Origin of the sequence: Nesterenkonia sp. E16_10 (assembly GCF_017347085.1) — a bacterium.
In the GTDB taxonomy this organism is placed as follows: Bacteria; Actinomycetota; Actinomycetes; order Actinomycetales; family Micrococcaceae; genus Nesterenkonia.
In genome coordinates this window covers 1-57,091 of record NZ_JADPSA010000002.1, presented here as the reverse complement: position 1 = coordinate 57,091, position 57,091 = coordinate 1, and the positions used below count along the sequence as shown (strand labels likewise).

Here is a 57,091-nt window from a genome sequence, read left to right as displayed (position 1 = left end):
TTCCAGCAGGACATCTGCGACTGGAAGGAGGTGCAGGCGAAGAACTCGTTCGAGGCCGTCTGCCCGTAGCCCAGCACCTGCTGCCCCTGCTGGGGCACCGGGTTCTCGCAGTCGGGTTCGGCGGTGCGGTCCACCCGGATGGCGTAGGTGACACCCTCGGTGCACCCCTCGGGTGCGCTGAAGCTGTGCTGCAGCACCCGGCAGCGCAGCGTGTCTGCGAGCTCGCAGACCACATTGCCATCGGGGGAGACGAAGGAGCTCAGCGGCTGGCCCTGCGCGGGGAAGGACGCCTGGATCCAGGCGGAGCCCATGTCTGCAACGGTGCCGCGCAGCGCGTTGGGGGTCTGCTCAGACTCGCGCAGGTCCAGGAACAACGCCGCCGCGTGCGTGTTGTCGCAGCTGTCCTGCAGCCCGAGGAGTGCGTCTCGAACCAGGGTGGCGTCCTCTGACTCGACCCAGCTGCCGTTCTCTGAGGCCGCTGAGGCCAGGTCCAGGAAGACCTCGCGGTCCGCGGCGGGGGAGTCGCAGCTGGACTCTTGAGGAAGCGCGGCCAGCTCGGCGCGCCGCTCGTCTGGAGTCGGAGGTTCTTCCGTGGGGCTCGGCTCAGGCTCCTCCGCGGGTTCGTCCTCAGGCTCCTGGGAAGACTGGGCCTGCGCCGGGGATTCTGCGGCGGTGGAGTCCTCGGGGGACCCTCCGTCCAGCAGGGACAGCGCCAGAGCGCTCAGGGCGATCAGCACCAGGACCGGCAGCAGCACGGTGAGCAGGAACTTCGGAGCCCTGGAGCGGCGCCTACGAGGCGGCGCGGCAGACCTGACTGCGCCGGACCGGGCAGGCGCGGCGATCGGAGAGTTGCCGGTTCCGTCCTGGCCGGGTGCCGGGGCAGGGGGAGGGGGCGGGGGAGACGGGTCCGCGGGGGTCTGAGCCGATGGCGCGCTCTGTGCCGGGGTGCCTGCAAGTGCTGGGGGAGTCGCCGGGTCTGTGGGCTCCGGCTGCGCCGCGGCGGCTGCCAGGGCGTCGCGCCGTCGGGTCAGGGCCGCGTCGATCTCCGGGTCACCGAGGGAGGCGAGGGCTTCGAGCAGCTCAGGGTAGGTGGCAGGGTTCTCCGCGACGGTCGGGCGCAGGGCCGGGTGGTTCTCCGCGATCGAGTGCAGAGTGTCCCAATCGGTGCGCGGGTCGGCGGCGATGGCACTGAGCTCGTGATCGTTCGAAGCCATGCGTTCCTTTTCAGTTCCGACGACGCAGCACCAGGCCAGCCGTTCAGTGTGAACAATTCGTTGCGTCCGAAGTGTACTCTCGTCGCAGGAACCGGGTGAGGTGGATCCAGATCAGTTCTGCAGCTGATAGCTCTCGCGCGCCATGAAGAACCCGTCGCCCGTCTCGGTGTTCCAACACTCGAAGCCTGACTCCGAGGAGACGCAGGCGAACCGACCATTGCCGGCGGACTGGCCGTACTGCAGGGTCGCCGAGTTCTCGCCCTCGGTGCTGCCGCAGCCCAGCTGCGGATCCTCGGACCCCACCGAGAAGCGTGCGGGACCGTCACAGTTCTCTTCAGTGTCGAAGCTGTAGTCGAGGATGCTGCACTCGAGCTCATCCTCCCCGATGATGCAGTTGATGTTCCCCGAGGGTGCGGTGAACGCCGGGATGTCCTGGGCGTCCTCGGGTGCGGGACGCACGATCTCGGCGTCCTCCTCCTCGGGGGCCTCGGATTCAGCGCCCTGAGCTCCCGTCTCCTCCGGGTCCTGGCCCTGTTCGTTCTGGTCCTGGGAGATCGAGGTCTCCTCGGACGGCTCGTCATCGCCGCTGAAGACCCCATTGAAGATCAGGAAGTAGGCGGCCACCACGGCGGCCGCGGCGACCAGCAGGATCAGGAAGAGGATCGCGCAGGTGCCGCCGTGACGACGGCGCGGCTCCGGTTCGGCGTAGGGCGCCTGGCTGGCCGGAGCTTCCCAGGGAGCGGGACCGGGACGGGACTCCCATGGAGCCGGGCCGGTCGGGGCGGCGGGGTAGTAGCCGTGACGTGGCTGCGACGGGGCATAGTCCTGCGGGCGCTCCTGGCGCACGGCGGAGAACTCATCCTCCCCGGGGTCGGGGCGAGGGCCGGTTCCGGCAGCGCGTCGGGCCAGCGCGGCGTCCACGGCTGGATCGTGGAGCTCGGCCAGCCACTGGAGCAGCTCGGGATAGGTGTTGGGGTTCTGCGCGATCAGCGGTCGAAGCTCGGGATGGTCTCCGGCGAGCATCTGCAGCTGGACCTGGGGCGTGTTCGGATCTGCCGCGCGGGCGGCGGGACCGGTGGGGCTCTGATGTGGTCCGTCAGTCATGTGTTCTCCATGGTCGAAGGTTCCGCGTACGGCATCCTCGGGACATCATGCCCGAACCAGATCTGTTTTTCAGGTCAGCTGACCTTGTGCTCCGCGGTGATCTCCACGAAATATCGATGCAGCCGGTGATCCGGGGTCAGCTCTGGATGGAAGCTCGCCGCCAGGATCCGTCCCTGCCGAACCGCCACCGGCCGGTCCTGCCAGGAGGCGATGACCTCCACCTCGGTGCCCAGGGACTCGATCACCGGGGCGCGGATGAACACGGCCTCCAACGGGGTCTTGTCCTCCCCGGGGAGCCCTGCCACCTCGAGCGGTCCGACGAAGGATTCCAGCTGGCCGCCATAGCCGTTGCGCCGGACCACGACGTCCAGGCCGCCGATGCGTTCGAAGCCGGTGAGCGCCTCGGCGTCGAGGATCTGATCCGCCATCAGGATCATCCCGGCACAGGTCCCGAACATCGCCATGCCCTCGGCGTGCCGCTCCCGGATGGACCCCAGCAACCCCACCGGGGCGGCCAGCCGGGCCATGGTGGTGGATTCCCCGCCGGGCACGATCAGCCCGTCCAGGCCCTCGAGCTCGGAGGGTCGACGCACGGTGGAGACCTCAGCGCCAGCCGCGCGCAGGGCGCGGGCATGCTCGGCCACGGCCCCCTGCAGCGCCAGGACCCCGATGCGGGGTGTGCTCACCAGCCGCGCTCAGCCAACCGGTGCGGGGCCGGGAGGTCCGCGACGTTGATGCCGACCATCGCCTCGCCCAGGCCCTTGGAGGCCTCTGCGACCACGGCGGGATCGTCGTAATAGGTGGTGGCCTTCACGATCGCGGCGGCGCGCTCGGCGGGGTTTCCGGACTTGAAGATGCCCGAGCCGACGAAGACGCCGTCGGCGCCCATCTGCATCATCATCGCGGCATCGGCGGGAGTGGCCACGCCGCCGGCGACGAAGAGGACCACCGGGAGGCGGCCTTCGCGGGCGATCTGCTTGACCAGCGCGTAGGGAGCCTGCAGGTCCTTCGCGGCCAGGTAGAGCTCATCCTCAGCCAGCGAGGTCAGCCGGGCGATCTCACCGTTGATCGTGCGGATGTGCTTCATCGCCTCGGAGACGTCGCCGGTGCCGGCCTCGCCCTTGGAGCGGATCATCGAGGCGCCCTCGGTGATCCGGCGCAGCGCCTCACCGAGGTTGGTCGCGCCGCAGACGAAGGGCACCTTGAACTTGGACTTGTCGATGTGGTGGATGTAGTCCGCGGGGGAGAGGACCTCGGACTCGTCGATGTAGTCGACCTTGAGGTGCTCGAGGATCTGCGCCTCGACGAAGTGGCCGATCCGGGCCTTGGCCATCACCGGGATGGAGACCTCATCGATGATGCCGGTGATCAGATCGGGGTCGGACATCCGGGCGACGCCGCCGGTGGCGCGGATGTCGGCGGGCACCCGCTCGAGCGCCATGACGGCGACGGCACCGGCGTCTTCGGCGATGCGCGCCTGCTCGCGGGTGACCACGTCCATGATCACGCCACCCTTGAGCATCTGGGCCAATCCGGTGTTCACCGCGGTGGCACCGGTGGCGGCAGCAGTGTGCGTGGTGGACTCAGTGGTCACGGAGGTCTCCTGAAGGTTTAGGTTGCTGCGACGACAATGGGGAGTGAACGTCGCGTTCACTCCCCATTGTTCCATCACTTCAGCACCGCTGCCGAACCGACGTCATACTGCGTTCAGGCGCGGTCGCGCTCCTGGGCCTCGAGCTGCGCGGTGTAGTCCTCGGTGGCCTGCGCATCGGAGGATCCGGCCTCCGAGGAACCGGCGCCCAGCGCTGCCGGGGCGGAGCTGCCGGACTTCAGCGCGGCGAGCCGGGCGTCGACCTCGGCCTGCTCGCCCAGATCTTCCAGAGACTCGAACTGCGCGTCCAGCGAGGAGGCGGCCAGCTCGTTCTGTCCCCGGACCCGGGCCTCTTCGCGGCGGATCTTCTCCTCGAAGCGTCCCACCTCGGAGGTCGGGTCCATCACGTCGATGGACTTCACCGCGTCGTGGACCTGGGACTGGGCGTGCGCGGCGCGGGAGCGTGCGATCAGCTCGTCGCGCTTGGACACCAGCTGCTGCCGCTTGGTCTTCATCTGCTCGAGACCGGTCTTGAGCCGGTCCACGATCTCGCGCTGAGAGGTGATGGTCGGCTCGGCGGACTTCGCCGAGGACTCTGCCTCCATCTGGCGATGGATGGCGACCTTGGCCAGATTGTCGAACTTCTGTGCGTTCTCAGCATTGCCGCCGTCGCGGAACTCGTCGGCCTTCCGGGAGGCTGCGAGCGCCTTCTGGCCCCAGGACCGCGAGTTCTCGAGGTCCTCGCTGTAGTCGTCCTCCATCATGCGCAGGTTGCCGATGGTCTGGGCGATCGCCTCTTCGGCCTCCGCGATGTTGTTGGTGAAGTCTCGGACCATCTGGTCCAGCATCTTCTCCGGGTCCTCGGAACGATCCAACATGGCGTTGACGTTCGCGCGGACCAGCTGGGACATGCGACCTAAAATGGACTGCTTGCTCACAGTGTTCACCTTTCCTTGTGCATCAATGTCTATCGATTGCTCACGTGGTCGATACTAGTCACGGGTTCTTCACACGGCCATGGCCCGGCCCCGGTGCAGACTCAGAACATCCGACGACGGCGCCCGAAGCCGCCCCCGCCCATATGGCCGTAGCCGCCCGGCATGCCGAATCCGCCGAACCCGCCGCCGTAGCCTCCGCCCCCTCCGCTGAGCGCGTCCTCAGCCGATTCCTGCCGGGCGATCTGGGCGGCCTGCACGGCCAGGGTCTTGGCCTGGGTGGCCAGTTCCAGCGCCTTGGCCGGTTCGCGGTCTCCGACGGCCTCCGCCTCGGCGAGGGTGCGTTCGGCCTCCGCCATGCGAGTGCGCGAGGTGGCGCCGCTGCGCTTGGAACGCAGGTAGTCCCGGGAGGACTGCACCTGGTGGCGTGCGGTGAGGATCTCGGTCTGCAGCACTTCACGGGCCCGCCGATCCCGGGCCTGCTGGTCCCGGACCGCGTTCAGGGGCTCGTCGAGCTCGCGATGGGCGATCTCAAGTGAGTTCAACAGCTCCAGGGGGTTGGTCTTGGACTCTGCCTCCAGCGCCCGGCGCACCTGCTGGACCGCGGCCTCGGCCGCGGCGATGGGGCCGGCGAGCTCCGAGGACTGGCCTGCCTGCATCGTGGCGCGCGCCTGGGCGATGTCCTGCTCGGTCTGGTCCAGGCCGATGCCGAGGTTCTGCTCGGCGCTGCGCAGCCGCAGCTGGGTCTCTTCGAGGGATTCGATCAGCTTCCCGGCCTCGCCGGCGGCTTCCTCTCCGGCGTGGATCGCGACCACCGCATCGGAGGCTTGGGAATCGGTGAGCGCCTGCTCGGCCTCCTGGGCCGAGCCTTCGGCGTGCTGAAGACTGCGCGCGGAGTGGTTCAGGCCTTCGGTGAAGGAGGTGAGCGCCTCGTCGTCGTATTTGGACTGCAGGTTCGGGAGGCGCTTCTCGGCCTCTCCCCGGCGGTCCCGGAGCTCTCCGATGCGACGGCGCAGCTGCTCCAGGGCGGGACGCGGGTCCAGCTCGAGGCTGCGCAGGGACTCGAAGTCCTGGCGGTGCGACTCCAGGGTCTCGTTGACCCGCTGGCAGTTCTCGATGACCTTGCCCAGCAGCTCGCGGGCCTCGCGCTCGTCCTCCGGCGGATCGCGGTCCACCGTGTGCTGCATCCGGAAGGACTCCTGCAGGTGCTCCCGCGCCTCGTCCACGTCCTTCTGGAAGGGGGCGACCTGTTCATCGCCGTAGGCGGCGCTGGCGAAGAGGATCTCCTGCTCGGAGGAGTTCACCGCATTGTCCGCCGCGATCAGCAGTGAACCGGCCTCGCGCCGAAGCTCCTCGAGGCTCATCGCAGCCAGCCGCCGCTGCTCCGCGGATTCGTGTCCGGAGCTCTTGCCGCCCGGGAGCTGCTGGTTGTTGGAGAAGCCCTGGAGCCGGCGGTTCTGCTTCTTGCCGCCCGAGAGCCACACCGCGCCCAGCCCGATCAGACCGAGGATGACTGCGCCGATCAGCAGCGGGCCGATCACGATCATCCCGAGGGTGAGGGGTGGATTGAGGACTACGTCGGGCACCATGGGCCGAGTCTATAAGTGGCCTATGACATCGTCTATCAGCCAACGGTCAGCTCGTCTGTGGGCGTAGCCGGGGTTCGCGGCGAGCCAGACCGAGGGTGCCGGGGCAGATCGCCGTCTCCTGGAATCGTCCAGGAGGCATCCAGGCCGTTATCGTCGTCGATACAGGATGGGCGCTGACAATGGCAGTCGAGCCCGCGAGAGCATGCGTGTCCCGATCTCGCCGCCCCACTATCGCAGCGCAAGACCACAAAGGCAGGTTCCACCATGAGTCCAGATCCGCACAACGGCCCTCGCCGGGACGACGTCGACCCTCCGGAGGACGCCACAGCGCGGATCGATCCCGTGCCGCCGGGACCGGTCTCTCCCGAGGCTGATGCCCCGGCCCAGTCCGGGGTGGAGTCCTACTCCGCCGACTGGCCCGCCTCGCCCTCAGGGACCCCCGCCTCCCAGCATCACACCGCAGAGCAGGGCGGCTATGCCTCTGGCGAGCCAGGTCAGGGACAGCACCAGCCGCAGTACGGTCAGCACCAGGCCGGCCAGTACGGCCAGTACGGCCAGGGCCAGTACGGTCAGGATCAGTACGGCCAGGATCAGTACGGTCAGCCGCAGGCCGCCCAGTACCGTCAGGATCAGTACGGCCATCCGCAGACCGGCCAGTACGGCCAGGATCAGCAGGGCCAGTACGGCCAGCCGCAGCACCATCAGGACCCCTCCCATGGCGGTGAGGGCTATGGCGCCTACGGCGGGTACGGCTCGGGTGCCGCCTTCGGGCACCCCGATCAGAAGCAGCCGCGGGCCAAGCGCACCGTGGGCGTCGGCGGTCTCGCGCTCGCGGTGCTGCTCGCCGGCCTGCTCGGCGGCGGTGTGGTGGCCGGCACCCAGGCGGTGCTCGACGACGGCAGCATCAGCACCTCCTCCACCGGAGGCATCGAGATCAACAACCCCGACTCCGCCACCGTGGTCACCGCCGCAGCGGCGAAGGCCTCTCCCTCGGTGGTCACCCTGGCAGTCAACGAAGGTGGCCAGGGCGGGTCCGGCTCAGGAATCATCCTGGATGAGGAAGGCCACGTGCTGACCAACACGCACGTGGTCACCCTCGGCGGGGCCGCGCCGGATCCCGAGATCCAGGTCCGGATGAGCGACGGATCGGTCTCCGACGCCACCCTGGTCGGCACCGACCCGCTGAGTGATCTCGCGGTGATCCAGCTCGAGGACATCGAGGGGATCCAGCCGGCCGAGCTTGGCTCCTCCGGGGATCTCAACGTCGGGGACCAGAGCATCGCCATCGGTGCCCCGCTCGGCCTCGCCGGCACGGTCACCGACGGGATCGTCTCCACGCTGAACCGCACCATCTCCGTCGCCTCCTCCGCCGTGGAGGACGAGGGCGGCGACGCCCCGGAGGCGCCCGAGGAGGGCGCCGAAGAGGACGGCTTCGAGTTCTACTTCCCTGACATGGAGGGATCCCCGACCCAGGGTTCGATTCATCTCAACGTGATCCAGACCGACGCCGCGATCAACCGTGGCAACTCCGGCGGCGCCCTCGTCGATGATGAGGGCCGGGTGATCGGCGTCAACGTGGCCATCGCCTCATCCGGGGGAGGGGCCGAGTCCGACGCCGGGTCCATCGGTGTGGGCTTCGCGGTGCCGATCGACTATGCCCAGCGGGTCGCGCAGGAGCTCATCGAGACCGGTGAGGTCTCGCACGGGCTGCTCGGCGTCACGGTCGCGGCTGCCGGCTCCCAGGAGGTTCCGGACGAGACCGATACCGGGCTTGCTCCGGTGATGCCCGGCTTCACCGTGGGCGCGCTGATCGATGACGTGCCGGGAAACACCCCGGCCGCGGAAGCGGGACTCGCCACCGGTGACATCATCACCGCGGTCAACGACCGGCGGATCGAAGACTCGCTGGCGCTGACCGCCACGATCCGCGAGTACGCGGCCGGAGAGACCGTGACGATCAGCTACACGCGGGACGGCCAGCAGGAAGAGACCGAGGTGACCCTTGGCGCGACCTGAGTCTGAGTCGTTCCCAGCCGGTTCTTCGCGGACCGCGATGTCGGCAGCCCCCGGATCCTCCAGCCGGGCCGGGCTGACCAGCCCCGCCGCGCTGGCGGCGGAGCACGAGGTCCGCCAGGTGCTCGCCTTCGGGGCCCATCCCGATGACATCGACTTCGGCGCGGCCGGCAGCATCGCGGCGTTCACCGCGGCCGGGGTGCAGGTGACCCTGTGCCTGCTCACCGCCGGTGACGCCGGGGGCTTCGAGCCCGGGCGCGACGGGGCCGAGCTGGCCCGGGTGCGGGAGGCCGAGCAGCGTCAGGCGGCCGCGGCGCTGGGGGTCCACGAGGTGATCCTGCTCGACGAGCGCGACGGCTTCGTCGCGCCCACCGCGGAGCTGGTCGGAAAGATCGTGCGGATCATGCGTCAGGTCCGGCCCGAGGTGGTCATCTCTCCGCATCCCGAACGCGCCTGGGACCGGCTGCAGAAGTCACACCCCGATCACCTGGCCTGCGGCGAGGCCGTGGTCCGTGCCGCCTACCCCTACGTGGAGAACCCCTTCGCCTACCCGGAGCTCGCGGCCGCGGGGCTGGAGGCCTTCAAGATCCGTCACCTGCTGCTGACCACCGCGCCGCAGGAGCGGGTGAACCTCCGGCTCGACGTCTCGGGACAGGAGTCGGTGAAGCTGGACGCGCTGCGGGCCCACTTCAGCCAGCACCCCGACGCCGCGCGGATGGAGAACTTCGTGCTGGAGCAGATGCGCGAGATCCACGGTGCCGGCGGCTTCGCCGAGGAGTTCCACTGGGTCACGGTCAACGCCCCGGACACGATCAGCGGGTTCTGACTTCGGAGGCCGGTGATTCAGGCCGGCGGTGACTCAGGCCGGCGGTGATTTCGACCGGCAGTGATTTCGACCGGCGGTGACTCAGACGTTGCTGACGAGCACGCCGTCGGCGTCGGACCACAGGGTCGCCCCGGGCACGAAGCTCACGCCGCCGAACTGGACCGGCACATCGACCTCGCCGACTCCGTCCTTGACCGACTTCCGGGGATTCGAGCCCAGTGCGCGCACACCGAGGTCCATCTCGGCGAGCTGCTCACGGTCACGGATCGCCCCGTGGATGACCACCCCGGCCCAGCCGTTCTCGATCGCGGAGGCGGCGATCATGTCACCGATCAGGGCCGAGTCCAGCGAGCCTGAGCCGTCGACGACGAGCACGGCGCCATCACCGGGGGAGTTCAGCAGCTCTTTGACCAGTCCGTTGTCCCGGTGACAGCGGATGGTCCGGATCGGGCCGGTGAATCGGGCGCGGCCGCCGAGGTTCAGCAGCTGCAGCGAGAGCGACTGCAGCGACTCGTCGTCGTCGTAGAGGTCGCAGGTCGCGAAGTCAGCGCTGCCGGTGGTGGGCCTGGGTTCTGCGCTCATCAGTCCTCGTCCTCCTCCTGATCGGTGGACCCGCCGTATTGCGGGCCGTCGGTGACTCGTTCACGCATCTCGATCTCGCCGACCGTCTCGCCCATCGGGCGCTCCTCGCCGCGGATCTGCTCGACCGTGATCTGCAGCGCCCGGTTCGACTCGACATCGCGCAGGGTCACGATCTCCTCCTCGAGCTCCGCGGCGGTGAAGTTTCCCAGCGAACTGGGCTGGGCGTCGTCGCGCGGCATCAGCCACAGCTGGTAGGTGGTCTCGCCCTCGAGCTCCCCGACCTCGGAGAAGTCCACGTAGCCCACATTCTCGGCCTCGGAGATCACCGCCCGTGCGGTGCCGCCCTCGGCGAGCTCGATGCCGTCGACCACCCGCGCCTCGGGGTCCCCGTCGGCCGTGGCCTGCACGTCCTGGCCGATGGTCAGTCCCCAGATCAGCAGGACCGCGGCCAGCACGACGACAGCGAGGCCGCTGACGATCATCCAGCGCTTCACCACCGGTTCCCGTTTGGGCGTCACCTCGGTGTGGCTCGAGATGGACTCCACCATTCCCATGCCGACCTCCTGGTCGGAGAGGTTGTAGAGCACCTCCTCGAGCAGCTGGCCCGGCGGGACCACCGGGTAGGCGGTGAAGATCTCGGAGAGCGTGCGCCGGGCCGAGAGCACCCGGGTGTCCCAGGCGCGCGCGGTGGCCTCATCGGCGGTCAGGACCGCCTCATCCAGCACGGCGCGTTCCCGGTTGTCGATGGCGTCCAGCGCGTAGACCTCGGCGAGCTCCACGAGCAGTCCGTGTTCGACGTCGGCGCCGATGTCCTCGGTGAAGTTCCGGTTCACCGCGCCGGAACGTTCCACGTCCTTCTTCGTCACCGCGGCCCGCAGGATCGGATCGAGCTCCGCCTCGCGGGTGGTGCGCCTGGTGTGCATCCGGGTCATGCCGTCACGCAGTCGAGACTTCACGGCCGGAACGGCTGCGCCCACCGCGGCGCCCACCTGCTGGTGGGTGTCGCCGGCGAGGTAGCTCAGCGCCAGCGCCTGGGACTGCGAGTCCGAGAGCACGCTGATGTCCTCGATGATCTCTTCGGGAAGACCGGCGATCCCGCCCCCTTCATCGGCCGGGACCACGGTGAGGCGGATCGGTGTGGCCAGGCCCTCGCGGAAGCGCTCCACGAAGATCCGGTGCGCCAGCGGGACCAGCCATTCCAGCACCAGCTCGTACTCGGTGGGCCGGTAGGCGTCGTCGGGGCGATGCTCCTCGGCGGCGTGCTCGTCGGTGAGCAGCTCCGAGGCCTGGGACTGCAGCCGGAGGTCTTGGGCGCGCTCGTCGGCCTGGTCCCAGAGCTGGTGGTAGACCGCCAACATGGAGGCCTGCGCCCCCTCGGGATCTTCGTGCATCAGCAGCGCCAGCCCGTAGACCACATCGGAGGTGGCCTCGTAGAAGGTGGCGAAGGAGGGCTGGTCGCCGCGGGCCGAACCCGCGAGGAGCTCGCTCAGCCTCGGATCGTTCGAGGCCTCGGCGGAGTCGGGCCGGCCGTCGGCGTCGTCGTTCCCGGTGGTCTCATGGACGGACCCGCGGCCCTGTTCTGCGCGGGTCAGGTCGCCGTCGGGGAGGTCTTCGGGGTGAGCCGATGCAGAGCGATCAGAGGCGGTGTCCATGGTTGGTGAGTGTAGCGAGCCCCAGCGGGCTTCAGCGTCACCAACACCCTCATGAGCGTCAGACGGCTCCGCCGAAACCGTCCTGACGCCAGGCCTCGTAGACGGCGATCGAGACCGAGTTCGCCAGGTTCAGCGAACGCCGGGAGGCGAGCATCGGGATCCGCACCCGATCGGTGATCCGCGGATCGGCTTTCACCGCCTCGTCCAACCCGGTGGACTCCCGGCCGAAGAGCAGCACATCGCCGGGGCGGTAGGTGATCGAGGTGTGGGTGACGGTGCCCTCGCCGGTGAAGGCGAAGATGCGCTGGGGAGCCAGTGCCGCATAGGCGGCCTCCAGGCTCGGGTGCACGGTCATCACGGCGAGATCGTGGTAGTCCAGACCGGCACGGCGCAGCTTGGCGTCGGCGAAGTCGAAGCCGATCGGTTCGGCCAGATGCAGCTCCACCCCGGTGACAGCGGCGAGCCGGATCAGGTTGCCGGTGTTGCCGGGAATCTCAGGCTGGTCCACCAGCACCCGAATCGGAGTGTTCACGCCCGTCATCCTACCGGCGACGGAACCGGCTGGGCTCAGGGAGCGGTCACTCCAGCGGGTGCTGCAGCTGACGGCGCAGCGCGGCAAGCAGGTGCCGGTCGATCACGTTGGCCTGGGCGGAGGCGGCGAGCTGCTCGCGGATGCTGCGGAAGGCACGCGCCGGGGCCAGCGGGGCCCGCGCGATGCCGGTCCCTCGGGACTCCACCACCGGGCTCTGCATGCCGCCGTCGGGGGACTGCAGCACGAGCTGCTGCCCCAGGTTCAGGCTGGTCTCGCGGCCGGTCTCCCGCATCGCGGCCTCCACGGTGGCGCGCAGCAGCCGGGAGTCTCCGGTGAGGTCAGGCAGGGTCAGCGAGCGTCCGGCGGCGTGAAGCCGGCGGCCGTCCCAGGACGCAGCCGCAGCGGGCACCTCCAAGGAGGAGACCACCACCAGGGTGTCCCCGCAGACCAGCACGTGATCCACCGCCGGCCCGCGCGGGGGACGGCTGGATCCGCGGCGGTCCTTGCCCGCCGGTTCCAGGGCGACGGCGTTGAAGAGTCGCGCGGTGGGCAGCTCGGAGAGTACGTGCTTCTCCAGCAGCGCCGCCATCCGCTCGGCGCGGCGGGTGCGGCCTCCGCCGAAGAGCCCCTTCGAGGCGAAGCGACCATGCGTGCGCTGACTGGTCAGCGGCAGAGAGAGCGGCTCGGGCTGGGAGAGGTCAGGGATGTAGATCGGGGCCAGGTGGGCGGTCCCCGAGGGGGTACGGGCGGAATCGGCGCTGCCGGAGCGCGCCGAGGTGCTGCCCGAGGCGGTGGTCCGGAATGCCGCCCCCGTTCCGCCGAAGCCGCCGAACCCGGGACGGCCGTAGGTGGGCCCCTCGTTCTCGGAGTCGGCTTCCGCGCCGGCGCCCTGCGGCTGGCGCAGCCTCCGATCGTAGGCGGCCCGGGCCGCCTCATCGCCGAGGACCTCCCAGGCCGACTGCACCTCGTGAAACTCCTCCGCGGTGCCGCCGGCGTCGGGGTGGGCCCGCCTGACCTGCTTGCGGTAGGCCGCGCGGACGGCCTGGGCGTCGGCGTCGGGGCCGATGCCCAGCACGCTGTAGAGATCTCCGGAGTGACTGCTCATCGAGGATTCACGATAGCCCCAAAAGCGTAGAATCGTGGACACGATGTCATCTGCACCTGAGGCCCTGCCGGGCGGAACCTATTTCGACCACGCCGCCACCACTCCGATCAAGCCCACCGCGATGCGGGTGCTCACCGAGGTCATGCCGGCCCTGTCGAACCCCTCCTCGCTGCACGGCTCCGGCCGCCGCGCCCGGTTGGCGGTGGACTCCGCCCGCGAGCAGCTCGCCCGTGCCGCAGGAGCGCACCCCTCCGAGGTGATCTTCACCTCCGGGGGCACCGAGGCGGACAACCTCGCGGTCAAGGGGCTCTACTGGCAGCGCCGCGCGCAGGACCCGGCCCGGCGTCGGATCCTGCTGCCCGGGATCGAGCACCACGCGGTGCTCGAGACGGCTGAATGGCTCGAGGCTCACGAGGGCGCCGCGCTGGACATCATTGCCGTGGATGCGCAGGGGATCGTGGATCTGCCTGCCCTGGAGGCACAGCTGGCTGAGTCTGCGGACTCGGTCGCGCTGGTCACCGTGATGTGGGCCAATAACGAGACCGGCGCGATCCAGCCGATCGCTGCGATCGGCGAGCTCTGCGCGCGCTACGGGGTGCCGCTGCACACCGACGCGGTCCAGGCCTTCGGATCGCTTCCTGCCGGTACGGCGCCGATGAGCTTCCGCGACTCCGGTGCCGCGACCCTGGCGATCAGCGGCCATAAGATCGGCGCCCCGGTGGGCATCGGCGCGCTGCTGGTCCGACGCGACGTGGCGCTGACCCCGGTGCTGCACGGCGGCGGGCAGGAGCGCGACATCCGCTCCGGCACGCTCGACGTCGCCGGGATCTGTTCCTTCGCCGCGGTGGCCCAGGAGCTGGTGGCCTCCCAGGAGCAGGAGTCCCAGCGACTGGCAGGGCTGCGGGATCAGCTGCTGGACGCGGTGGTCGGGCTCGAGGGGGTCACGCTGCGCGGACCGGACCCGCGGACCCACCCGGAGCTGCGGCTGCCGAACAACCTGCACATCACCGTGGACGAGGCCGAGGGCGATTCGCTGCTGTTCATGCTGGACATGGCGGGCTTCGACACCGCTACCGGTTCGGCCTGCACCGCCGGGGTCCCGCGCCCCTCCCACGTGCTGCTCGCGATGGGTCTCAGCGAGGAACAGTCCCGCGGCGCCCAGCGCTTCAGCCTGGGCTGGACGACGACGGAGCAGGATGTGGCCGCGCTGGCCGCCGCGCTGCCCGCAGTGATCGCCCAGGCGCGCACCGCCGGAATGGCCGCCGCCCGACGCTGAACGAGGGCAGGATCCTGCGTTTCGCCCGTAACCCGGCGTTCCTGGGGCGCATACAGGTGCTCTGAGGTCTCTAGGCGGCCGCATTCCCTGTGTCCCGGCGTCTCTGGGGCGCATACAGGTGCTTCCGGCCCTCTATGCGGCTGCATTCCCTGTGTCCCGGCGTTCCTGGGGCGCATACAGGTGCTCTGAGCTCTCTATACGGCTGCATTCCACCCGTTGCCGCCCCAGCGACGGCTCGGGCGAGCGCGCGAGGTGCCCGAGGCGGGTGCGCGTGGCGGGGGCGGGGGTGAGGCGGGGTGGCTTCGGCTCAGGGCAGGACGATGTCGTTGACCTCGCCCGGCGCGCAGGCGATCTCCCAGCGGAATCCGTCAGGGTCGGCGAAATATCCGCTGTAGCCGCCCCATTCGCGACGCTCGGCGGGCTGAATCTCAGTGGCTCCGGCCGCGCGCGCCAGGTCCAGGACCTCATCGACCTGCGCGTCTTCAGCGACGTTGTGCGCCAGGGTCAGCGGCGCCACCCCTGGACCGGTCATGATCGGGCCCACCTCGGCCTCGAACTCGGCCCGATCCCAGAGCGAGAGCAGCAGATGCTCGCCGGCGCGCAGCATCAGCACCCCGGGGGCCTCCACGCTGGGCGCCCAGCCGAGACCCTCGACGTAGAAGCGTCGGGTCACCGACAGGTCGGCCACGGCGAGGGTGATCAGTGAGAGTCGCTGCTCCATGGGGGCCTCTTTCGGGTAGGGGGCTTGAGTTGCCGGGGCGAAGCGCATCCGTGGGGCGCATCCAGGTGCTCTGAGGTCTTCCTACGGCCGCATTCCACCCGTTTCCGCCCCAGTGAGGGAAGGGGAGGGAAGGTGGAAGGGGAGGGAAGGTGGAAGGGGAGGGAAGGTGGAAGGGGAGGGAACGTGTGAGAGGAGGGAAGTGTAAGGGGAGGGAAAGTGTAAGGGGGCGCGGACCGGGCGCGCACCCCGCTCAGGCCTCGCGGAGCTGGTCGCGCAGCGCCTCGGCGGTGTCGCGCACCCGGGTGAGCACCCGCATCGCGGCGGGTTCGGTGAGCGAGGCGAACTGCGAGCGGGCCGGTTCTGCCTGGTGCCGCGCGGCGGAGCCGACCAGGATGAAGTTCTCCAGACTGGTCAGCGGCATCCCGATCCGGTCCCAAGGCCCACGCAGCCTTCGTGCCAGGTCGCTGACCTGGGGGAGCTGAGTCTCCCCGCGGCGTGAGGCCTCGGAAGAGTAGGGCCGCGCGGCGGCTGCGGCATCCGCGGCGGTCAGTGTGGAGGCGAGCATGGTGGCCCCAGATTCGACCAGTTCGGCGGTGCGCTCCCAACCCTGTGCCTGCATCACGGTGAGATCGACTCCGAAGCCGCTGACCTTCGGGCCCTGGGCCGCCCGAAAGTCCTGCAGATGCTCCGCCTCCACGACGCCGCCGAGGTCGAGCAAGATCTCCTCGGCACCGCCGCGCTGGAGGGTCTCGATCATGAGGCCGAGGTGGCCGCGGGCCTCCTCGCGGTCCAGCGCCCGGATCGTCCGGTAGCCGCTGACCGTGGGGATCAGCCCCCCGCGAGCCCGGGTGTAGTCGGGTTCGGCGATGATCACGGTCAACGACGACGGCGCGCAGGCTCGCCGCACATGGCTCAGGTGTTCGGCGACCCCCGCGGCCAGCGAGCCGGCCAGGTCTCGGCGTGCTCCATGATCGGTGAGCACCTTCTCGCCGGACGGCAGCGCGAGGCTCGCCATCAGGCTGATCGGTCCCAGCAGCTCCAGCACCAGGGGAGCGGCGAGTCCGTTCTCGTCGGCGGCGTCCAGGCCGGCCTCGCGGCGCCGCCCGCGGACATCGGCCAAGGTGTCCACATCCGAGCGCAGCCAGCCGCGGGCGCGCTGGTCATCGGCGCCGGGTCGCTGGGTGAGCCGCCATCCGTAGGAGGTCAGCTCGGTGGCGAGCTCGGAGAGCTGAGCGAGGCTGCGGCCCAGCAGCTGCGAGTGCAGTCCGCGTCCGGGAAGTTCAGGCAGTCCCGGCAGATGTGGTGCCGGCAGCTCGGCGGCCTGCAGCTCTGCGCTGTGCAACAGATCGGTCCCGGGCATCACACCGGCCGCGGCGGAGCGCAGCGGCATCAGCGGTCGGTCGATTCGTGGGGTGCGGCAGCGTCGTCGGCGGTTTCTCCCGGGGCGACCGCTGCGGAGCCGAGGCCGGCGCTGGAGATCGCCTGATGATGGCGGATGACCTCTTCGATGATGAAGTTCAGGAACTTCTCGGCGAACTCCGGGTCGAGCTGAGCCTCATTCGCCAGCCGCTTGAGCCGCGAGATCTGGTTCTTCTCGCGGGCCGGATCCGCCGCGGGGAGCTGGTGCTTGGCCTTGAGCACTCCGACGCGCTGGGTGGCCTTGAACCGCTCGGCCAGCAGGTAGACCAGCGTCGCATCGATGTTGTCGATGCTGGCTCGCATGGAGAGCAGCTCATCGAGGATCTCGGGTTCTACCTGGGTGCCGGCCTCGCCGGCGCGGGGATCTGTGCTCATGCATCCAGCCTACTGGGCGGCGGAGGCCACCGGCTGGTAGTTCTTCGAGCGGGCGGTGTCGATGGTGGCCTGTCCCAGCACCCGGGTTCCCTGGTACATGACGGCGGTCTGACCGGGGGCGACACCCTGCAGCGCGTCCTGGAGCTCCACCATCAGCCGGGGTGCGCCGTCTTCGGTCTCCGGGTGCTCGGCCTCGACCCGGGCGCGGGCGGGCACCGGGTCGGCGTGGGCGCGGATCTGCAGGTCCAGGGAGAACCATTCCCCGGTGGCGGCCTCGGTGACCGGGGCACCGGCCCAGGAGAGCCGGATGCCGGTGAGCCGATCGATCTCGAGCAGCTCGCGCGGCCCGGCGACCACGGTGTTGTCCTTGGGCCGGATCTCCAGCACGAACCGGGGCTTGCCGTCCGGGGCGGGGTGGCCGAGCTTGAGACCGCGGCGCTGGCCCACGGTGTAGGCCTCGGAGCCCTGATGCTCGCCGATCTGCTCACCCTCGGCGTCGAGGATCGGGCCGTTGCGCAGCTCGATCTGCTCGGCGAGCCAGCCGCGGGTGTCGCCGTCGGGGATGAAGCAGATGTCGTGGGAGTCCGGCTTCTTCGCCACCGAGAGTCCTCGCTCGGCCGCCTCGGCGCGGACCAGGTCCTTCGAGGGAGTCTCGCCCAGCGGGAAGATGCAGTGCTCGAGCTGCTCGGTGGTGAGCACCCCGAGCACGTAGGACTGGTCCTTGGTCCAGGTGGCCGCCCGGTGCAGCTCGGGGCTGCCCTCGGCGTCGCGGAAGACCTTGGCGTAGTGCCCGGTGGCCACGGCGTCGAAGCCCAGCGCGATGGCCTTGTCCAGCAGCGCCTCGAACTTGATCTTCTCGTTGCAGCGCATGCAGGGGTTCGGGGTGCGGCCTGCGGCGTACTCGCTGATGAAGTCATCGACCACATCGGCCTTGAAGCGTTCGGAGAAGTCCCAGACGTAGAACGGGATTCCGAGCTTCTCGCAGGCGCGCCAGGCGTCGGAGGAGTCTTCGATGGTGCAGCAGCCGCGGGACCCGGTGCGCAGCGTGCCGGGCATCCGGCTCAGCGCCAGGTGCACCCCGACGACCTCGTGGCCGGCGTCCACGGCGCGCGCCGCGGCCACGGCGGAGTCCACTCCGCCGGACATGGCTGCCAATACCTTCATGAATCTCTTCCCGGTTCCCTGTAGTGGTTGCGCACCCGTGTGCGCCGAGCTGGTTCTGCTGCCCAGTATTCAGCACTCCCGGGGGTCGATGCATTCCCGCCGGTCAGCGCCGGTCAGTGAGCATCCCAGCAGCGGCCTCAGAGCCGTCCCGAGGCCTTGAGCCGGATATAGGTGTCGGCGAGCTGCGGGGGCAGCTGGTGCGGGGCGGCCTCGACGACCTCGACCCCGAGCGAGGCCAGCTGGCGGCGCAGCGCCTCCTTCTCGATCAGCGCACGCTCGGCGGCGGCCGCCCGGTACACCTCCCCGGCGGTCTCCCGGGCGCGGGCCCGCCGATCCAGCTCCGGGTCGCGCACCGCGGCGAGCACCACGAGATGACGCTGAGTCAGCGCCGGCAGCACAGGCAGCAGACCCTCCTCCAGTGAACCGGAGTCCAGCGAGGTCAGCACCACCAGCAGGCTGCGCTGCGAGCTGATCGCTCGGATCTGGCCCGGCAGCTGGGAGAAGTCCGCCTCCACCAGGCGGGGCTCCACCGTGGACATCGCCTCGGCCATCTGATGCAGCAGGTCTCCGCGCATCCCGGAGCGGGCCTGCGAGCTGATGCCGCGGTCGAAGGAGAAGTAGTCCACCCGGTCACCGGCCCCGGCGGCGAGAGCACCGAGCAGCAGCGCGGCCTCCATCCCGGAGTCCAGCCGAGGCTCATCCTCGATGCGCACCGCGGAGGTGCGCGAGGAGTCCAGCGCGATGATCACGCGCCGGTCCCGCTCAGGCCGCCAGGTGCGCACCACCAGATGCTGACCCTGGGAGGACTGCCGCCGGGCGGTGGCCCGCCAGTCGATGGAGCGCACATCGTCGCCGCGCACGTAGTCGCGCAGCGAATCGAACTCATGTCCGGCGCCACGGATCTGCACCGCGGTCGCACCGTCCAGCTCACGCAGCCGCTGCAGCTTCGAGGGCAGGTGCCGCCGCGAATGGAACGGCGGCAGCACCCGCAGGGTGTGCCGCACCCGGTGGGTCACCTGGCGCCCGGCCAGGCCCAGCGGCCCGATCGAGCGCAGGCTCAGATGTTCGCTGTGCAGGTCTCCGCGCCGGGTGGGGCGCAGCGCGGTCTGGATCCGGGCGGTCTGGATCTTGGCGGCTGACCCGCCGGGACCGGTTGATCGGACCGGTCCCAGCCGGATCGGACTGATCTGCGCGCGTGCACCGGCGGAGGGCTGCCAGCCGTCCTTGACCTGACCCCGAAGCGGGCGCGCCCCCTCCTGGTGGACGACGGTGCTCGCCGTCGTCGTCTGGCCCAGCCGCACGCCGGCGGTCGGCACCCGCTCGACCCGCACGCTGCGCGGCGAGCCGGCGAGCACCATGTCCGCCGCGGCGAGCAGGATCAGCAGCACCGCGCAGCCGAGCAGCGCGCCCGGCGTCGGGAACACGACGACGACGGCGCTGAGTCCCAGCGCCACGTAGAGGAATCGTCGGGTCAGAACCATGGGTCGGCGCCGATCAGCGTGGGACCGGCACGGTGGCCAGGATCGACTGCAGCACGTCGTCGATGCTGACCCCGTCCATCGCCGCCTCGGGACGCAGCGAGACCCGGTGCCGCAGGCAGGCCGGAGCCAGTGCCTTGACGTCGTCGGGGGTGATGAAGTCGCGGCCGGAGAGCCAGGCCCAGGCGCGGGAGGCGTTCATCAGAGCGGTGGCACCACGCGGGGAGACGCCCAGCTGGAAGCTCGGGGTCTCCCGGGTGGCCCGGGCGAGGTCGACGATATAGGCCAGCACCTCACCGGCGATCGCGACCTCGCGGACCTGGGCGCGGGCGGCGAGCACGTCCTGGGCTCCGGCCACGGCGCGGACCCCGGCCCCGGCGAGGTCGGAGGGGTTGAACCCGGCGGCGTGGCGGCGGATGACCTCGATCTCCTCACCGCGGTGCGGGAGATCCAGGTGCACCTTGAGCAGGAAGCGGTCCAGCTGGGCCTCCGGAAGCGGGTAGGTGCCCTCGTACTCCACCGGGTTCTGGGTGGCGGCGACCAGGAACGGATCGGGCAGCGGCCGGCTGATCCCGTCCACCGAGACCTGCCGCTCCTCCATGGCTTCGAGCAGCGAGGCCTGGGTCTTGGGCGGGGTGCGGTTGATCTCATCGGCGAGCAGCAGATTGGTGAAGACCGGGCCCTCGCGGAAGCTGAAGTCCCCGGTCTTGGAGTCATAGACCAGCGAGCCGGTCACATCGCCGGGCATCAGGTCCGGGGTGAACTGGACCCGTGAGGTGTCCAGGCTCAGCGAGGCGGAGATCGCCCGGACCAGCAGGGTCTTGGCCACCCCGGGCACCCCTTCGAGGAGCACGTGGCCACGGACCAGCAGCCCGATCAGCACGCTGGTGACCGCGGCGTCCTGGCCGACCACCGCCTTGGCCACCTCGCCGCGGACCTGGTGGAACTTCTCACGCAGCTCATGCGCCGCCGGGTCCGGCATCAGAGACGAGTCCTGGTGGTTCTGCGTGGCAGCGATATGTGGTTCAGTCATTGCTGGTGTTCTTCCCTTGCTGGCGGTTCGGGTGGGTACGGTCTGTGCTGGTCTGTTCGGCGCCGAGCCCGGTGCGTGCTCCGCCGGCCGGGTGGGCGAGGGAGTGGGGGTTCAGCGCGGCGCGCTGGACCTCGTCCTCGAGCTGCGCCAGCGCCTGGGCGTAGGCCACCAGCTCTGAGTTGCTGCGCGGCTGCCGGGCGAGCAGCCCTTCCAGCTGTGCCGGGTCGCGGCGGATCTGCCGGGCGGCGGCGTCGACGATGCTGGCCTCCTGCGGAGCGGCGCCGAGCCGGAGCAGTCGGGCGAGCCGGATCAGATGGGCGCTGCGCAGGGTGCGCGCGGAGGCGTCCACCGCGTTGGCGCTCTGATACATCCGGCCGCGTCCCTCGGCGGTCTCGGCCCCGGGGACCTGGACCGGCAGCGGCTCGCCGACCACCGGACCGGGACGTCGCCCGAGCACCAGCATCATCACCAGCACGCAGAGCAGCAGCCACCAGGCCAGCGGGATGACCCAGTCGGGGAGGAAGTCCATGGGGGAGGCCCACTGCTGCTCGTCGAGCGTGTCCAGGCCCATCGGGGTGTACCAGATCAGGTCATCCTCGGCGCCGAAGAGCCACAGCGCCAGCGCCGCATGGCCGGCGTCGGTGATGTTCTGGTTGGTGAACGCCGCCGGTCCGCCGAAGAGCAGGCCGGCCTCGGTCTCGATCAGCATCTGCGCCGCGCCGGTGTCCTCGGTGAACCCGGTGAAGCAGCCCGGTGCGTCGCTGAAGAACAGCGCCCCCGGGGCCTGGACCGTGGCGGCGTTGACCGCCGCATCCACCGGGCACTGCGCCCCGGCCTCCAGGGCCGCGCTGGAGCCGCCGCCGGGGTGGTTTCCGGCGTAGCTCGCCGGACCCTCGGGGTACAGCGCACCCAGCAGCTCGGGCCCCTCGCTGAGCAGCACCACCGGACGCTGGTCGCGCCCGCGGAGGCCTTCGCTGAAGGCGGCCTCGGGGATGTCGCCGGTGGAGAGGACCACCAGCGGGGCCTCGGGGTGCTCGGTCATCAGGTCTCGGGCGATCTCCGCCGAGGCCGCCGAGTGGATCTGCACCTCTTGATCCTCGAGCACCCCCGCAAGGGCGGCATAGCCGTCCAGCGCGGTGTTCTGCAGACCGAAGCGATCCATGTCCTCGTCGTTGAGCGACTGGATCAGCGCCACCGAGAGGAGCCCCAGGACCAGCAGCAGCAGCCAGAACTGCCACCGCTGGAACCCGCTGCGCAGCGTGGAGCCGAGCGTCGCCGTCGTCGTGGTCATCCGCGCGCCCCCTGATGTTGCTGGGTCTCGGGCTGCTGCTGCTCAGGCTGCCGGGCCTCGGGCGGGGACTGCAGCCGCTCCGCCAGGGCCAGCAGCGTGTCGTAGGCGGCCCGGTTCAGCGAGCCGCCTCCGTAGCGGGAGTAGTTGAACAGCTCGGCGGAATGCATCGCCTGCCGGGCCTGGCCCGGGTGGGCCCGCGCCAGCGCGGTGCCGGCCTCGGTGGCGGTGCGGCCGGCCTGCTCGGCGAGCTCCTGGCGCTCCTCTGCGGCGCGGATCACGGCGCGGAAGAGCTCCCGGCAGGCCTCGTCGAAGCGTCCGGCCTGGGCGTGGGACTCGGCCCGCCGGCGCAGCTGCTCCGCGGTCACCCCGGCCGGGCTGGTCAGCAGCTCGCCGCCGTCGGCGCCGCGCTGCAGCCGGGGCCGCACCAGCACGATGCAGAGGATCACCGCGGCGAGCAGCAGCACCAGCAGCAGCACCGGCCCCAGGGGCAGGTTCAATGGACCCAGATTCAGGCTCAGCTGGTCCAGCCAGGCGAGGAAGCGGTCTGCGGCCTCGCGCAGCGGTCCGGTGGCGTCGCGCTGGTAGCGCGGATCGCTGAGCTCCTGCTCCAGGAGCTGACGGGCCTCATCGGGTTCGGGCTGCACCGCGGTCCACCTCCGTGAAGTGCTCGTGGAGATGCTCGATCGAGCCGGGGACCAGACGCTCGGCAGGGGTTCGGGCGGAGTGCAGCGGCAGGCGCACCGGATCGGCCGCTGCCAGCAGCGTCACGTCCAGGGCCTCCTGCCGGATCCGGGCGTTGAGATACATCAGCGAGATCACCGTGCCCACCACACCGATGAATAAGGTGCTCAGCACGGTGCCGTAGAGCTCGGTGAGGGCGAACACCGCGAAGCCGGCCCACTCTCCGCCGGGGAGCGGGGAGCCCTCGAGCAGCTCGGCGGCCGCCACGGTGACCATCAGAGGCATCGACGCGATCGTGAACACCAGTCCCAGGATCACGTAGAGCAGCGCGACCAGCCCGATGTTGCGCCACCAGCGGCCTCGGTTGAGCTGCCAGGACCGTCCGATCGCGGCGAAGGGACCGCGCCGCTCGACCACCACGGTCAGCGGGGCGTACATCACCGCGGCGGTGATCCAGCACAGGGCCAGGAAGAGTCCGGGCAGCACCACCACGGCTCCCAGGAACAGGGTGATCACCAGCAGCAGCACGGCCACGAAGAACACCGGCAGCGCCACCACGGTCAGGATCAGCCCCAGCACCAGCAGGTTGACCACGGTCGGGCCGAGCCGGCCCAGCCGCAGCCGGACCGTCTGGCCCATCCCGGTGTGCAGCCCGTAGGCGGCGCGCAGCGTGGGCAGCACCATATAGGCGGTGGCCACCGCGATGACCAGTGAGGTCAGCGCGGAGCTCGCGAAGGTCACCCAGAGGAACGCGGCGTCGGCGGCCACGCCCAGCGCCAGGTCCGGGTCCTCGAAGGCGCCCGGGTCGGTGAGCATGCGCATATAGGAAGAGGAGGGAAGCACCAGCATCATCACCAGGGTGAGCCCGAAGTTCACCAGCCCGGCCAGGAACGGGACCCCCAGCACCGCCTTTGGTGACCGGCGGATCACGGCCACGGCGGCGCTGAACAGCTCGTCGGCGACCATCCGGCGCAGCGGGAAGACCGATCCCGGGGTCAGCGCCGGATCCTGCGCGGCGCGGGAGGGCGCGGAACCGGTGCCCGGCCACGGCCTGGCACCACGGTGTGTCTCCGCTGTATGGGTCATCGCCCCTCCTCAAGCGCCTCTGCGCGACTGCCCTCTGCGCTCAGCCTACCGCTCTCATATATCCTGAGTGCGGTGCCGCTTGGAACTGGGCCCGAACCTGCGCGCGCAAGACGCACTGCACCGCAGGCCCCCTATGGATGGAGAGCAGATGAAAGCCAGAATCCTGGTCGTCGACGACGACGAAGCGCTCGCAGAGATGATCGGCATTGTGCTGCGCAATGAGGGATTCGAGCCCACCTTCTGCTTCAACGGCGAGGATGCCCTGGAGACCTTCCACAGCTCCAAGCCGGACGTGGTCCTGCTCGACCTGATGCTGCCCGGCAAGGACGGCATCGAGGTCTGCCGCGAGATCCGCGAGGAAGCGGACACCCCGGTGATCATGCTCACCGCCAAGTCCGACACCGCTGATGTGGTGCGTGGCCTCGAGGCCGGCGCCGATGACTATGTTCCGAAGCCCTTCAAGCCGGCGGAGCTGGTCGCCCGGGTCCGCGCCCGGCTGCGCCCAGCCGACCACAATGCTCGCCCCGACGGCGAGAACCTGACCATCGGTGACCTCAGCATCGACGTGGCCGGCCACGAGGTCCGCCGCGGCGAGCATCGGATCTCGCTGACCCCCCTGGAGTTCGACCTGCTCACCGCGCTGGCGAAGAAGCCCTGGCAGGTCTGGAACCGCGAGATGCTGCTGGAGGAGGTCTGGGGCTACCGCCACCAGGCCGACACCCGGCTGGTCAACGTCCATGTGCAGCGGCTCCGTTCAAAGATCGAGAAGGATCCGGAGAACCCCGAGATCGTGCAGACCGTGCGCGGCGTCGGCTACAAGGCCGGAGGGCAGGGGTAGTCATTCCAGGCGAAGCTGATCGTTCCGCGGATCGCGCCGCGTCTCGATCCTCGGCGAGCTCCACCGGCAGCATCCCGGTGATCCGGGACCGCGCCCAGGGCCCGCAGGAGGCGAGTCCGGCGACCGCCAAGCCGGCCGAGAACGAGGCCGAGACTTCCCAGGCAGGGCTCCAGCCCGGGGCCAAGCGCAGCTTCGCCGGCACCGCCCGCAGGATCAGCGGGCTGCCCCGCCTGTGGGCGCGCTCGCTGCTGATCCGTGCGGTGTTCTTCACCGGCCTGCTCACCATGATCAGCACCATGGCCGTGGCGGCGTTCCTGGTGCAGCAGGTCACGTCCGGGCTCTTCCAAGAGCGCTTCGACCAGGCGGAGCTGGAGGCCGCTGGAGGGCTTGACTCGATCCGCAGCAGCTTCGCGGCGCTGAGCACCAGCAGCCGGACCGAGGCGCAGCAGGACATCCAGTCGATCCTCGACGACGTGGGTGAATCCTCCACGCAGATCCAGCGAGACGTCATCCTGACTCCGCTCGAGGGCGGCGAGAACCTCTACGTGGACGGCATCACCTCCGGGGGCATATCTGAGGGCGTGATCTCCGAGGAGCTCACCGCCGCCGTCGCCGAAGACACCGGACAGTACTGGCAGGCCGTGGAACTGCGGGTCGAGGGGGACTCCGACGCGCCCGGGATCGCATTCGGCACGCAGGTCGACGTCCAGGGCAACCCCTATGCGCTCTACTTCGTCTACGACTTCTCCCCGGTGCAGGAGAACGTCGCCTTCGTCTTCCGCACCATGCTGGTGGCCGGCGTCGCGATCCTGCTGATCAACATGGCCATCGCCGCCTGGGTGGCCCGCTCGGTGGTCCGTCCGGTCTCCCAGGCCGCCGAGGTCTCGGAGCGGATCGCGGACGGCCAGCTCGACCAACGCCTCGCGGTGCGCGGAGAGGACGAGATCGCCCGCCTCGGACTGTCCTTCAACCGGATGGCCTCAAACCTTCAGGAGCAGATCACCCAGCTGGCGAACCTCTCCAAGATGCAGCAGCGCTTCGTCTCCGACGTCTCCCACGAGCTGCGCACCCCGCTGACCACGGTCCGGATGGCCGCCGAGGTGCTCCATGAGTCCCGGGACGACTTCGACCCGATCAACCGACGCTCCACCGAGCTGCTCCACCATCAGGTGGAACGGTTCCAGGCGCTTCTCTCGGACCTTCTGGAGATGTCCCGGTTCGACGCCGGCGCCGCGGAGCTGGCCACCGCCGAGGTTGACCTGCTGGCGCTCACCCGGGAGGTCTTGATCAGTTCCAAGCCGCTGGCGGAGAACTCGAACACGCCACTGGGCCTGGTGGTCCAGGGGGAGAACTTCCGCGCCGAGGTCGATGCTCGTCGGATCAGCCGAATCCTGCGCAACCTGATCAACAACGCGATCGAACATGCCGAGGCCCGCCCGGTGGATGTCATCGTCTCCTCCAGCCCCACCGCCATCGGCATCGCGGTCCGGGACCACGGGATCGGCATGAGCCCCTCCGAGGTGGCCCACGTCTTCGACCGGTTCTGGCGCGCCGATCCGGCCCGAGCCCGCACCACCGGCGGCTCCGGGCTGGGCCTCTCCATCGCCACCGAGGACACCCGGCTGCACCAGGGGGCGCTGGACGCCTGGGGACAGAAGGGTCAGGGCTCCTGCTTCCGTCTGGTGCTGCCGCGACGCCAGTCGGTGCCCTACCGCGCCTCGCCGATGGCGCTGCCGCCGGTGTACCGGGCGACCGACCGGTACCGCATCGAAAGCATCCAAGACCTCTCCGAGGCCGAGCCGGAGCATGACCGGATCAACGAACAGGCGCTCGACCGGCCTAGGAAGGGGGAGTCATGATCCGCCGTCGACTTCTCGCCCTGATCACAGGGCTGCTCGCACTGATGCTCACGCTCAGCGCCTGCTCGCCGCTGCTGCCCACGGACGGGCCGGTGGGCACCTCCGCCCCGGAGTCGGGCGAGGAGCGCACCTACACCCCGCAGGCCCAGCCGCCGCAGACCGGAGCCAGCGCCGAACAGATCGTCTCCGGATTCATCCGCGCCGGCGCCGGCGCCCAGGACGACTACGCCGTCGCCCGGGAGTTCATGTCGCCGGAGGCGGCCAGGGACTGGCGACCGGATGCCCGGACCGTGGTCTACTCCGCCGAGCATCAGGTGCTGGCCTCCGGGGAGAACACCTGGAGCGCCCAGTTCCAGGTGGACTCCGTAGTGGACGGGGCTGGGATTCTGACCCGGCTGCCCGAGAACTCCACCGAGGTCTTGGACTTCACCGTGGAGGAGATCGAGGGTGAGTGGCGGATCACCGACGCACCGGACGGCACCATGCTCAACGACGGTTCCTTTCAGCAGGCCTACCAGGCCCATACGCTCTACTACTTCGACCCGCAGCTGCGCTACGCGGTGCCGGACCAGCGCTGGTTCCTCAACCGCCCGGGCATCTCCTCGGAGATCGTCGGCGCGCTGCTCGCCGGTCCGGCGCCCTACCTGGAGCCTGCCGTGGTCTCGGCCTTCGGCGAGGACGTCATGCTCGAACGCGCCTCGGTGCCGGTGGACAACAGCACCGCCGCGGTGGACCTCGCCCCGGAGGGCGTGGAGGACGCCGACCCGGCGGAACGGGCCCTGATGCAGGAACAGCTGGAGCTCGCACTGACCTCGCTGACCCGGATCAACGAGGTCGAGATCACCGTGGCGCAGCGGGAGCTCGAGATCCCCGTCGCGTCGGACCTGCCCGAGGAGGACCGGCTGCGCATCGAGGTCGCACCCGAGGTGGACTCCACCCAGGTGGGCATCGAGAATGACACCCTGCGCTGGCAGAACGACCAGGTCACGCTCTCCATCGGAAGCCTGCCCGATATCGCGGACCTCGACCCCCAGGCGCCCGCGCTCCCGGGGTCCTTCTCGGAGGACGTCTTCGCGTTTCTCAACGGCGAGGGAGACCAGCTCTACCACCTGCGCCCGGAACGCGCCGAAGACCTGGTGCTGGAGGCCCCGGACCTCACCCGCCCCTCCATGGACAACTACGGCTGGACCTGGACCGCCTCCGCACAGGGCGATGAGGCCACGGTCCATTCCCTGGCCTACGACGAGTCCCTGGAGCCCGCCACCGCGGAGGTCAGCGCCGACTGGCTCGAAGGCCGCACGATCACCTCGCTGCGCATCGCCCAAGATGGCGCTCGGGCCGCGTTGATCCTCGACGACGACGGCGAACGGGACCTCTACGTGGCCGGTGTCATCCGCGATTCCAGCGGGATACCGCGCGGACTGGGTCAGCCCATGCGACTGGAGACCTCGGTGAAGCTTGAAGAGGTGCGCTGGCAGGGACCCGACGCGCTCTACGTCTGGGCCAACTCCGAGGAGGAGCCCATGACCCCGGAACGGGTCACCCTGACCGGCTCGAATCGGGTGGACAGCCCGCTGCTGGGACTCTTGAACATCTCCGTGGGGGAGGGTCAGCAGAGGGTCTTCGCCGAGACCGTGGACGTGCCGTTCCAGAACCTCTCCGTCGACGCCTGGGTGGCCTCGGAGGATATCGAGATTCGCGACCTGGCGTTCCCGGGCTGAGTCGCAGAGACGGATAGCTGCCGCGCCGCAGCCGCAAGTGGTCCGCCCCCGCTTCGGAGGACTCGGCGGGGGCACGGCCGTTCTCCCCAGCCGCACCGGTGCTGCGCTTCTGGGGCCGCGGTGCCGCGAAGATCGGTGCATGAGTTCGATGCCCCAGCGCCCGGCCCGGCTCGCCGGCTCCGTGGACCGGATCTGGTTCGGTCCCACCGGGGTGGCGGTGCGCACGGCGCTGCGCGGAGCGGCGGGGCTGGTCTCCCCGGTGTGGTGCATCGGCTGCGCCGAGCAGGATGTGGTGCTGTGCGCACCCTGCGCGGAGGAACTGCACCTGGCGACCCGTATGCCGTTCCCGGCGGAGGAGCAGGCCCTGGCCCTGCCGCTCCTGTTCGAGAGGCAGGGTTTCACGGTGCTGCCGGTCAGCGCCGCCGGGCGCTACGAGGGACTGCTGGCTCGAGCGGTCCTGGGATTCAAGGACCACGGGGCCATCGGACTGAGCGCAGCGCTGGGACCCGGGCTGGCCCGCGCGCTGCGCCTGGCCGCGGCGCGCGCCCTCGCGGAGCCCGGCGCGGGGCCTGCTGCGAAGCCCGGTGGGTTGCCCGACTGGCTGTTGGTGAGTCCGCCGCCGTCGTTGCGGTCCCGGCTGACCCGCGGCTTTGATCCGGTGCAGCTGCTGCTCGACCGTGCTCTTGCGATCTCCGAGCCGGAGCTGCTCCGGATCGGGGTGAGGCCGATGCGGGTTCCGGGGCTGCTGCGCGCCTCCCGTGCCGCGGCGCTGAGCTCCCTGAACCCTCGGCACGGCCGGCAGAAGACCCGTGGAGCACGAGCTCGGCGTCGCCGCTCGGTAGGAAGCATCGAGCTGACACCGCGGGGTCGGAGCCTGATTCCCGGTGCCCAGGTGCTGCTGGTCGATGACGTGCTCACCAGCGGGTCGACCCTGGCGGAGCTGCACCGGGTGCTCACCGCATCCGGAGCCCAGGTCCACGGCGCCGCAGTCTTCGCGGCAGCCCCTGGACCTGGGGTTGGATCGGAGTTCCAGGGTGGGAGAGCTTCGCCCGAGGCGTAAATGGTGACGTGGGTCGCTCGGGGGATTAGTGTGAGGTATGGGTAACTTCTTATAGTCCCATCGCAGCGGCGAAGGGAGATCGTTCCCCTCCCCGCTGTGTCTGATATCGGATACGAGGAGGACAGAATGACTCTGCAGGTCAACTTCACTGGCCGAAATATCGCGATCCCCTCCGCTTTCAAGGAGCACGTCGAAGGGAAGCTCGAGAAGATCGAGCAGCTCACCGACAAGGGGCATCGCCTGGAGATCAAGGTCTCCAGCGAGAACTCCCACCGCCGAGCCGACACCAGCATGACCGTCGAGCTGACCGTCATCGGCCGTGGCAAGGTCATTCGTTCCGAAGCGCAGGCCGGGGACAAGTTCGCCGCCTTTGAGATCGCCCTGAACAAGCTCACCGAGCGGCTGAGGCGCACCCTGGACAAGAAGAAGTCCCGCGCCCACGCCTCGCACAACGGAGCCGCCGATGTGGCCGCCGCGATGGCCAGCATCCCGCCGGTCGCGACCGACCGGCCGCTCTATGAGCAGGTCCTCGACGCCGAGGCGGCCGACGACGTGCCGCCCACCGAGGATGAGGCGGAGTCCAGCATCAAGATCCGGCGCAAGGTCTTCCCGGCCAAGCCGGTGACCGTCGACGCCGCCGTGGATGCGATGGAGCTGGTCGGCCACGACTTCTACCTCTTCGTGGATGCCGCGACGGGTCAGCCCTCTGCGGTCTACCGCCGCCGCGGCTGGACCTACGGCGTGATCTCGCTGGATCAGAACAGCGACGATCAACATGAGCCGGTGGTCGAGGAACTGGCCTACCAGGCCTCCTGACCCCCACTCCACCCAAACCCCTATGTTGAGGGGCGGATTCTCCGGGTACTTCATGCCCGATCGGGCCGAGATGCTCGGAGAATCCGCCCCTCAACGCTGTGGGGGAGCGGCTGCGCGCATGTGTTCCGGGGCTCCGGGAGGGAGCGCGTAGAATGATTGATGGTGATTCATGCCTATCGTGAGTCTCCGCCGAACCAGTAGACACCGATGGAGAACTGGCTGTGCCCACTCTGCTTGAACGAATCCTCAAGACCGGGGACAAGAAGATCCTCAGGACTCTGCGCTCCTACGCGGATGCGGTGAACCTCCTGGAGGACGAGTTCAAGGAACTCAGCGACGCCGAGCTGCGCGCCGAGACCGAGCGCTTCCGGGAGCGCCTGCGCGACGGCGAGTCGCTGAACTCCCTGCTGCCCGAGGCCTTCGCCACGGTCCGTGAAGCTGCCGACCGCACGCTGGGTCAGCGCCACTACGACGTGCAGCTGATGGGCGGAGCGGCCCTGCACCTCGGCGACATCGCCGAGATGGGCACCGGTGAGGGCAAGACCCTGGTGGCCACCGCCCCGGCGTATCTCAACGCGCTCAGCGGCAAGGGCGTCCACGTGGTCACGGTCAACGACTACCTCGCCAAGTACCAGGCAGACCTGATGGGCCGCGTCTACCGCTTCCTCGGGCTGAGCGTCGGCACCATCACCAACGACCTCAAGCCGGCCGCGCGCCGCGAGGCCTACGCCGCCGACATCACCTACGGGACGAACAACGAGTTCGGCTTCGACTTCCTGCGCGACAACATGGCGCAGTCCCTGGACGACCTGGTCCAGCGTGATCACCACTACGCGATCATCGATGAGATCGACTCGATCCTCATCGACGAGGCCCGCACCCCGCTGATCATCTCCGGCGCCGCCTCCGCCGACATCTCCCGCTGGTACAGCGACTTCGCCACGCTGGTCAAGAAGCTGCACATCGACGAGGACTATGAGGTCGACGAGAAGAAGCGCACCGTCGGCGTGCTGGAGTCCGGGATCGACAAGGTCGAGGACTACCTCGGGATCGAGAACCTCTACGAGACCCAGAACACCACGCTGATCCAGTACCTCAACAACGCCATCCGGGCCAAGGAGCTCTACCGGCAGGACACCGACTATGTGGTGTCCCAGGGCGAGGTGCACATCGTCGATGAGCACACCGGACGCATCCTGAAGGGCCGGCGCTACAACGAAGGGCTGCACCAGGCCATCGAGGCCAAGGAACAGGTCCGGATCAAGCCCGAGAACCAGACCCGGGCCACCGTGACCCTGCAGAACTACTTCCGCAGCTACGAGAAGATCTCCGGCATGACCGGCACCGCCGAGACCGAGGCCGGCGAATTCATGTCGACCTATAAGCTCGGCGTCGTCCCGATCCCGTCGAACCGCGAGCGCCAGCGCATCGACCACAACGACCTCGTCTACAAGAACGAGGTGGTGAAGTTCGAGGCGGTGATCAAAGACATCGTTGAACGCCACGAGAAGGGCCAGCCCATCCTGGTCGGCAGCGAGTCGGTGGAGAAGTCCGAGTACCTCTCCAAGAAGCTGGCCCAGGCCGGCATCCGCCACGAGGTCCTCAACGCGAAGAACCACGAGCACGAAGCTGCCATCATCGCCCAGGCAGGCCGCAAGAGAGCGGTGACCGTGGCGACGAACATGGCAGGCCGCGGCACCGACATCATGCTCGGCGGCAACGCCGAGTTCAACGCCGTCCGCGAGATGGAACACCTCGGCCTGGACCCGGTCGAGGACGCCGAGGCCTATGAGGCGAAGTGGGACGAGGTCTTCGATAAGGCCAAGGCCGAGACCAAGGTCGACGGCGACAAGGTCCGTGAACTGGGCGGGCTCTACGTGCTGGGCACCGAACGGCACCAGTCCCGACGCATCGACAACCAGCTGCGCGGACGCTCCGGACGCCAGGGCGACCCCGGCGAGTCCCGGTTCTACATCTCGCTGACCGATGATCTGATGCGGCTGTTCAACCAGGCCGCCGCCGCGCGGATCATGAACTCCAAGGCCATGGACGATGAGATCCCGGTGGAGCACAAGTTCGTGTCCTCCGCGATCGCCAACGCCCAGCAGCAGCGCGAGGGCCAGAACACCGAGACCCGCAAGAACGTGCTCAAGTACGACGACGTGATGAACCGGCAGCGCCAGGCGATCTACTCCGACCGCCGCCGGATCCTCGAGGGCGACGACGTCCACGAGAAGGTCCAGCACTTCATCGAAGACGCAGTGGGCCTGATGATCGAGGAGAAGACCACCGCGTCCTCCTCGGAGGACTGGGACCTGGAGGCTCTCTGGGAAGAGCTGAAGTCGCTGTATCCGGTGTCGCTGAGCATCGAGGACCTGGTCGAAGAGGCCGGCGGCATCGATCAGCTCAACGTCAAGATGCTCAAGCGTGAGCTCATCTCCGACGCAAAGGTCGCCTACGAGAACAAGGCGGAGGAGGTCGGGGAGGCCGCGATCCGGCAGCTCGAGCGCCGGGTCCTGCTCACCGTGATCGATGAGAAGTGGCAGGAGCACCTCTACGAGATGGACTACCTGAAGTCCGGGATCGGGCTGCGCTCGATGGCTCAGCGCGACCCGCTGGTGGAGTACCAGCGCGAAGGGTTCCTGCTCTTCCAGACCATGGCCGACAGCGTCCGCGAGGACTCGGTGCGGCTGCTCTTCAGCGCAGAGATCACAGCGAAGGCTCCTGAGACCGCCATGCCGAATCTTCCAGGTGTCAAGGACGGTCGGATGTTCGCCGCCGGCAAGCGGCTGCGCGTTCCTGGTCTGCAGGACACCACCGCGACCCAGGGCTGACCCAGGGGGGGGTCAGCCAAGCTCCATCGCGACCACGCGCCAGCGCCGTCGGTGAGCTTCGATCCGCAGCGCGCAGGCCCGAACCCGCTTGCCGTCTCCGAACACCACCGAGACCTCCCACACTCCACGAGCGAGGCGCTCGGCTCGCAGGTGCCCGAAGGTCAACGGCTGTGGCCGGGGAATCGTCTCGGTTCCGGCGCCTCGGTTCCCGGGGCCGGCCGCCGTTCGAGCTGAGGGTCGGCGGGTCTCCGCCATGAGCCTGGCGCGTTCGGTCACCTTCTGCTGCACCTCGGGATCGAGCCAGCGCTGCAGCTGGCTGGCCGGGCGCAGGCCCTGCAGGACCTCTGTGGTGACCTGGCACACGATCCGAGAGATCGCACAGATCTGCCGACGCTCCTCGCGGTAGCTGGCCAGCGTGGTGGGCGGCTCGCCCGGAGCCCCGCGCTCCGCAGTCGTTCTGCGCTCCCCGCGAAGCCGTCGCATCAGGGCTGGAACCTCGTCTTCGCGCTGGAGTCGATACCCTCCCCGCTCGGCCGAGCCCCGCGCCTGCTCCGAGGAGCCAGGCGCCGGGATGACCGTGGTGCGTCCGCGCAGCTGTGGATCCGCGTCCAGGAAGGCGCGCAGTGAATCCAGCGGATCCTCCCGCGCGTCGTCCCGAGCGCGGTGCTGAGCTCCGTCACGGCCCTCATTGCGGCCGCGCGGCTGTGATGGCGGCTGCTGACCTGCTGGGTTCACTGACATGATCTCTCCCGAAGGGTCGCTGGTGAGGGGCGATGGTGCCTGGGTCGCTGATGCTCGGTGCTGATTCTGGGGTCGCTGGCTCTGGGGTCGCTGATTCTTGGGGTCGCTGATTCTTCGAGTCGCTGAATCGCGGGGTGATGATTCGCCGCCGACGGCCGGCTAGATCGCAGGAACGGTGAGGATCATCCCGGGCAGAATGAGGCCAGGATCGGCGCCGATGCGGTCTCGGTTCTCGGCGTACCATTCGGGCCAGCTCGCCGCGATCTCCCAGTCCGTGGCGTCGGGGCCCAGGTGCTCTGCCGCGATGTCCCACAGCGAATCACCGAGCCGGACCACGATCTGTTCAGGACCTGAACCCGGCCGGGTGGGCAGGCCGCCAAGCCGGTCCGGGTGCGGCGCCGGGGTCCCAGGGCCGGGGTGCCCTGGGTCGGGGTGGTCGGGGTGGTCGGCGCTTCCCGGAGCGCCCGGGTCGACCTCGGGTTCGGTGGTGTCGAACAAGACGGAGTCCGGCACTTCCTCGGGAGACCCATCCACATCGTCATCGATCTCGCCGTTCGGATCCAGGTTCTGCGCGGGGATCTCGGCGGGAGTGGTGACGCTCTGCACCGTCTCGGTGGTCTGGGGCTGCTGCCAGGGGCCCGCGGCCATCGTGGTCAGCGCGAGCCCGGCTCCCAGGGTCAGCGCTGCACTGCGCCGCATGAACCCCGGGCTGCACCGCGTGAGGAGTCCTTCGACCCGCCACGCGCCGCACCGGTGGGCGATGTGTTGGGCGAGGATCGCCAGTACCGCGATCAGCGCGCCGCCGCTGATCAAGAGCCCAGAGGCCGCGGCGAGCAGGCCCAGCAGGGTCTCCGCGGCGTCGATGCCGTGCTGGTTCGGCGCCTGGTCCACGCGTGTCCCCAGGTCAGGCTGCTGGTCAAGGATCGCCGCTCCGAAGGACCAGAGGACGGGGCCGCTGGCGATGAAGACCAGGCTCAGCATCAGGTCCCCGAGCCGGTGGCGGGCACCGGTGTCTTCTGAGACCGGCGAGGGTGATGCTTCGCTGCGACTGCCCATGATGTCGACCTGGTTCGCTAGAATGTCATTTGAGTTCTTTTGATGTTTTTAGAGTGTACACAGCATCGACAGATCCAGGATAGAGTTGAGGAGGATCGTGTAGCCTCGGGCCGAGAAGCAGGTCGTGGAGATGAGGGCGCTATGCGTTGGGATGCACTGTTCGCGGACCTTGAGGCTCAGCTGGAGGCCGCCCAGACCGCAGAGTTCGACGCGGCGCTGGCAGACGCGTCCAGGCTGGAGTCTTCCAGGCTCGAGTTCGCCGAGCGCCTGCGGGCACATCAGGACCGGCCGGTGGTCCTGCAGGTCGTGGGCGGTCAGCGCCTGGAGGTCCGCATCGTGGCCGTTGGCGCCGACTGGCTGGCTGGCACGGCATCCGCGCACAGCGTTCTCGTCCCGGTGGGCGGGATCCTTGCCGTGGAAGGCATGGACCGCGCGGCGGCACGCAGAGAACCCAGTGCCACGCGACGGCGACTGGGCATCACGGCTCCGCTGCGGCGGCTGGCGAGGGACCGGGCGCCGGTGAGCGCCTGGGGAGCCGAGGGTCTTCTGGCTTCAGGCCTCATTGCCGTGGTCGGGCGGGACTTCGTCGAGATCAGCCCGGCACCGCAGGATGAGCGGCCGCGACGGGGCGGGGGAGAGCGGTCGTCCCGGGTCATCCCGCTGCACGCAGTGGCCTGGTTCCGAAGCGAACGGGTCGACCTCGATTAACCCCAGACCCGGGTCCGTCTCAGGATCGCACCGACCCTGCCTCGTCCTGGGCCGGCGAGGCGGGCTGGGCGGACGGGGCCGCCGTGGCGCGGGAGGCCCGCTGCGCCGCGTACTGGCGCTCGATGTACTCATCGAGCTTCGCCTCCTCGACCCGCCACTGTCCGCGACCCCCGATCTGGATCCCCTCAAGGTCCCCGGTCTTGATCAGCGCCCGGGTCTGCGACATAGAGATGTTCAGCGCCTCCGCGACGTCGGGCAGGGTCAAGAACCGTCGCATCGTGAGCCTCCATGATTCAGCGTGACGTTTGATGTCGTTTCACATGATTCTCCCACGTTCCCGGGACGGATTCCGAGTTCTCCCACACGGCAGAGCCAGAAACTCCTCTCCACTGCTTCTGCTCCACCCGTTGTCTTCTGAGCAGGCTGTACCTACGCTGAGGCCTGTGCGCCCGCGCTGGCGGGCCCTCAGCCGGGGAGAGATGATGCCTGAGTCGTATTCGCCGCCGAGCGCAGACTCCGGGCCGCGTCCAAGGACCCCCGACGCCCCCAGATCCGGACCCGCCGCGCAGCGACTGCGCCGACCGAGCTGGCGAGATCCCCGGCTGTTGGCCGGAGCGCTCATCGTGGCGCTCTCGGTCTCCGGGGTGATCGCTCTGCTCACCGCGCAGAACCAGACCACCCAGGTCTACGCGGCGGACCGCCTGCTCACCGTGGGGGACCGGCTCAGCACCGAGGACCTGCGCGTGGTCCAGGTGCAGATCGACGAGCTCTCCGGGGCCTACCTCCCGGTCAACGAGCCGCTGCCCGAAGACACGGCATTCATCGCCCTGGTGGAGGAGGGCGAGCTGACCCCGCGCCGCGCGCTGGCCGAGGAGGACCCGCAGGGGCGACAGGCGCTGACCATCGAGGTGGAGCACACCCTGGCCCGAGGTGTGGAACCGGGACGCCTGGTCGATGTCTGGTCCGCCGACGCCGGGTCGCTGGGAGCCCAGGAAGAGGTCCAGGTTCAACAGATCGCCGCCGCTGCCCAGGTCTCGGTGATCACCGAATCCAGCAGCAGCTTCGGGGCCCAGGATCGCGTCACCGTGGAGCTGCTGGTGGACCCGGAGGAGCTGCCCGCGTTGCTGGGCGCCACCAGCTCGGCCTCCGCCCTGTCCGTGGTCCCGGCGGGAGCCGCGGCGGACTCCGTCCCGGAAGCCGTCCCGGATGCCGAGCCGGAAGCCGCACCGGAGGACGGGGCCTAGATGGGCCGGTGGGCGGTGGTGACCATGGGTCGGCTGGGCGTGGACCACATCGCCGCCGTCGAGGGTCTCCAGGGGCCCGTCACGATCGAACGCCGCTGCGCCGACCTTCCCGAGCTGATCGCGGTGTGCCGCGCCGGACGGGCCGACGCCGCGCTGATCATCGGGGAGACCCAGCAGCTCACGGCCACGGTGCTCGGCGAGCTCCAGTCCGGTGGCAGGCAGGTCGTCGTGCTCTCACACATCATGGAGGAGCGCAGCCGGCTGCAGCGGCTCGGAGCGCGCACCTTCAGCGACGAGGTCAGTCCCTCGGCGCTGGCGCGGGCGCTGCAGGGCCGCGAGCCGGTCCACGAGACCGAAGCAGACCTGCCCGAGCCCACCTGGGGCTCTACCCACGGGTGCCCCGCCGCGGCAGCCGAGCCGACCCACGGCGCGGATCACCGGAGCAACGGCACCTCGGAGCCAGCCGGTGCTCCCGCGCCGGACACCGTCACCGCCGAGGACGCCTCAGGCACCCCGGCGGCCCTAGAGTCATCGGATAACTCAACCACCCCGGACGTCCCGTCGGAGCCCGGAGGCGCGGCGCGCCGCACTCTGCCCCGAGCGGCGCCCGGAATCACCGTGGTCTGGGGCGCGCCGGGCAGTCCCGGTCGCAGCACGGTGGCGGTCAACCTCGCCGCCGAGCTGGTGCTGCACGGCGCCTCGGTGCTGCTGATCGACGCCGACACCTTCGCCGCCTCGTTGGTGGCGCAGCTGGGACTCATGGAGGAGACCGCCGGGCTGGCGAGGGTCTGCCGCGCCGCTGACCTGGGCCGACTGGATGCGGCCGCGCTCGAGGCGGCAACCCTCTCCGTACAGATCAGCGGTGCCCGGCTGGGACTGCTCTCCGGGCTGCCGCGGGCGCAGCGCTGGCCGGAGCTGCGGGAACGCAGCCTCGTCGCGGTGCTGGAACTGGTCCGCAGCCGCTATGACCACGTGATCATCGACGTCGCCGCCCCGGTCGAGGAGGACGAGGAGCTCAGCTTCGACACCGTCGCCCCGCAGCGCAACGCCGCCACCCTGACCTGTCTTCGAGCGGCCGATCGGCTCCTCGTCGTCGGGGCCGCGGATCCGGTGAGCTTTCCACGGCTGGTCAAGGCGGTGGAGGCCCTGGAGCTCGCCCTCGAAGACACGCCGCTGGCAGCGCCGGAGGTGATCATCAACAAGGTGCGCAGCGAGGTGATCGGGCGCTCGCCGCGGGATCAGCTCAGCCAGACCTGGCTCCGGCTCGGCCCCTCCGCCCAGATCCAGGCATTCCTGCCCTGGGATCCGGCCGGCTGCGACGCCGGGCTGCTGGCCGGGCAGGTCCTGGCCGAGGCCGCCCCGAACTCCGCGCTGCGGCGCAGCATCGCCCGGCTGGCCGGCGTCGATCTCTCGGTGCGCCGCCGCGGCCTGCGCGCACGGGGCAGACGGTAGGCTGAGCGGCACAGGCAACGCGCCGCCTCCGACCCTCCGGGGCCGAGGTCCACGCGTGCTGAAGAACCTGCAGAAAGAGTGAGAGTACACATGCCCGCCGAGACAATTCTTTGGACCAGCAACGACGCCGATCTTGAGACATTGACCGATGCGTATTACGCCCATATCGCCAGCGAGGATCGCCACCAGGTCAGCGCAGACCGCCAGCAGCAGCGGGTGCGCGAGCACCTGCACCTCGCCGAGACCCGGACCGACTCCTCGCCGGTGATCCAGGTGGTCCAGGTCGGAGGGCAGAGCCTGGTCCAGGTCGTCACCGATGACATGCCCTACCTGGTGGACTCGGTCACCGCCGAGGTGACCCGCCACGGCCACGGCATCTCCCTGGTGGTGCACCCGATCCTGCTGAGCAGCCGCAGCACCGACACCGGCAAGCTGGTCTCGGTGAAGTCTCTGCCCTCGGAGCACCGCGGCGTCTCCTCGGGAGACACCCAGACCTTGCCCAACCTCGCCGCCGTCTTCGACGAGCAGCACCTGGTCAAGATCGAGTCCTGGATCACCATCGAGCTGGACCGGGTGATCCCGGAGCAGGACGCGCAGACCCTGGTCGCGGGGCTTCACCGGATCCTGCTCGACGTCAAGGCCAGCCATCGCGACCAGGACCGGATGATCGCCCAGGTCAAGGCCGCCGGCAGCGCGCTGCGCGAGGCCAGTGACCTGCCCGAGTCCCGGGAGTCAGCCGACCTGCTGCAGTGGATGGGTTCCGGGAACTTCCTGTTCCTGGGCTACCGCGAATACCAGCTCGCCGACTACCCCGACGGGTCCGTCCACCTCGATCCGCTGACCGGGACCGGGCTGGGGATACTGGCGGATAAGAACGGCAAACCGATCACCCGTCGCTCCACCGAGCTCTCCGCGGCCGGTCGGCAGCGCGCCGGGCAGCGCCGCGCCCTGGTGATCACCAAGGCCAACTCGCGCTCCACCGTGCGCCGCCGCACCTACATGGACTATGTGGCGATCAAGACCTTCCACCCGGACGGCACCGTCAAGGGCGAGCGCCGCTTCATCGGACTCTTCAGCGAGCGCGCCTACAGCGAGTCGATCGTGAACATCCCGCTGCTGCGCTCCCGGGCCGAGCAGCTGCTGCGCCGCTCCGGCTTCGCCCCGGACTCGCATTCGGGCAACGACCTGATGCAGATCCTCGAGACCTATCCGCGCAACGAGCTGCTGCAGATGGAGATCGACGAGATCGAGCAGGCCACCTGGCAGATCATGCAGCTGCAGGAACGACGCCGGGTCAAGCTGTTCCTGCGTCGGGACCACTACGGCCGGTTCATGACCGCCCTGGTCTATCTGCCCAGGGATCGCTACAACACCGCGGTGCGTCGGCGCATCGAACAGGAGCTGCTGGACTACATCGCGGCGGACTCCATCGACTTCAACGTCCGGCTCACCGACTCGGTGCTGGCCCGGGTGTTCTTCCGGCTTCGGCTGGCCGACGACGCCGCCGAGCCGACCGGCACCCAGCAGGACCTGGAACAGCGCCTCACCCGGGCGGTGCGCTCCTGGTCCGAAGGCATCGCCGCCGAGGCGGGGGACCGCTACTCCTCCTCCCATGCCCGCGACGTCGCGGCGCGCTGGGGCGAGGCGTTCCCAGATGACTACCGGGTGCTCTACGAGGTCCCAGACGCACTCGCCGATGCCGCCCAGTTCGAGGCGCTGGAGGCGTCCGCCGAGCAGGGCCAGGCGGTGCCGCGGATGAGCTTCTACCGCACCGGGGACAACGGCGTGGCGGACATGCGGCTGAAGCTCTACCTCACCGAGCCCAAGACGCTCACCGACACCCTGCCGGTCATCGACGACTTCGGACTCGAGGTCCTCGACGAGCGGTCCTACACCCTGCAGTGCCCCGACGGAGCCACCTTCCACCTCTACGACCTGGGCCTGTTCTACCCCGAATCGGTGGACGCCGACGCCACCATCGGGCTGCTCCAAGAGGCCTACCAGCAGGTCCTGATCGGCCGGGCCGAATCGGACATCTTCTCCCAGCTGGTGCTGCGCCTGAGCCTGAGCATCCGCAGCGTGACCGTGCTGCGCGCCTATGCGAAGTACTACCGCCAGCTCGGGAGCACCAACTCCTACAGCTTCGTGGCGGAGTCGCTGCTGGCCAACCCCGAGATGGCCACCGCCCTGGTGGACTATTTCGAGGCCCGCTTCGACCCCGACCTCGACGGTGACCGGGAACAGCTCAGCGCCGCCGCGCGTGAGCGGGTCACCGAAGCGCTGGAGCAGGTCCGCACGCTGGACGCGGACCGGGTGCTCAGCGCCCTGCTGAACCTGATCGACTCCACGCAGCGCACCAACCTCTACCAGGACCGAGACTGGCTCTCGCTGAAGCTGACCCCGGCAACCATCGACGCGGCACCCGCACCTCGCCCGGCCCACGAGATCTGGGTCTACTCGCCCCTGGTGGAAGGGGTGCACCTGCGCTTCGCCAAGGTCGCCCGCGGCGGCCTGCGCTGGTCCGACCGACGTGAGGACTTCCGCACCGAGGTCCTGGGACTGGTCAAGGCGCAGATGGCGAAGAACGCGGTGATCGTCCCCTCGGGGGCCAAGGGAGGCTTCTTCCCGAAGCAGCTTCCCGACCCGGCGGCCGACCGCGCGGCGTGGTCGCAGGCCGGCCAGGAAGCCTACAAGATCTTCATCCGGGCGCTGCTGGACATCACCGACAACCAGAGCGAACGCGACGGACAGATGGTCATCACCCATCCCGAGCGGGTCGTGCGCCACGACGGAGACGACGCCTACCTCGTGGTCGCCGCCGATAAGGGCACCGCCACGTTCTCCGACACCGCGAACGCGATCAGCAAGGAATACGGGCATTGGCTCGGCGACGCCTTCGCCTCCGGCGGGTCGGTGGGCTACGACCACAAGGCCATGGGCATCACCGCCCGGGGCGCCTGGGAATCGGTGAAGTCACACTTCTCCGAGCTCGGTCTGGACACCCAGCGCGAGGACTTCACCGTCATGGGCATCGGAGACATGGGCGGAGACGTCTTCGGCAACGGGATGCTGCTCTCCGAGCACATCCGACTGGTCGCGGCGTTCAACCATCTGCACATCTTCATCGACCCGGACCCCGACGCCGCGGCCAGCTTCGCCGAACGGCAGCGGCTCTTCGCCGCCCAGCGCTCCGGCTGGAGCGAGTACAACCTGGACCTGATCTCTGCCGGCGGCGGGGTCTTCTCACGTACCGCGAAGACCATCGAGGTCACCGAGGAGATGCGGCGCCGCTTCGACCTTCCCGACGCGCAGCAGCTCACGCCTCCGGAGCTGATCAACGCGCTGCTGAAGGCGCCGGTGGACCTGTTCTACAACGGCGGCATCGGCACCTACGTGAAGGCCTCCACCGAGACCCACGAGCAGGTCGGGGATCGCGCGAACAACGCCATCAGGGTCGACGGCGCGGCGCTGCGCGCCCGGGTGGTCGGCGAGGGCGGCAACCTGGGACTCACCCAGGCCGGGCGGATCGAGGCAGCCCAGAACGGGGTGCTGCTGAACACCGACGCCATCGACAACTCGGCCGGAGTGGACTGCTCCGACCACGAGGTCAACATCAAGATCCTGATCGACCAGCTGGTGGAATCGGGTCATCTCGAGGTGGACGAGCGCAGCGAGCTGCTCAGCTCGATGACCGAGGACGTGGCCGCGCTGGTGCTGGAGACCAACCGGGACCAGAACATGCTGCTGATGACCGACCGGCACCGGGTGGGCGAGTGGTCGCCCAGCTTCCAGCGGCTGATCAGCTGGCTGGAGGACACCGTGGGGCTGGACCGGGAGCTCGAGGTGCTGCCCACCGATGGGGTCTTCGAGGAACGCGCCGCGAACAAGCAGCGGATCCTCACCTCACCGGAACTCTCGGTGCTCGCCGCCTATGCGAAGATCCAGCTCAAGGCGGCCCTGGTGGAGAACTCGGTGCCTGATGACGACTGGTTCGGGGTCACGCTCGAGCAGTATTTCCCGGCACCGCTGCGCGAACGGTTCTCCGATCAGCTCGCCCGTCACCCGCTGCACCGCGAGATCATCGGCAACGTGGTGGCCAACGACGTGATCAACGTCGGCGGGGCCACCTTCGTGTTCCGTGCCATCGAGGAGACCTTCGCCGCCGAGGAACAGGTGGTCCGGTCCTTCGTGGCAGTGCGCGAGCTCTTCGCCCTGGAGGACTTCGACGACGCCATGCGTGAACTGCCGGTCAGCTTCGACCGGGACGCCTGGGCCAACACCTACCGGGACATGCGCCGGCTGTTGGACCGCGCGGTGCGCTGGTTCATCAACCATGTCAGCCGCGGCACCTCGGTCCGCGAGGACGTCGCGACCTACGCAGACCATATCTCCCCGCTCTACGGCGATCTCGCCAGCTACCTGCGCGGGGAGGACCGCGAACGGGTCGAACGGCTCCACGAGGAGGCACTGGAGTCGGGCATGCCCGCCCAGCTCGCGACCTGGGTCTCACAGCTCTTCGAGGCGTTCTCGCTGCTCGACATCGCCACCCTGGCCCGGGACCTCGAGCTGGACTCCCGCGAGGTCGCCGGGGTCTACTACGCGGTCTACGCCGACTTCAGCGCAGACTCGCTGCTGAACCGGATCACCAACCTGCCCCGTGAGGACAAATGGCAGGCCCTGGCCCGCGGCGCCCAGCGGGACGAGCTCTACGGGGCGATGGCCGAGATCACCAGCACGGTGCTGCGCACCACCTCCAGCGAGACCGCTCCCGAGCAGCGGCTCGAGGAGTGGAAGCAGGCCAACGGAGCCAAGCTGGCGCGGGCCGAGAAGCTCGTCGCCGAGGTGGACGCGCTCGCCGATGACAACATCGCCTCGCTGACCGTGCTGCTGCGGCACCTGCGCGGGCTGGTGGACTCATGAGCCGACGTCGTTGTCTGGGCACCGCCGTGCACGGCACCGTCTTGACCAGCAGCGTCTTGACCAGCACCGCCGCCTGCACCGAGGAGCCCTGAGATGGCCGTCTTCCAGGACCCGCTCGTCGGGCACCGTCACCTCTCCAAGGATGACGTGGAGTGGCTGCATGCCCTGGTGGGGGACTGGCAGCTGCTCTCGGACCTGGCGTTCTCCGACGTGGTGCTGTGGTTCCCACACACCGAGGAGGGGTTCCTCTCCTCGGAGGAGCGGTCCTTCATCGCACTCGCGCAGGCTCGCCCCTCGACCACGCAGACCCTGATCCACCGGGACGTGGTCGGGGACCGGATCCGGGCCGATCTCAAACCGATGGTGGAGCGGGCCTGGACCTCCCAGGTGGAGACGAACTCCTCGGACCAGGGTCAGCCCTCCCCGGCGCGGATGCGGGTCCAGGCCATCCCGCTGATCCATCGCGGTCGCACGGTCGGGGTGATCACGCTGCATTTCGCGGTGGCCGCGATGCGCAGCCCCTCCCGGCTGGAGCTGACCTACCGGCGCTGCGCCGAGGATCTGCTGGTCATGGTGGCCGAAGGACGCTGGCCCGACGCGAGCCAGGAGTTCACCGGCTACGGCGGAGCCCCACGGGTGGGCGACGGGCTGCTGCGCCTCGACGTCGAGGGCCGGATCACCTTCGCTTCGCCCAATGCGGTCTCGGCGCTGCTGCGCCTGGGCGTCTCGGACACCCTGGAAGGACGCTCGCTGGCCGGCATCGGGTCCGAGCTGCAGCGCGCCACCGGGGTGGCCGTGGATGAGTCTCGGCCGATGATGCTCACCGGGCGACGCGCGATGCGGGCCGAGCTGGAGGCCCACGGGGCCGCGGTGACGCTGCGCTCGATCCCGCTCTGCGCGCCCTCCCGCGCCTCCATGATGACCGGGGTGATGCCCTCTGACCTGGGCTGCTTCGACAACGGGGATGACTTCGCGTCCTCCGTGCCGACCTTCGCGCATACCGCTGCGGCGCCTGCGCCGCCGACCTCGAGCCGCGGCGCGCGCGAGGCCCGCGGCGGAGAGCGCTTCGCCGCGCTGGTGCTCTGCCGCGATGTGACGGAGCTGCGCCGCCGGGACAAGCAGCTGATGAGCAAGGACGCCACGATCAAGGAGATCCATCATCGGGTGAAGAACAACCTGCAGACCGTCTCGGCGCTGCTGCGGATGCAGTCGCGACGGATGGACTCGCAGGAGGGTCGGGAGGGCCTGCGTCGGGCGATGCGCCGGGTGGAGACCATCGCGATGGTCCACGACTCGCTCTCCAAGGGACTCGAAGAGACGGTGGACGTCGATGAGCTGATGCGCCGCCAGCTCCGCCTGGCCGCGGAGATGGCGCAGTCGGACCGGCAGGTGATCACCGCGCTGGAGGGCAGCTTCGGGCAGCTTCCCCCCGATATGGTCACCCCGCTGGCGCTGGTGATCACCGAGATCGTCGCCAACGCGGTGGAGCACGGCTTCGGCCCGGATCCCGCGCGCCGGGAGCTGCACGTGAGCATGAGCGTGCAGCGCCATTCCGACGCCGCCGGACGTCAGCGCCTGGAGCTGGAGCTCACCGACGACGGCGTGGGGCTGCCAGAGCAGGAATGGGAACCCGGCCTGGGGCTGCAGATCGTGCGCACCCTGGTCCGCGGAGAGCTCTCCGGATCCATCGAATGGGAGACCGCGAGCGGACCGGCCGAGGGCGGGACCCAGGGCGGTGCCGGGACCGGCGCCGAGGGCGGGTCCGACCCAGAGCCGGGCACAGAAACGGCGAGGGCCGGGACACGGGTGAAGCTCCGTGCGCCGATCCTCGCCGCGTCGATGAAGACTGGAGGGTGAGGCCTCAGGAGGCGCGGCGAGCGCGCGCGGCCCGACGCTTGAGCGCCCGGCGCTCGTCCTCGCTCATCCCGCCCCAGACACCTGAGTCCTGACCGGTCTCCAGCGCCCACTGCAGGCAGGTGTCCATCACGGGACATCTGCGGCAGACGCTCTTGGCCTCTTCGATCTGAAGCAGGGCCGGTCCGGTGTTGCCGACGGGGAAGAAAAGCTCAGGGTCCTTGTCCAGGCAGGCTGCTCGGCTGCGCCAATCCATGGGATCACTACTCCTAGGGCGCCTCGTGGGCGCCGATGTTCGGGTCATTGGGCATTCAGCGGCAAGTCCACGACCGAGCCCCGCTATGAGGTGCTCGTGCATGAGTCTCCACGGAGTCTCATCCGCTTCCAGGCGACAGAATGTTCCACGGTTCTGACGATCCGCAGTGCCTGGACTGCTGTACGGTTCCAGGCCTCGGGTGAGGTTTCCTGCCATCCCGAATAAGTACGCAATCAAGGCTGGCATGTTAACTGCTGGCAAACAAGAGTTCGCACTACGGAAATGGCCGCGAAACAGTGTGTACTTTGTCACAGAATTCTCAGGCTTCGGAGAAGCTCCAGGTCAGCGGGTTGGCTTAGGAAACCGGCGGAGTGAGGGCTGCGGTCCTGCCCGCGGCCCCCGGGTGGTTCAATGGAGCTATGGCCCCAGAAGACTCCGTCCAGCCGGATTTCAACGCCCCTCGGCCGCCGCGCCGCTTCGTCCAGGCGCGACCCCGTCCGCTGGCCGTGTGGGTGATCTTTCTGATCCTCTTCGTCCAAGGCCTGGCCGTGGCCTTCAGCACCATCGCCAGCGCCGTGGCCTCCCCGCCCCAGGTGCTCGACACAGCGGGCCAGATCGCCCTGGTGGTGCTCTATGTGCTCTTCGGACTGATCCTGGTGGTGCTCGGCTTCAGAATCTTCCTCGGGGTCCAGGGCGCCCGCACCCCCGCGATGGTGTTGCAGCTCCTGATCGTGGTGCTCTCCTTCAGCTTCTTCTCCGGAGGCGCCAGCCTGATCGGGCTCGCCTTCCTGGTGCCCGCCGCCGTGGCGCTGGTGCTGCTCTTCATCCGGCCCACCCAGGTCTGGCTCAGCGAGGCGGATCCTCAGGACTGAACCGCCCCAGCAGCGTCTCCGCCCAGTGCAGGTGGTGTTCACGCTGATCGGCGCTGTGTGCACCCGGCAGCAGCGAGAGCAGCACCGCAGCAGTCCGCGCACCGAGGTCCTGACGGTCCGCGTGGAGCAGAGCGTGCACGTGGAAGCGCCGCGCGAACTCCGGCACGGCCGCATACCCCTGGGCGTCGAAGCTCGGCAGCGTCAGCAGATGCCCGAGCATCGTGGCGAGGTCATCGACCCGGTATCCCGGCCCCACCGTGTCGGCATCGATGAGACCGGTCGGGTGCCGACCCGTCTGGTCCAGGAACAGGTTCGCCGGGTGGAAGTCCCCGTGCGTGGGCACCACCGGTCCCGGTCTCTCGCGCAGTCCTGAGCCGATCCGACCGCGAAGCTGCTGGACTCGGTGCCGATCGGCGCCGGCTGCGACGGCGGAGGCCGCCAGGGCGTCGAGCCGCTGTGCCGGCGGCACCCGGGGCGGCATCCCGAGGGTCCCTGGGCGCAGCGTCTCCAGTGCGGAGATCAGCACCTGAGGATCGGGCAGGACGACGTCGGCTGGGGCGGTGGGCCGGTAGAGGAGACTGGTCAGCGCCAGCCCCGGGGCCTGGTCGAGCACCAGAATTCCGTCCCCGGCATCGGCAACGGCGGGGATCAGCTCGGAACAGCCGTGGCGCGCCAGCAGCTGCTGGGCCCGGGCGGGTCTGACCACCTTCAGGTAGACCGCGCGCTGGCCCCGGGCCGAGACCACCACCGCGCGGTAGACGGCGCGGCGCAGCGGGCGCAGCACCAGCATCTGGAGGCTCTGCAGCCGGCACTGCTCGCCGAGCACCCGGCCGAGTCGCGACTCCAGCTCGGTGGCGTGGTGACCCTCTCCGCCGGCGGCGGGACGTTCCACCACGAGGAGGCCCGGCAGCTCCGGGTCCACCGGATGCACCCACAGGTGCACCGTGCCCTGAGAGGAGTCAGCCCGGACCGCACCCATGTGGGAGCGCTGCTGCGGGGTCAGCTCCACGGTGCTGGCCACGATGGTCAGCTCGGCGGACTCGCCCAGGCGGGCGAGCTCGATGGGGTCGGTGGGATCGGGCTGCCCGGGCGGCCGGGCCCCTGCATCAGCGTCAGGCACCGCGCACCGCACCCGGTAGCGCGCCGAGACCTCGGCGCCGGACCGGGGGTGGATCTGCTCCAGCTCCCAGCCGCGCATCCTCATGCCGGAGGTCTCCAGGGACTGCCGCAGCAGGGTCTCGGCCTCGGGGCCGCGAAGCACCCCCAGCAGATCCCCGCGCAGCTCATGCTCAGCCATGCCGCCATCCTGCCGCACCCAGATGAAAGAACTCTCATCGGCGGAGCGCCGCTTGCGGCGGGACTGAATGAGAAACTGAACGTGATGCGCCACTCACACCAGCCCGCTGCCGACTCAGGCCCGGAGTCCGCCGAGGCCCCGGTCCCGCGGCGCGGCCTGCCCCGCGCCTGGCGTTCGGGCCGGCTGAACGTGCGGGCGCGGATCCTTACCGCCGTCATCGGTCTCGCGGCGTTGGCGCTCGCGGTCTCTGGCTACACCGCCTTCGCCATACAGCAGGCACAGATCGAAGGCCGGATCGACGCCGAGCTGGCGGCCGACGCCGAACAGTTCCGGGTGCTGCACGAGGTCGGGGTGGACCCCTCCACCGGCGAGCCGTTCAGCTCCCCGGAGGAGCTGGTGCGCACCGCGATGGAGCGGATCATCCCCACCCGCAACGAGGGCATCGTGGGTCTGGTCGATGGACAGGTGGCCTACACCTCCCCGGTGACGCCGGTGCGGCTGGAGGAGGATCGGCAGCTGATGCGCGCCCTGGAGCCGCATGCGCTCGGCGACCGGGCCACGGTGGTGACCGTCGAGACCGAGACCACGAGCTACCGCGCGGCGATCGTGCCGGTCCAGGGAGGCCTCGCCGCCGAGGCCGCGGACTCCGCCGCGGAGGAGCCGCAGGTGGGGGCGCTGGTCATGGCCTATGACATCGCTGCGGAGAAGCGCGTGTTCGCCGAGGGTTTCCTCATCTACGCGGCGGTGGCGCTGCTGTCCCTGGGTGTGGTGGCCATGGTCGGCGGCGCGATCGCCGGCCGGCTGCTGCACCCGGTCGGTGTGCTGGCCTCCTCGGCGCGGCACATCGGCCGCGAGGACCTCTCCGAGCGGATCCCGGTGACGGGCAAGGACGATCTGGCCGAGATGACCAAATCGGTCAACGAGATGCTCGACCGGCTCCAGGAGTCCTTCCAGGCGCAGGACCAGCTGATCCACGACGTGAGCCACGAGCTGCGCACCCCGCTGACCATCGTGCGCGGACACTTGGAGGTCCTCGACGTCGGTGACCGCGAGGACGTCACCTCCACCCGGGAGCTGACCCTTGATGAGCTCAGCCGGATGAACCGCGTGATCGACGATCTCACCACCCTGGCGCAGGCCGGCCGGCCGGACTTCCTCCAGCGCGCCCCCACCGACATCGGCACCCTGACCGATGAGGTCTATGACAAGGCGCTGGCCCTGGGGCCGCGCCGATGGATCGTGGAGTCCCGCGCCGAGGCCGCCGGCTGGGTGGACCGGGAGCGGCTCACCCAGGCCTGGCTTCAGCTGGCGGCCAACGCGGTGAAGTTCTCCGCGCCGGGATCGGTGATTGCGCTGGGGTCAGCGCGCAGCGCCGCGGAGCTGCGCCTCTTCGTCCGGGATCAGGGCGAGGGGATCGCGGCGCAGGATCAGCACCGCATCTTCGAGCGCTTCGGGCGCACCGACGCCACCAAGCCGGGGTCCGGGCTGGGACTGCCGATCGTGGCCGCGATCGCAGCCGCCCACGGCGGTCGGGTGGACCTGGACTCCGCGCCCGGAGTCGGGGCACGCTTCACCGTGGTCATCCCGCTGGAGCACAACACCGCTGCCGCCCAGGAGCTCGGAGGGGATGCCGAGGCCGCACCCGAGGACGACGGCGCAGCCGCGCCGCCGCCGGAGCCGATCGAGACAAGGAGCCATGGATGACCCAGATTCTGCTCATCGAGGATGAGGACCGGATCGCGTCCTTCGTAGAGAAGGGTCTGCGCGCGGCCGGGTACGCCGTGCTGCGCGGCGCCACGGCATCGGAGGGGTTCGAGTACGCGCGGAACAACTCGGTGGACCTCGCGGTCCTGGATCTCGGTCTGCCCGACGAGGATGGGCTGCGGCTGCTGGGTCGGCTGCGCGGGCAGGGCTTCTCCGCGCCGGTGATCATCCTGACCGCCCGCAGCACCCCGGCCGACACCGTGGCCGGACTTGAGTCGGGAGCGGATGACTACATGTCGAAGCCGTTCAGCATCGACGAGCTGCTGGCCCGGATCCGGCTGCGGCTGCGCGGAGGCTCTGCCGAGGAGCCGACCACGCTGACCGCGGGCGCGCTCGTACTGGATCTGCATGGACGGCGGATCACCGTGGGGCAGAAGCAGCACGATCTGTCCTCCCGAGAGTTCGCCCTGGCCGAGACCTTCATGCGGCATCCGGGCCAGGTGCTCTCCCGCGAGCAGCTGCTCGAACGGGTCTGGGGCTACAGCTTCGATCCCGGGTCCAACCTGGTCGACGTCTACGTGCGCTACCTGCGTGCGAAGATCGGCGCCGCGGCGATCCAGACCGTGCGCGGAGTCGGGTACCGGCTCGACGTCTGAGCCGGCCTCCGCCGCCAGGCGGCTCGCGGAGCCGGACTCAGCTGGGCGCCGAGGGCGCCGACCAGCTCGCCGCGGAGGCGGCTGACCAGCTCGCGGCCGTGGCCGGTGACCAGCTGGCCGGTGTGACCGGGGACCAGCTCTCGGGGGTGGGCGGACTGACCGGGGACCAGGAGGACGCCGACTGCAGCGGTGGCTGCTGGTAGCTCGACGGCGGCGCCGGAGTGACAGCCGTGGGGCTCCCGGGCGCGGACTCCTCGACCGAGGCCGACTCTTCGGGCCCCGGCGACGGGGCAGAGGTCGCTGACGAGGCAGAGCCGTCGCTGCCCTCATCCCCGGCGGCGGAATCGGTGGAGGAGGCGGGCTCGCTCTCGCCGGTCACCTCCAGGGCGCCGCCCAGGTCCTGCGTCTGGTCGGGACCGCTGAGCTCGGCCACTGCCACGGTGCCGCTGAGCGCCGCGATGCTCAGGGCCCCGGTGATGATCCAGCCTGTCTGCCTGTCCATGACGTGAGGTCCTCTCTGCTCGACGGTGCTCTCCCGTTCCTCATCTCATCTTCCATCATCCGGTGCGCAGGTGAGCAGCCGGTGAGACCAGGATGAGAAGACTCTCATCTTCCTCCGGTGCTCCACGACACCTGCGCCGCGGCGCCCCGCATCGCGGCCGCGACGTCGAGGTAGGCCGGCCGCACGGCATAGACGCACCCCAGACGCAGCACGGCGGCCCGCTCATAGACGGCCAGCGACTCGTCGGGGATCTCCAGCCGCGCGGCCATCGCGTCGATCCCGCGGAGCACGGTGATCGACGCGGCGGGCTCCCAGATCCCCTGCAGTCGCCGCAGAAGGGCATGGGCCCGCAGATTGCCCAGGTCCAGAGCCGGATCGGCCAGACACGCGGTGTCCACATCGAGCAGGCCGGGTCCGTGCTGCGGGCTCCAGAGCAGCTGCTTGTCGTGCAGGTCGCGGTGGGCCGGACGCAGCGGCACCTGCGGCAGTCCGGCCAGCTGTCGGCTCACCCGCTCGACGCCGCGTCGCAGCTCTTCTGTGGCGCTGACATAGGGGGCGGCGAGCCCGGCCCAGTGCGTCAGCACCTGGATCTCGTGCTGCGCCGTGTGTTCCGGGGTGCCGGGATCGTCTGGGCCGGCGCTGCCGGGGGCGGTCGCCGCGGGGGAGGCGACCGCCCGGGACCAGGCATCGAGCACCTCGGCCCAGGCCCGTTGCCACTGCCGGGTCCCCAGGGCCCCCGGGTGGTGCAGGCTCGCCCCCTCCAGCGCGCCGAAGGTCACGGTGGACCTGGTGTGCGCCAGCACCTCGGGGGTGCGGAAGTGCGCGGCGAAGGTGCCGGCTCGCTCGATCCCGTCCAGGACGTCTCCGGCGCGACCGCGCCGCACCACTTTGATGAACTGGTCCTCGCGTCGCACCACGGCGCGCTTGCCGGGCCGGTGCGAGACGACGACGCCGTCGCGGGAGAGCTCCTGCAGGTCGCCCAGCCGGGGGTCGACGCCCAGCGGCTGCAGGCGGGCGCGCTCGCCGTCCCAGCTTCCCGCGCGACGTTGATCGGCGTCCTGGCACTCCAGGCTGAGCTCGGGGTGATGGGGACTGGGCCAGGCCCGGGTGACGGGCAGCGAGCGGCCGTCTTCGGTGAGCACTGCCGGTGGCAGCGGGCGCTTCGTCGTCGGGAGCGTGGTCATCGTCTCAGGGCCTCCTCGCCCAGGCTCAGGGTGGTGCACATGCGGTCGGCCCATTCGGGTTCGCGGTGCCGGAACGGATCAGTGGCGGAGCTCAGCTGGGCATAGGCCTCCCAGACAGCGATCCGACGCAGGTCGGGGATCCCGTGCCCGGAGTATCCCTGGAGAAACGCGCTGATCAGGGGGTCGAGTCCCAGCCTGCGGCAGGAGGCGCTCCAGCTGCCCAGATCCCGCATCGGGTCGCCGACGCCGGAGCGGTCGAAGTCGATGAGTCGGATCTTGTGACTCTCCGGCGTGGCCATCACCACCTGGTCGGGGGAGAGGTCGCCGTGCAGCTCGGAACCCGGCGTCGGGGGCAGCGCGTCGATCGCGGCGCGCACCCGGTCGGCGAGGCCCCAGGCAGCATCGGCGAGCCACGGGGCGTGGGCGGCGACGGCGTTCGCTGAGCTGCTCAGTCGCAGCGGGAGCCGGTCCCGCCGCGACCCGGCGGTCTGCTGGTGCAGCCGACCCAGGGCCGCCCCCGCAGTGGTCGCGGCCGGACCGTAGGGCGCGCCGCTGAGGTCTTCCCAGCCCCACAGCGGCGCGCTCGTGGCGGTCCCGCGACCGCCCACCGGGGTGCTGCGCACCAGCGGGAGGCCGAGGTCTCGCCAGCGCTGCGCCGTCGCCTGGGCATGGGCGGTGCCCCTGGCGGCGACCCGCAGAATCTTCTCGCCGTGTCCGACACCGGTGGGCGGCACGGCCGCCACGACCCGGCGTCTGGGGTTGTAACGCAGGATCTTCCAGGGCAGCTCGGCGGCGCTCATGCCGTCCATCGCCTGGCGTGCCTCCCTCAGGTCCTTGCCCAGCACGGGATCGGCCCAGAGGCTTCCGCTGAACAGATGCGGCGGGTGCTCCGAGTACACGCGGAATCGCGCAGCGCCTTCGGTGTCGGCGGCTCGCTGGCGAGCTTTGGTGAGCTTGTCCTGGTCGACGGTGAGCATCGCCCAGCCCGGTTCGGCGTCGTCCGTGGTGAAGGCGGCGACCACCGAATGCCCGGTCTTGATCCGGACCCGGGTGATGCTGGCCGGCTGGTCCAGCAGCGTCGAGAGCGCACCGGAGTCCAACAGGGTGCGGGCTCCCGGGATGCCTGCGGCCTGGGCCGCAGCCTCATCGGCCGCGGTCCACTCGGTCTGCGTCTGACTCATCGACTCACCTGCTCTGCCCGGTCTGCCGACCCCGACGTCGTGGTGGCCACGGGGTCGTCGAGCGGGCCTGGGTCCTCGATCCACGCAGCGCCCTCGGTCGGCCCCTGCTCCCCGGCTCTCTCGCTCCCGGCCTTCTCACTCCCGGTCCCGGAGTCTGCCGCGCTGCGCTGGGCGCTCGCCCACTGCGCCAGCCGCGAGCTGGGGTCTGCGAGCAGCTCCGTCGGGGTTCCGTCCTCGTGGATGCGTCCGGCCTCGAGCCAGAGCACCCGGTCCAGACCCTGGATCATGCTCAGGTCGTGGGTGATCGCCACGGTGGTGCGGCCACGGGTGAGTTCGCGGATCGAGTTCTCCACCACCCCGCGTGAGGCGGGATCCAGACCCGTGGTGGGCTCGTCGAGTAGCACGATCGGCGCGTCGCGGACCAGGGCTCGGGCGATCGCCACGCGCTGACGCTGGCCGCCGGAGAGCGTGTCCCCGCGGTTGCCGAGTTCGGTCTCATACCCCTCGGGCAGTGCCATGATGAAGTCGTGGGCGCCGGCCCGTCGGGCCGCCTCCTCGACCTCGGCGTCGGTGGCGTCCTGCCGGCCGTACCGGATGTTCTCCCGCACCGAGGTGCTGAAGAGCACCGACTCCTGGAGCAGGATCGCGATGTTGCGCCGCAGGTCGGCGCGGGTGACGTTGCGCGCCGAGTACCCGTCCACCAGCACGGACCCGGAGTCTGGATCGGCGAGGCGCAGCAGGAACCCGGCCAGAGTGGACTTCCCGGCACCGGAGGGCCCCAGCAGCCCCACGCGCTGGCCCGCCGGGATGCTCAGGTTCAGCTTCTCGAACAGCGGCGTGCCGCGGTGGTCGTTCGCGCTGATGTTCCAGAAGGTCAGCTCCCCGGAGGCGCGTCCCAGTGGCAGCGGATCCTTCGGATCCTGGATCTCGATCTCCTCGTCGAGAAGATCCGCGATGCGCTCGCCGGAGGCCGTGGCGCGCGCGATCCTGCCGGTGTACTTCGCGGTATCGCGCAGCGGCTTCATCGCGATCTTCAGGTAGAGCAGGAACAGCACCATGTCCCCGGGCGTCATGAGCCCCTGGAGCACCTGCCAGCCTCCGAAGCCCAGCACCACGGCGGTTGCGATGCCGACCAGCAGATCGGTGGAGCGCTCCAGGCGTGCGGCGAGCTTCCGGGCTCGGATCCCGGCCTTGAGCGCCTTGGCGTTGCCGGCGGCGAAGCCCGAGGCCACGGTCTCCTCCAGGCCGTATGACTGCACCACGCGAATCGCGCCCAGCGCCTCGGCGGCATCACCGACCAGCTGACCCTCACCCTTGCGGGTGGAGCGGGAGGCCGAGGTGATCTTCGGAGTCAGCACCCTGCTGGAGAGCAGGTATCCGGCCCCGGTGAGGAGCACGATCAGCGCGAGCAGCGGGTTCAGAATGAGCACCACGATCAGCAGCGTCACCAGGGTGAGCAGGTTCCCGATCATGGGAAGCCCCGCGGTCACGGCGACCTCCTGGAGCCGGCCCATGTCCCCGACCAGACGCTGGGAGGTGTCACCGATGGAGGCCTTGGAGTGGTATCGCAGCGACAGCGACTGGATGTGGTCGAAGACTCGGCTGCGCAGCCTCGCCGCGACCTTGACCCCGGTCTTGGCGAAGGCGATGGTCGAGACGTAGTTGCACACCGCCCGGCCGCCGACGATCAGCGCCAGCGCGAACGCCCAGAAGATGATCATCCCCTCCACGTTGTGGCTGGAGTCGATGGTCTCCTCCACACGTGCTCCCAACGCCTCGGACACGGCGTCCACGGCGAACTTCACCGGCCACGGCTCGAGCACCCGGAACGCGACGTCGCCCATCAGGGCCAGCAGCCCGAGGGTGATCAGGAGCTTGTGCTCACCCAGGTGCGGCAGCACCATGCGCAGCGTGCGCATGACCCCGCGACGGTGCATCGTCCGGGAGGACTTGGCATCGGTTCGTCGACTCATCCTCGGGTCACCTCCAGGACTGGCAGCTCCTCGAGCAGGTCCTGGGCGCGCTGCATCCAGCTGTGTCTGTCCTCCACGAGGCTGCGCCCGGCTGCGCCCATCCTGGCGCGCCGATGGGGATCCTCGACCAGCCGGATCAGCGCTGCCGCGAGCGCGTCCGGGTCGCCGGGGGTCACCGTCTCGCCGCAGGCCTCCGCCGAATCGCCTTCGAGCAGCACCGGCAGCTCACCGAGCCCGGAGGCGATCACCGGCACCCCGGCGGCGAGGTACTCGTAGACCTTCAACGGGGAGAAGTAGTGGTCCTCCGGCTCACCGGGAGCGGGGTAGGGGGCTGCTGCGATGTCCAGGCCAGCCAGCAGCTGTGGCACCTGCGCCGGGGAGACCGGTCCGCTGAACTGGACGCGGGCACCGAGGCCCAGCTCGGCGCCGAGGGCCTCGAGGTTCTCCCGCTCCGGTCCGCCGCCGATGATCTGCAGCCGCAGGTCCGGCCGGGGAGACTCGTGGGCGGGCACCCGGGAACGCTGGTGCTCCAGAACCTCGGCGAAGGCGCGCAGCAGCACGTCGGTGCCGTGCCACGGCTTCAGGGTCCCGAGAAAGCCGATGGTCACGGTGGGCCGCTGGTGCGTCTCCCCGGCTGTGACTGGGGAGTCGGGGCGGCGGGCGCAGAATCGCGCGGGATCCACCGCGTTGGGGGTGACCCGCACCGTGGGAGTCGCCTGGAGGGCATCTGCGGGGAGCATCCCGCGTGCCCAGTCCGCGACCGGCGTGGAGACGCAGGAGAGCAGATCGGCCTGGCCGAAGGTCTCGCGGGTGGACCGTTCCGCCGATGCCAGATCGTGGAGGCTGCGGTGCCGCTGCTGCTCGGTGAGCAGCGGAGCATTGACCTCGACCACCAGCCGGGCGGTGCTGCGCCCTCGGGCCTCGACGCCGGCGGTGGAGAACAGGGAATAGCGCTCGTAGAGCAGGTCGAAACGGCCCTCGACGCAGAGATCGGCCATCCTGGCGGCGGCCCGGCCGACGGCGATCTCCCGGGCGGCCGCCCCCTTGACCCCGGAGACCGGGACCACGAAGACCGGCAGGTCTGCGAGATCGGCGGGGACCGAGGCGGTGGCGGGGTCATCGTGTCTGTCCCCGCGCTTGGTGCAGAACACGGTGACCTCGTGGCCGAGCGCCCGGAAGGCGCGGATCATCTCCTGAGCGTGCACGCTGGCACCCTTGGAGCCGAAGATCCCGATGCCGGGGTCAGCGAGCAGGTATCCGATCCTCATACCGACTCCTCCACCGCTGCGAGCCGGGACTGAGCCGCAGGGGCTCCTGGATCGCGGACCAGGCCATGGAGCCGACGTGCCTGGGCCGCGGAGTCGAAGCGCTGCTCGATCAGGGTGCGCGCGGCCTCGAGCATGGGCAGGTGTCTCGGGTCGGCGGTGATCGCCTCGGCCACCGCCGCGGTCAGGGCCTCGACGTCACCGGTGGGCACCAGCCACCCGGTCTCACCGTTGCGGATCACCTCGCCCACGGCGGTGACCTCCGCGGCCACGCAGCGGATGCCGCGCGCCATGGCCTCCAGCAGCACGGTGGGCAGCCCGTCGGCGTTCCCGTCGGCCCCGATCACGAACGGGGCCACGAAGACGTCATGCGAGCCCAGCAGCTCACTGACCTCCTGCTGGGTGCAGGGCCCCAGCAGGCGCACGGCGGAGCGCAGCCCGGCGTCGTCGATCTGTTCCTGGAGCTGGGCCGTCAGGGGTCCGTCCCCGGCGATGTCGGCCTCCACGTCCAGACCTTCTGCGCGCAGCCTGGCGACCGCCTCGATGAGCAGATGGAAGCCCTTCTTCTCCACCAGCCGTCCGATGCCCAGCAGCCGGGCGGGACGCGGAGTGATCTCGACGCCGCCGCCGGCCGCCGGGTCTGCTGCGGGCCGAGCCCCGAGGTTCGGGGTGAACGGGAAGCGGGAGAGCTCCAGCCCGTTGCGGACCAGATGCAGTCGCTGTGTGGCGGCCGGGAATCGGGCGCGCAGGTCATCGAGGTTGTAGCCGGAGATCGTGATCGCGTGGTGCGCCTCGGCCAGCTTCGCCTCGAGCTCACGCTCGTCCACATCCTGGTGGAAGATGTCCTTGGCGTGGGCGGTGAACGAATACGGCAGGCCGCTGATGAGACCCGCCAGCCGGGCCACGGTCGTCGCGATCGAGGCGAAGTGCGCGTGCAGGTGGGTGACCCCGGCCTGCTGCGCCGCGTAGGCCAGACCCACAGCCTGCTGGGCGTCGTCGTGGCCGGCGGCCAACAGCTCCGGGAGGCTGCGCTGCAGCCCGGACGCCAGGGCGGGGCACTCGGCGGCCAGGACCAGCTGGGTCCACAGCTTCGAGGAGGTGGAGCTGCGCGGCACCTGGATCACCGGGGCCTTCACCCGGGCCAGCTCCGGGTGGAAGCGGGCATCGGTGCTCGGCCGCAGCGAGAAGATCACGATCCGCTCGCCGGCGGCTTCCCGGGCCAGGATCTCCGAGACGATGAAGGTCTCCGAGAAGCGGGGATACATCTTCAGCACATATCCGACCACGGGACCGTCCGGCGCCGGGGACGTGGCGTCGGACTGGTCGGGGTGCGGGGCATGGGTCTTCTCGACGGTGGGATCAGTGGACATGAGAGTCGGACCTCGCTTCGGTGGCTGGGGGTGTCAGGGGAGTGGCGGCGCAGCGCGGCGC

General features: G+C 69.8%; 46 protein-coding genes and 1 pseudogene (1 of these 47 cut by a window edge). 17 read left to right on the top strand and 30 right to left on the bottom strand.

The window, feature by feature from the left end; translation table 11 throughout:
• The 6 genes from I2487_RS01620 to I2487_RS01595 all read right to left on the bottom strand — a co-directional run.
• Positions 1 to 1,214, bottom strand: the 5' portion of a protein-coding gene (locus I2487_RS01620) for a variant leucine-rich repeat-containing protein (RefSeq protein ID WP_207170666.1). Its footprint begins 55 nt before the window's first position; only the first 1,214 of its 1,269 coding nucleotides appear in the window; its start codon is at positions 1,212 to 1,214; its stop codon lies beyond the left edge, outside the window.
• A gap of 111 nt (positions 1,215 to 1,325) precedes the next feature.
• Positions 1,326 to 2,318 carry a variant leucine-rich repeat-containing protein gene (locus I2487_RS01615; protein ID WP_207170667.1) on the bottom strand — a complete coding sequence of 331 codons (993 nt, stop codon included), beginning with the start codon at positions 2,316 to 2,318 and terminating at the stop codon, positions 1,326 to 1,328.
• A 74-nt stretch (positions 2,319 to 2,392) separates the two neighbouring features.
• Positions 2,393 to 3,004, bottom strand: coding sequence for a pyridoxal 5'-phosphate synthase glutaminase subunit PdxT (pdxT, locus tag I2487_RS01610; RefSeq protein WP_345941297.1), 612 nt, complete (start codon positions 3,002 to 3,004; stop codon positions 2,393 to 2,395).
• Complete coding sequence (gene pdxS, locus I2487_RS01605; RefSeq protein ID WP_345941296.1) at positions 3,001 to 3,912, bottom strand: pyridoxal 5'-phosphate synthase lyase subunit PdxS; 912 nt, start codon at positions 3,910 to 3,912, stop codon at positions 3,001 to 3,003. Before pdxS ends, pdxT begins: the two co-directional genes overlap by 4 nt.
• A 113-nt stretch (positions 3,913 to 4,025) precedes the next feature.
• Positions 4,026 to 4,847, bottom strand: a complete 822-nt coding sequence (locus tag I2487_RS01600; RefSeq protein WP_207170669.1) for a PspA/IM30 family protein — start codon at positions 4,845 to 4,847, stop codon at positions 4,026 to 4,028.
• 101 nt (positions 4,848 to 4,948) lie between these two features.
• Positions 4,949 to 6,433: a coiled-coil domain-containing protein gene (locus I2487_RS01595; RefSeq protein ID WP_207170670.1), complete on the bottom strand. Its 1,485-nt coding sequence runs from the start codon at positions 6,431 to 6,433 to the stop codon at positions 4,949 to 4,951.
• A 264-nt stretch (positions 6,434 to 6,697) separates the two neighbouring features.
• Here I2487_RS01595 and I2487_RS01590 point away from each other — a divergent pair, with 264 nt between their 5' ends.
• Positions 6,698 to 8,449 (top strand): S1C family serine protease, encoded by a 1,752-nt coding sequence (locus tag I2487_RS01590; protein ID WP_207170671.1) that lies wholly within the window; start codon positions 6,698 to 6,700, stop codon positions 8,447 to 8,449.
• Positions 8,450 to 8,486: 37 nt separating this feature from the next.
• Positions 8,487 to 9,272 carry a PIG-L deacetylase family protein gene (locus tag I2487_RS01585; protein ID WP_207170672.1) on the top strand — a complete coding sequence of 262 codons (786 nt, stop codon included), beginning with the start codon at positions 8,487 to 8,489 and terminating at the stop codon, positions 9,270 to 9,272.
• A gap of 81 nt (positions 9,273 to 9,353) precedes the next feature.
• Here the strand turns inward: I2487_RS01585 and rraA are convergent, their stop codons facing one another.
• The 4 genes from rraA to I2487_RS01565 are packed head-to-tail and all read right to left on the bottom strand — an operon-like array spanning position 9,354 to position 13,143.
• On the bottom strand, positions 9,354 to 9,854 hold the full coding sequence (rraA, locus tag I2487_RS01580; RefSeq protein ID WP_207170673.1) for a ribonuclease E activity regulator RraA: 501 nt from the start codon (positions 9,852 to 9,854) through the stop codon (positions 9,354 to 9,356).
• Complete coding sequence (locus I2487_RS01575; RefSeq protein WP_207170674.1) at positions 9,854 to 11,506, bottom strand: anti-sigma factor domain-containing protein; 1,653 nt, start codon at positions 11,504 to 11,506, stop codon at positions 9,854 to 9,856. Before I2487_RS01575 ends, rraA begins: the two co-directional genes overlap by 1 nt.
• A 58-nt stretch (positions 11,507 to 11,564) precedes the next feature.
• Positions 11,565 to 12,047 carry a tRNA (cytidine(34)-2'-O)-methyltransferase gene (locus tag I2487_RS01570; RefSeq protein ID WP_207170675.1) on the bottom strand — a complete coding sequence of 161 codons (483 nt, stop codon included), beginning with the start codon at positions 12,045 to 12,047 and terminating at the stop codon, positions 11,565 to 11,567.
• A 37-nt stretch (positions 12,048 to 12,084) separates the two neighbouring features.
• Positions 12,085 to 13,143 carry a J domain-containing protein gene (locus I2487_RS01565; protein WP_207170676.1) on the bottom strand — a complete coding sequence of 353 codons (1,059 nt, stop codon included), beginning with the start codon at positions 13,141 to 13,143 and terminating at the stop codon, positions 12,085 to 12,087.
• 43 nt (positions 13,144 to 13,186) lie between these two features.
• On the opposite strand from I2487_RS01565, the gene I2487_RS01560 reads away from it, so the two are divergent.
• Positions 13,187 to 14,419, top strand: a complete 1,233-nt coding sequence (locus I2487_RS01560) for a cysteine desulfurase family protein (RefSeq protein WP_207170677.1) — start codon at positions 13,187 to 13,189, stop codon at positions 14,417 to 14,419.
• Between the two features lie 307 nt (positions 14,420 to 14,726).
• Here the strand turns inward: I2487_RS01560 and I2487_RS01555 are convergent, their stop codons facing one another.
• From I2487_RS01555 to I2487_RS01515, 9 genes are all read right to left on the bottom strand, one after another.
• Positions 14,727 to 15,140 carry a VOC family protein gene (locus tag I2487_RS01555; RefSeq protein ID WP_207170678.1) on the bottom strand — a complete coding sequence of 138 codons (414 nt, stop codon included), beginning with the start codon at positions 15,138 to 15,140 and terminating at the stop codon, positions 14,727 to 14,729.
• Between the two features lie 250 nt (positions 15,141 to 15,390).
• Positions 15,391 to 16,530 carry a uroporphyrinogen decarboxylase/cobalamine-independent methonine synthase family protein gene (locus I2487_RS01550; RefSeq protein ID WP_207170679.1) on the bottom strand — a complete coding sequence of 380 codons (1,140 nt, stop codon included), beginning with the start codon at positions 16,528 to 16,530 and terminating at the stop codon, positions 15,391 to 15,393.
• A complete protein-coding gene (locus tag I2487_RS01545; RefSeq protein ID WP_207170680.1) occupies positions 16,530 to 16,934 on the bottom strand; it encodes a chorismate mutase in 405 nt (134 codons plus the stop codon). Before I2487_RS01545 ends, I2487_RS01550 begins: the two co-directional genes overlap by 1 nt.
• 9 nt (positions 16,935 to 16,943) lie before the next feature.
• A complete protein-coding gene (mnmA, locus tag I2487_RS01540) occupies positions 16,944 to 18,098 on the bottom strand; it encodes a tRNA 2-thiouridine(34) synthase MnmA (RefSeq protein WP_207170681.1) in 1,155 nt (384 codons plus the stop codon).
• 137 nt (positions 18,099 to 18,235) lie between these two features.
• Positions 18,236 to 19,579, bottom strand: a complete 1,344-nt coding sequence (locus I2487_RS01535; protein ID WP_207170682.1) for a DUF58 domain-containing protein — start codon at positions 19,577 to 19,579, stop codon at positions 18,236 to 18,238.
• 13 nt (positions 19,580 to 19,592) lie between these two features.
• On the bottom strand, positions 19,593 to 20,558 hold the full coding sequence (locus I2487_RS01530) for an AAA family ATPase (protein WP_207170706.1): 966 nt from the start codon (positions 20,556 to 20,558) through the stop codon (positions 19,593 to 19,595).
• Between the two features lie 43 nt (positions 20,559 to 20,601).
• Entirely contained in the window at positions 20,602 to 21,900 is a 1,299-nt protein-coding gene (locus I2487_RS01525; protein WP_207170683.1) for a DUF4350 domain-containing protein, read from the bottom strand.
• Positions 21,897 to 22,544 carry a DUF4129 domain-containing protein gene (locus tag I2487_RS01520; RefSeq protein WP_207170684.1) on the bottom strand — a complete coding sequence of 216 codons (648 nt, stop codon included), beginning with the start codon at positions 22,542 to 22,544 and terminating at the stop codon, positions 21,897 to 21,899. The genes I2487_RS01525 and I2487_RS01520 overlap by 4 nt, the downstream gene beginning before the upstream one ends.
• Entirely contained in the window at positions 22,525 to 23,667 is a 1,143-nt protein-coding gene (locus I2487_RS01515; protein WP_207170685.1) for a DUF7847 domain-containing protein, read from the bottom strand. Before I2487_RS01515 ends, I2487_RS01520 begins: the two co-directional genes overlap by 20 nt.
• A 148-nt stretch (positions 23,668 to 23,815) precedes the next feature.
• On the opposite strand from I2487_RS01515, the gene mtrA reads away from it, so the two are divergent.
• The 6 genes and pseudogenes from mtrA to secA form a co-directional block, all read left to right on the top strand.
• Positions 23,816 to 24,505: an MtrAB system response regulator MtrA gene (mtrA, locus tag I2487_RS01510; RefSeq protein ID WP_036473691.1), complete on the top strand. Its 690-nt coding sequence runs from the start codon at positions 23,816 to 23,818 to the stop codon at positions 24,503 to 24,505.
• A gap of 77 nt (positions 24,506 to 24,582) precedes the next feature.
• A complete protein-coding gene (gene mtrB / locus I2487_RS01505) occupies positions 24,583 to 26,364 on the top strand; it encodes an MtrAB system histidine kinase MtrB (RefSeq protein ID WP_345941294.1) in 1,782 nt (593 codons plus the stop codon).
• Entirely contained in the window at positions 26,361 to 28,085 is a 1,725-nt protein-coding gene (locus tag I2487_RS01500) for an LpqB family beta-propeller domain-containing protein (protein WP_207170686.1), read from the top strand. The genes mtrB and I2487_RS01500 overlap by 4 nt, the downstream gene beginning before the upstream one ends.
• Before the next feature lie 139 nt (positions 28,086 to 28,224).
• Positions 28,225 to 29,145, top strand: a complete 921-nt coding sequence (locus I2487_RS01495) for a ComF family protein (RefSeq protein WP_207170687.1) — start codon at positions 28,225 to 28,227, stop codon at positions 29,143 to 29,145.
• Between the two features lie 126 nt (positions 29,146 to 29,271).
• A complete protein-coding gene (gene hpf / locus I2487_RS01490) occupies positions 29,272 to 29,961 on the top strand; it encodes a ribosome hibernation-promoting factor, HPF/YfiA family (protein ID WP_207170688.1) in 690 nt (229 codons plus the stop codon).
• 221 nt (positions 29,962 to 30,182) lie between these two features.
• Positions 30,183 to 32,768: pseudogene (gene secA / locus I2487_RS01485) on the top strand (preprotein translocase subunit SecA); the annotation flags it as partial.
• 39 nt (positions 32,769 to 32,807) lie between these two features.
• On the opposite strand, the gene I2487_RS01480 reads toward secA, so the two are convergent.
• A complete protein-coding gene (locus I2487_RS01480; RefSeq protein WP_207170690.1) occupies positions 32,808 to 33,536 on the bottom strand; it encodes an Rv3235 family protein in 729 nt (242 codons plus the stop codon).
• A 159-nt stretch (positions 33,537 to 33,695) separates the two neighbouring features.
• Positions 33,696 to 34,592 carry a LysM peptidoglycan-binding domain-containing protein gene (locus I2487_RS01475; RefSeq protein WP_207170691.1) on the bottom strand — a complete coding sequence of 299 codons (897 nt, stop codon included), beginning with the start codon at positions 34,590 to 34,592 and terminating at the stop codon, positions 33,696 to 33,698.
• A gap of 141 nt (positions 34,593 to 34,733) precedes the next feature.
• On the opposite strand from I2487_RS01475, the gene I2487_RS01470 reads away from it, so the two are divergent.
• Complete coding sequence (locus I2487_RS01470) at positions 34,734 to 35,300, top strand: hypothetical protein (protein WP_207170692.1); 567 nt, start codon at positions 34,734 to 34,736, stop codon at positions 35,298 to 35,300.
• Between the two features lie 19 nt (positions 35,301 to 35,319).
• On the opposite strand, the gene I2487_RS01465 is transcribed toward I2487_RS01470, so the two are convergent.
• On the bottom strand, positions 35,320 to 35,577 hold the full coding sequence (locus I2487_RS01465; RefSeq protein WP_207170693.1) for a helix-turn-helix domain-containing protein: 258 nt from the start codon (positions 35,575 to 35,577) through the stop codon (positions 35,320 to 35,322).
• Positions 35,578 to 35,779: 202 nt separating this feature from the next.
• On the opposite strand from I2487_RS01465, the gene I2487_RS01460 reads away from it, so the two are divergent.
• The 4 genes from I2487_RS01460 (at position 35,780) to I2487_RS15360 (ending at position 44,773) form a co-directional block, all read left to right on the top strand.
• On the top strand, positions 35,780 to 36,544 hold the full coding sequence (locus I2487_RS01460; RefSeq protein ID WP_207170694.1) for a hypothetical protein: 765 nt from the start codon (positions 35,780 to 35,782) through the stop codon (positions 36,542 to 36,544).
• The gene (locus tag I2487_RS01455; protein WP_207170695.1) at positions 36,545 to 37,996 is read left to right on the top strand and encodes a CpaE/TadZ family protein; all 1,452 of its coding nucleotides are present in this window, start codon (positions 36,545 to 36,547) and stop codon (positions 37,994 to 37,996) included.
• A gap of 90 nt (positions 37,997 to 38,086) precedes the next feature.
• The gene (locus tag I2487_RS01450; RefSeq protein ID WP_207170696.1) at positions 38,087 to 42,916 is read left to right on the top strand and encodes an NAD-glutamate dehydrogenase; all 4,830 of its coding nucleotides are present in this window, start codon (positions 38,087 to 38,089) and stop codon (positions 42,914 to 42,916) included.
• A 93-nt stretch (positions 42,917 to 43,009) separates the two neighbouring features.
• The gene (locus tag I2487_RS15360) at positions 43,010 to 44,773 is read left to right on the top strand and encodes a GAF domain-containing sensor histidine kinase (RefSeq protein WP_255545843.1); all 1,764 of its coding nucleotides are present in this window, start codon (positions 43,010 to 43,012) and stop codon (positions 44,771 to 44,773) included.
• A 4-nt stretch (positions 44,774 to 44,777) separates the two neighbouring features.
• Here I2487_RS15360 and I2487_RS01435 read toward each other — a convergent pair whose 3' ends face one another.
• Positions 44,778 to 45,026 carry a WhiB family transcriptional regulator gene (locus I2487_RS01435; RefSeq protein ID WP_036474112.1) on the bottom strand — a complete coding sequence of 83 codons (249 nt, stop codon included), beginning with the start codon at positions 45,024 to 45,026 and terminating at the stop codon, positions 44,778 to 44,780.
• A gap of 419 nt (positions 45,027 to 45,445) precedes the next feature.
• Between I2487_RS01435 and I2487_RS01430 the strand changes: the two genes are divergently transcribed.
• Positions 45,446 to 45,898 (top strand): hypothetical protein, encoded by a 453-nt coding sequence (locus tag I2487_RS01430; protein ID WP_207170698.1) that lies wholly within the window; start codon positions 45,446 to 45,448, stop codon positions 45,896 to 45,898.
• Here the strand turns inward: I2487_RS01430 and I2487_RS01425 are convergent.
• Positions 45,873 to 47,195 (bottom strand): phosphotransferase family protein, encoded by a 1,323-nt coding sequence (locus I2487_RS01425; protein WP_207170699.1) that lies wholly within the window; start codon positions 47,193 to 47,195, stop codon positions 45,873 to 45,875. The genes I2487_RS01430 and I2487_RS01425 overlap by 26 nt on opposite strands.
• Before the next feature lie 84 nt (positions 47,196 to 47,279).
• On the opposite strand from I2487_RS01425, the gene I2487_RS01420 reads away from it, so the two are divergent.
• The gene (locus I2487_RS01420; RefSeq protein ID WP_255545841.1) at positions 47,280 to 48,899 is read left to right on the top strand and encodes a sensor histidine kinase; all 1,620 of its coding nucleotides are present in this window, start codon (positions 47,280 to 47,282) and stop codon (positions 48,897 to 48,899) included.
• Positions 48,896 to 49,555 (top strand): response regulator transcription factor, encoded by a 660-nt coding sequence (locus I2487_RS01415; protein ID WP_207170700.1) that lies wholly within the window; start codon positions 48,896 to 48,898, stop codon positions 49,553 to 49,555. The genes I2487_RS01420 and I2487_RS01415 overlap by 4 nt, the downstream gene beginning before the upstream one ends.
• 37 nt (positions 49,556 to 49,592) lie before the next feature.
• On the opposite strand, the gene I2487_RS01410 is transcribed toward I2487_RS01415, so the two are convergent.
• The 6 genes from I2487_RS01410 to I2487_RS01385 form a co-directional block, all read right to left on the bottom strand.
• The gene (locus tag I2487_RS01410; RefSeq protein WP_207170701.1) at positions 49,593 to 50,057 is read right to left on the bottom strand and encodes a hypothetical protein; all 465 of its coding nucleotides are present in this window, start codon (positions 50,055 to 50,057) and stop codon (positions 49,593 to 49,595) included.
• 104 nt (positions 50,058 to 50,161) lie between these two features.
• Complete coding sequence (locus I2487_RS01405; RefSeq protein WP_207170702.1) at positions 50,162 to 51,241, bottom strand: phosphotransferase family protein; 1,080 nt, start codon at positions 51,239 to 51,241, stop codon at positions 50,162 to 50,164.
• Positions 51,238 to 52,422, bottom strand: a complete 1,185-nt coding sequence (locus I2487_RS01400; RefSeq protein WP_207172995.1) for a phosphotransferase family protein — start codon at positions 52,420 to 52,422, stop codon at positions 51,238 to 51,240. Before I2487_RS01400 ends, I2487_RS01405 begins: the two co-directional genes overlap by 4 nt.
• Positions 52,419 to 54,395 (bottom strand): ABC transporter ATP-binding protein, encoded by a 1,977-nt coding sequence (locus I2487_RS01395; RefSeq protein ID WP_207170710.1) that lies wholly within the window; start codon positions 54,393 to 54,395, stop codon positions 52,419 to 52,421. Before I2487_RS01395 ends, I2487_RS01400 begins: the two co-directional genes overlap by 4 nt.
• The gene (locus I2487_RS01390) at positions 54,392 to 55,663 is read right to left on the bottom strand and encodes a glycosyltransferase family 4 protein (RefSeq protein WP_207170711.1); all 1,272 of its coding nucleotides are present in this window, start codon (positions 55,661 to 55,663) and stop codon (positions 54,392 to 54,394) included. Before I2487_RS01390 ends, I2487_RS01395 begins: the two co-directional genes overlap by 4 nt.
• A complete protein-coding gene (locus I2487_RS01385; RefSeq protein ID WP_207170712.1) occupies positions 55,660 to 57,030 on the bottom strand; it encodes a glycosyltransferase family 4 protein in 1,371 nt (456 codons plus the stop codon). Before I2487_RS01385 ends, I2487_RS01390 begins: the two co-directional genes overlap by 4 nt.
• Positions 57,031 to 57,091 lie beyond the last annotated feature (61 nt).

Bases quoted from the DNA above. Each gene is read 5' to 3' on its own strand.
- I2487_RS01615 (WP_207170667.1), bottom strand. From the start codon at position 2,318: ATGACTGACGGACCACATCAGAGCCCCACCGGTCCCGCCGCCCGCGCG.
- I2487_RS01595 (WP_207170670.1), bottom strand. From the start codon at position 6,433: ATGGTGCCCGACGTAGTCCTCAATCCACCCCTCACCCTCGGGATGATC.
- I2487_RS01590 (WP_207170671.1), top strand. From the start codon at position 6,698: ATGAGTCCAGATCCGCACAACGGCCCTCGCCGGGACGACGTCGACCCT.
- I2487_RS01585 (WP_207170672.1), top strand. From the start codon at position 8,487: ATGTCGGCAGCCCCCGGATCCTCCAGCCGGGCCGGGCTGACCAGCCCC.
- rraA (WP_207170673.1), bottom strand. From the start codon at position 9,854: ATGAGCGCAGAACCCAGGCCCACCACCGGCAGCGCTGACTTCGCGACC.
- I2487_RS01575 (WP_207170674.1), bottom strand. From the start codon at position 11,506: ATGGACACCGCCTCTGATCGCTCTGCATCGGCTCACCCCGAAGACCTC.
- I2487_RS01570 (WP_207170675.1), bottom strand. From the start codon at position 12,047: ATGACGGGCGTGAACACTCCGATTCGGGTGCTGGTGGACCAGCCTGAG.
- I2487_RS01565 (WP_207170676.1), bottom strand. From the start codon at position 13,143: ATGAGCAGTCACTCCGGAGATCTCTACAGCGTGCTGGGCATCGGCCCC.
- I2487_RS01560 (WP_207170677.1), top strand. From the start codon at position 13,187: ATGTCATCTGCACCTGAGGCCCTGCCGGGCGGAACCTATTTCGACCAC.
- I2487_RS01555 (WP_207170678.1), bottom strand. From the start codon at position 15,140: ATGGAGCAGCGACTCTCACTGATCACCCTCGCCGTGGCCGACCTGTCG.
- I2487_RS01550 (WP_207170679.1), bottom strand. From the start codon at position 16,530: ATGCCGCTGCGCTCCGCCGCGGCCGGTGTGATGCCCGGGACCGATCTG.
- I2487_RS01545 (WP_207170680.1), bottom strand. From the start codon at position 16,934: ATGAGCACAGATCCCCGCGCCGGCGAGGCCGGCACCCAGGTAGAACCC.
- mnmA (WP_207170681.1), bottom strand. From the start codon at position 18,098: ATGAAGGTATTGGCAGCCATGTCCGGCGGAGTGGACTCCGCCGTGGCC.
- I2487_RS01535 (WP_207170682.1), bottom strand. From the start codon at position 19,579: ATGGTTCTGACCCGACGATTCCTCTACGTGGCGCTGGGACTCAGCGCC.
- I2487_RS01530 (WP_207170706.1), bottom strand. From the start codon at position 20,558: ATGCCGGACCCGGCGGCGCATGAGCTGCGTGAGAAGTTCCACCAGGTC.
- I2487_RS01525 (WP_207170683.1), bottom strand. From the start codon at position 21,900: ATGACCACGACGACGGCGACGCTCGGCTCCACGCTGCGCAGCGGGTTC.
- I2487_RS01515 (WP_207170685.1), bottom strand. From the start codon at position 23,667: ATGACCCATACAGCGGAGACACACCGTGGTGCCAGGCCGTGGCCGGGC.
- mtrA (WP_036473691.1), top strand. From the start codon at position 23,816: ATGAAAGCCAGAATCCTGGTCGTCGACGACGACGAAGCGCTCGCAGAG.
- I2487_RS01500 (WP_207170686.1), top strand. From the start codon at position 26,361: ATGATCCGCCGTCGACTTCTCGCCCTGATCACAGGGCTGCTCGCACTG.
- I2487_RS01495 (WP_207170687.1), top strand. From the start codon at position 28,225: ATGAGTTCGATGCCCCAGCGCCCGGCCCGGCTCGCCGGCTCCGTGGAC.
- hpf (WP_207170688.1), top strand. From the start codon at position 29,272: ATGACTCTGCAGGTCAACTTCACTGGCCGAAATATCGCGATCCCCTCC.
- I2487_RS01480 (WP_207170690.1), bottom strand. From the start codon at position 33,536: ATGTCAGTGAACCCAGCAGGTCAGCAGCCGCCATCACAGCCGCGCGGC.
- I2487_RS01475 (WP_207170691.1), bottom strand. From the start codon at position 34,592: ATGGGCAGTCGCAGCGAAGCATCACCCTCGCCGGTCTCAGAAGACACC.
- I2487_RS01470 (WP_207170692.1), top strand. From the start codon at position 34,734: ATGCGTTGGGATGCACTGTTCGCGGACCTTGAGGCTCAGCTGGAGGCC.
- I2487_RS01465 (WP_207170693.1), bottom strand. From the start codon at position 35,577: ATGCGACGGTTCTTGACCCTGCCCGACGTCGCGGAGGCGCTGAACATC.
- I2487_RS01460 (WP_207170694.1), top strand. From the start codon at position 35,780: ATGATGCCTGAGTCGTATTCGCCGCCGAGCGCAGACTCCGGGCCGCGT.
- I2487_RS01455 (WP_207170695.1), top strand. From the start codon at position 36,545: ATGGGCCGGTGGGCGGTGGTGACCATGGGTCGGCTGGGCGTGGACCAC.
- I2487_RS01450 (WP_207170696.1), top strand. From the start codon at position 38,087: ATGCCCGCCGAGACAATTCTTTGGACCAGCAACGACGCCGATCTTGAG.
- I2487_RS15360 (WP_255545843.1), top strand. From the start codon at position 43,010: ATGGCCGTCTTCCAGGACCCGCTCGTCGGGCACCGTCACCTCTCCAAG.
- I2487_RS01435 (WP_036474112.1), bottom strand. From the start codon at position 45,026: ATGGATTGGCGCAGCCGAGCAGCCTGCCTGGACAAGGACCCTGAGCTT.
- I2487_RS01430 (WP_207170698.1), top strand. From the start codon at position 45,446: ATGGCCCCAGAAGACTCCGTCCAGCCGGATTTCAACGCCCCTCGGCCG.
- I2487_RS01425 (WP_207170699.1), bottom strand. From the start codon at position 47,195: ATGGCTGAGCATGAGCTGCGCGGGGATCTGCTGGGGGTGCTTCGCGGC.
- I2487_RS01420 (WP_255545841.1), top strand. From the start codon at position 47,280: ATGCGCCACTCACACCAGCCCGCTGCCGACTCAGGCCCGGAGTCCGCC.
- I2487_RS01415 (WP_207170700.1), top strand. From the start codon at position 48,896: ATGACCCAGATTCTGCTCATCGAGGATGAGGACCGGATCGCGTCCTTC.
- I2487_RS01410 (WP_207170701.1), bottom strand. From the start codon at position 50,057: ATGGACAGGCAGACAGGCTGGATCATCACCGGGGCCCTGAGCATCGCG.
- I2487_RS01405 (WP_207170702.1), bottom strand. From the start codon at position 51,241: ATGACCACGCTCCCGACGACGAAGCGCCCGCTGCCACCGGCAGTGCTC.
- I2487_RS01400 (WP_207172995.1), bottom strand. From the start codon at position 52,422: ATGAGTCAGACGCAGACCGAGTGGACCGCGGCCGATGAGGCTGCGGCC.
- I2487_RS01395 (WP_207170710.1), bottom strand. From the start codon at position 54,395: ATGAGTCGACGAACCGATGCCAAGTCCTCCCGGACGATGCACCGTCGC.
- I2487_RS01390 (WP_207170711.1), bottom strand. From the start codon at position 55,663: ATGAGGATCGGATACCTGCTCGCTGACCCCGGCATCGGGATCTTCGGC.
- I2487_RS01385 (WP_207170712.1), bottom strand. From the start codon at position 57,030: ATGTCCACTGATCCCACCGTCGAGAAGACCCATGCCCCGCACCCCGAC.